Genomic DNA, 55,204 nt, shown 5'->3' on the forward strand with positions numbered 1-55,204 from the left:
AAATAGCTAACTTGGCTGACGCATTGGGTGCGGATGTTGAGAAGGTTCGTAATGGTATTGGTAGCGATCCACGAATTGGCTATGAGTTCATATATCCGGGTGTAGGTTACGGTGGTTCTTGTTTTCCAAAGGACGTTCAGGCACTGATTAAAACAGCAGAGGACATCGGGTTTGATACGAAGGTCCTGAAAGCTGTGGAAGAAAGGAATAATCTTCAAAAAACAGTGCTTTTTGATAAAATATCGTCGCATTTTTCCGGTGATCTGAAAGGCAAAGTATTTGCATTTTGGGGTTTGAGTTTCAAACCGAATACCGACGACATGCGAGAGGCGCCTAGTAGAGTGTTAATGAAAGCGTTGTGGGACGCTGGTGCTGTGGTAAAAGCCTATGACCCTGAAGCAATGCAAGAGACACGCAGAATTTATGCGGAATCCACTGTGCTTGAGCTTTGTGCTTCCAAAGAGCTGGCGTTAGAAGGAGCAGACGCACTTGTTATTCTCACTGAATGGAAAAATTTCCGGGCGCCAAATTTTGAGTTGATCAAGAAAAAGCTTCGCACCCCGTTAATTTTTGATGGTCGTAATATATACGATCCTGGCTCAATGTTGAGAGAAGGGTTTGTATATCATTCCATTGGCCGTCCTTCAATTTTTTGACATCAGGTTAGAGAATCATGCTGAAATTTGCTTTGGTTGGCTGTGGGCGTATCGCTAAACGTCATGCAGAAATACTCGGTGGTAACATCGTGGATAACGCCTCGCTTGTTGCCGTGTGCGATATCGACCCCGAAAAAGCGAAAGCGTATGGAGAGAAGTATAATATTCCTTACTTCTCCGACATGCATGAAATGATGAAGTCTACAGAAATTGATGTTATTTCTGTACTTACCGAGAGCGGCTACCATGCGAAGCATGTGATTGAGCTGGCTGAGTACGCCAAGCATATTGTTGTCGAAAAGCCGATGGCGCTGACTTTAGAAGATGCCGACGCAATGATCGCTGCATGCGAGAAAGCGGGTGTCAAACTATTTGTAGTTAAGCAGAACAGATTTAACGTACCTGTCGTAAAACTTCGGGAAGCACGTGAGCAAGGCCGCTTTGGCAAACTGGTCCTGGGTACCGTACGTGTGCGCTGGTGCCGACCTCAGGCCTACTATAATCAAGATAGTTGGCGTGGAACTTGGGCCCTGGATGGCGGTGTTCTGACGAATCAGGCCAGTCATCACGTGGATTTACTTGAATGGATGATGGGCGACGTCGAGTCCGTTTACGCAATGGCGAACACGGCACTGGTCGACATCGAAGCTGAAGACACGGCGGTGGTGACCTTGCGCTTCAAGAATGGAGCGCTGGGTGTCATCGAGGCCACAACGGCAACTCGCCCTAAAGATCTTGAGGGTTCTTTGTCGATAATCGGCGAGGGCGGGTCTGTGGAAGTGGGCGGCTTTGCAGTCAACGAAATGAAAGTATGGAATTTTCTGGAGTCGACCTCTGACGATCTCCAGGTGATGGAGCGCTATTCTGTAAATCCGCCAAACGTGTACGGCTTCGGTCACCAAGCTTACTATGAGCACGTTGTAGATGTTATTGAGAATAACAAAGCGCAGTTGGTGGATGGACAAGTCGGGCGTAAGAGTCTCGAGCTGATCGTGGCAATTTATGAGTCGATCGAAACCGGTAAAGAAGTATTCCTGAACAATGCGTCCGGTAAGTGCCGATTGGGTGTATAGATGAATGAGCCAATTCAAAAATACTCAGCAATAAAGAACGTTGAGTTTGGTCGGGATGTCACTGTTGTGCAGCCGGTAAATATTTATGGGTGCAGGATTGGTGATAATACCTTTGTCGGGCCTTTTGTCGAAATTCAGAAAGACGTGGTTATTGGCAGTAACTGTAAAATACAATCGCATAGTTTTATTTGCGAATTGGTCAATATAGGTAACCACTGTTTTATTGGTCACGGTGTGATGTTTATCAACGATCTGTTTTCTACCGGTGGACCGGCTCAAGGGAACAAGTCGCTTTGGAAGGAAACACATATCGGTGACAATGTGTCTATTGGCAGCAATGCAACCATTCTTCCTGTCCGTATCTGCTCTAATGTAGTTATTGGAGCCGGTGCAGTGGTCACAAAAAATATTGAAGAGGCCGGCATTTATGTCGGTAATCCTGCTAAAAAGTTAGGTGAGCTTAATGGTTAAGTTTCTGGATCTGCACTCCCAGTATCTCTCAATTCGGGAAGAAATCGACGGCGCGATCAGTGGAGTAATTGCGAACTCTAGTTTTATTGGTGGTGACACGGTTCGCGTATTTGAAGAAGACTTCGCAAATTACTGTAATGCACGGTTCTGTCTTGGGGTAGGAAACGGGACTGATGCTTTAGAAATCGCGATTGAGGCGCTTGAGCTGCCGAAAGGTAGTGAAGTGCTGGTCCCTGCTAATAGCTTTATTGCAAGCTCCGAAGCTGTAAGCCGTTGCGGTCATAAAGTTGTATTTGTTGACAATGACCCGGCTAGTTACATTATCAGTGTAGATGATGTACTCAAGAAAATTACAGAAAAAACCAAGGCGCTAATCGCCGTGCATCTGTACGGCCACCCTTGCGAAATGAATCGTCTGACCGATATTTGCAAAGATAAAGGTATCTACATCATCGAAGATTGCGCTCAGGCCCACGGTGCGGAGTTTGAGGGTAAGCGAGTTGGTGGTATTGGCGACATTTCAGCCTTTAGCTTCTACCCGGGCAAGAACTTGGGTGCCTATGGTGATGGCGGCGCGATCGTGACCAACAATGAAGCGCTCGCGCTCAAATGCCGTCAGATTGCCAATCATGGCCGTATTGCTAAATATGACCATGCCTTTGAGGGGCGCAACTCTCGGTTGGATGGTTTGCAGGCAGCGGTTTTAAGCGTGAAATTGAAGCATTTAAATGCCTGGACCGAAAAACGTATCAGCATTGCTGATAGATACTTGCAGGGGTTGGCGGGTATTCCACAGTTAATCCTTCCAGTTCGCCAGGCGTGGGCGAAGCAGGTTTATCATCTTTTTGTTATCCGCTCAGAGCACCGTGATGCTTTAAAAGCATTCCTCGATCGCGCCGGAATAGAAACGGGTATCCATTACCCCAAAGCCTTGCCTAAGCTGCAGGCGTATGCCTATCTTGAGCAAGTAGATTGTAGTGCCAGTTACTACTCGCAAGACAGTACGCTATTGAGTCTTCCGATCGGTGAGCATCTATCATTTGAACAGATTGATAGCGTAATTAATGCGGTTAAGGAGTTTTTCGTAACCGTAAACAAGAACACCATCGGTATAAAATAATGATCGTCGTGGTCGACTATGGAATGGGTAACTGTAATTCGATAGTGAATATGTTTCGCAAGGTTGGTGCGCACGTCTGTATATCTAACGATCCACAGGTGCTCGCAACAGCTCGAGGCATAGTGCTTCCTGGTGTCGGCTCGTTCGATAATGGTATGAGGAAGTTAAATCAAACCGGTTTACTTTCTCATATGGAAGAGGCTGTTTTGCACCGAAAGGTTCCTTTTTTAGGTGTCTGTTTGGGCATGCACTTGCTATTCAATCATAGTGAGGAGGGGCAAGAGCCTGGATTGGGATGGGTGTCCGGTAAAGTTGTCAGGTTCAATTTTTCGGATGAAAAATTTTCAGGCTTGAAAGTTCCTCATATGGGATGGAACAGAGCAGCTATAAGAAAGGGCTCTTCGTTTATCGATGCGGTCTCCGCTGATGATGAACGTCGATATTATTTTGTTCATTCTTTTCATGCGGTCTGTGAAAATGATTCCGATATTTTAGCTACCACCACTTATGGCTATGAGTTTGTCAGCGGAGTCCAACGGGATAATATTCTCGGTTTTCAGTTTCATCCGGAAAAAAGTCATCGCTATGGAGTTCAACTGTTTAAACAATTTAATGAGCTTGTGAATAATTATGCTTAGCACGCGAGTTATCCCGGTACTTCTCTTGTCGGAGGGGGGGTTGTACAAGGGGAAAAAATTTAAGAATCACCAGTATGTTGGTGATCCTCTTAATGCTGTGAAGATATTTAATGAGAAAGAGGTTGATGAACTCGTTTTCTTAGATATTACTGCAACCAGGGAGAAAAGAGAGCCTGATTTTGACCTGTTGGCAGACATCGCATCGGAGCTATTTATTCCGTTCGCATATGGTGGAGCAATTACTTCTGTTGCTCAGGCTGAAAAGCTATTCAGGCTGGGAGTTGAAAAGATAATTTTGAACTCATCGGCAATTATGGATATCAATTTGGTTAAGGAAATCTCTTCCGTTTCCGGCGCGCAGAGCGTCGTTGTTGCTGTTGATACTAAAAAGAGTTTACTGGGTAAAACACATATTTATAGTCACAGCGGACAAACAAAAACTAATTTAGACTTGCTGCAATATTTGACCAGCCTGGAGAAGGCCGGGGCAGGGGAGATCATTCTTAACTCTATCGACAGAGAGGGGACACGATCAGGTTATGACTTAGACCTGATTCGTAAGGCTTCTAGTGTTTTAAGTATACCTCTGGTTGCGCAGGGTGGCGCCGGTAGTATTTCCGATTTTTTACCTGCGATACAAGCCGGTGCGTCGGCCGTGGCGGCAGGCACGATGTTTGTTTTTCACGGTCCACATGATGCGGTTCTGATTACGTACCCTGAATACGCCAAACTCAAGCAGATATTAAGCCTGTGAGTCTACTAATAAAGAAGTTGCTTTCCAGCCGTATACTGCTGAGGGCGTTAAACGTTTCCATACGTGGTGGTACGGCCTTGGGGCGGTCCGTACTTATAATTTTTTTGGCAAAATTTTTACCTGCTTCTGAACTTGGCGAGTTTGGACTGTTTGTAGCAACGGTACTGATCTGTACGCTATTAACCAGTTTTGATTTTAATAAATACATGTACAGAGAGTTGTTTGCACACGGCTCTGACGGACGAGCTCGGATACTTGGCTCGCATGTAAAGACAATAGGTTGCCTCTTTTTGCTGAGTGCGCCATTGTTCTATTTTGTATTTCTATACGGCCTTATTCCTGGCGAAGATGTACTTTATTTCTATTCTATTTTGCTTCTTGTCCTAGTGTCGCTGGAGTTGGAAGCGCTATTGACCGTGCTCGGAAAGCAGCTTTTAGCCAGCGCGGTGTTTTTCACCCAGACGTCATTGTGGGTTTTCTTCGTTATTCCTGTTATTTATTTCTTTCCCGCTTATCGAAATTTGGAGTTTATCTATATTTCGTGGATAGGGGGCGCCAGCTTATCCATTTTCATCGCGCTGTTTTTCTTGAAGTCAAGTGATGTGAAAGTGTCTTTTGATGGGATGGGGGCCGATTGGATTATAAAGGGGCTGAAACAAAGCTCAATTTTTCTATTATCGTCTCTCATGCTCAAGCTGTTGCTGACCATAGACCGTTTTGCAGTGGAGTTTCATTCGACAACGGAGTTGGTCGGTAGCTATGTATTTTATATTAGCGTGGTCATGGGGGTTTATAACTTTCTCGAACCAGGGGTGTTTTCTTTTATTTATCCAAAACTTTTACGATCCTATAAAGAAAATGATCATGCCGGTTATATGGCTGCCCACAAGGAGTTGATATTTTCAACTTTTGCTGGTGTGCTTGTGCTCGCTATTTCCCTTAGCTATCTTGTTCCCTACATTGTAGATGTGCTGGAGCTGACTGCGCATAGAAAAAGCCTGGACAGTCTCTGGTTGATGATTTTGGCGGGTGCAATGTACATGCTTGGATATATTCCCCACTATGTTTTGTATAGTCGAGGTCAGTTTAACTGGCTCTCTTATGCGAACGCAGCTGCGCTTGTAGCCTTCGTGATGTCTGCCTACTTGTTGTCGATGCAATCACCCATCAGCTTAGTGGCCAGTAGCTTGTTGATTGCTTTCTCGGTAGGTGGATGTGTTAAGGCATGCGCCGCATACCTGCTTCATGACAGGCAGGTTGATAATGTATAAGCAGTTCGCGCGGATGTTGTCTAACGGTTCGGTATTTTTTGGTGTATTCCTGTCGCTTGCCTACATGCTCGCAAAGGCGCCCTTGCTTTTATGGGGGCAAATGGAGCTGAATCCACCTAAGTTACTACTTGCGTTGTTTCTCCTGTCATCTCTGTTGCTGTCTTCAGTTGTACTGTTAGTGCGTTTTAGAAGAGTTTATGGATGTTGTTTTCTAGTGCTCTTCAATATTTTGTTCTTGTTGAATTTGATTGCTAATGATTTCAGTAGCTTCGGGTTTTTCAAATATGCTTCGCTATCAATCCTGATCTCTCTGACTGCGATTGTGTATTGTATAACGCCAAAAAGGCATTCTCTGGCGGAAGTATTATTGGTCTTCGCTGGGCTTTTGGCTATTTATGGATGCTTGGCGGTTCTATGGGAAGTCATAAAAGGACAACAGTTTGCCTTGCGTGAGTCCATTGGGCTTAATGGACCTATTGTATTTGGTCAGCTAATGGTCATTTCAAGTGCGCTCTTTCTGTTGTATGGCAATCGACGATTCATCATCGCGTCGGTCCCTGCCGCACTGTCTTTACTGTCTTTTTCCAAAGGGCCAATTCTGAGTGGTCTGTTTATACTGTTTTTGAAGCGAAAAAAAATCTTCGTACTATTGCTTCTATTGCTTCCTGTTTTTGCTTTAATGTCGCCAATAGATTTGTTCGATAACAGGCTTTTCTATTTTATCGAGTCGCTGTATGAAGCTGTTGCTAGTTCCGATACTAGCTTGCTGTTCTCGGGTAGCAATTATGGTTCAATTGGCTCTCGCCTGGATCAGTACGTGCTAGCGGTTAATTTGCTGTCAGAGCACCCTTTGGGTATTGGCTTAGGGCAGTGGTCGTTGGTATCTGAACACGAGTATCCTCACAATTACTTGGTGGAAATATTGGTGGAGCAAGGGCTGGTTTTCGGCTTGGGCTCGCTGTTGGCGGTGTTGTTTTTTTTCACAAAAATAACTGATAGAAATTTGAAATATGTCGTAGTGATGTTTTTTCTGTTTTCTATGTTTAGTGGTTCAATAGTAGATAACAGAGGGATCTATCTTGTGATCCTTTTGGGTTTACTCTATCGGCAGTCAGAATATTGAATGTGTACAGGGAGCAGGCTTTGACTAACACTTATCAGCAATGCGTGCGGTGTGTGATGTCTAATGACGTGGATACGTCTATTGTCTTTAATGAACAAGGCGTTTGTCATCACTGCCTTCGCTATGATGAGTTGCTGACAACACGTGTTTTTTCAGGCGAAGATGCGGAAAGTCGTCTCGCTGCGGTTGTGAGCAAAATTAAGAAGTCGCGAAAAGCAAGCAGCCAGTATGATTGCTTGATCGGTGTCAGCGGTGGCGTAGACAGTACTTATGTCGCTTATTTGGTGAAGCAGTTAGGCTTGCGACCATTGGCGGTGCATTTTGATAACGGCTGGAACTCCGAACTTGCTGTAAAAAACATTGAAAAGACTTTGCAGAAACTTGATATTGATCTGGTCACCTATGTGGTTGACTGGAAGGAATTCAAGGATCTGCAGTTGTCGTTTTTGAAAGCATCAGTTCCCGACGGTGAGATACCTACCGATCACGCAATTTTCGCGTTGTTGTGGAAAACAGCAGTAAAGCACAATATTAAGTACATCATATCCGGCATGAATTTCGCCACCGAATCTATTTCGGTTCCTAATTGGTCCTATGGGCACTCGGATTGGAAGTATATAAAGGACGTGCATAAAAAACACGGTTCGATTGTGTTGAAGAGCTATCCTCATTACAATCTTGCGCAGTTGTTTTATTATAATTTTATTCGTGGGATTAGAAGTGTTTCGATCCTGAATTATGTTGATTATAATAAAGATCGTGTCATGAAGTTGCTGCAGGATGAGCTGGGCTGGGTTTATTATGGCGGCAAACATTATGAGTCGATCTATACTCGTTTCTTTCAAGGGTATATTTTGCCCGAGAAGTTCAATATTGATAAACGCTACGGGCATTATTCAGATCTGATCAACGCACGGCAAATATCCCGTGAACAAGCACTAGAAGAACTGAAAACAAACTCATACAGTGACGAACTGAAGGAAGCAGATCTAGCCTATGCGGCCAAAAAGTTCTCGCTGACCCCGGAGCAGTTCAAAGAAATACTGGCGACACCACCTTCGAGCTATCATGACTATAAAAACTCTGCAAGTGTTATAGCGAACTTGAAGAAGCTGGTTAATTTTTTGAGAAAAATTGGGCTGTATCCTAAGTGATTTAGGCCGGGGTTTATATATGAATGTGTGGTTGGTTAAACTTGAAGAGCCGGTGCCGCTGGACTCTGATTACAGGCCTTATCGTATGGGCATGCTCGAGAGTGCACTGGTTGCCAGGGGACATAGCGTCCTCAGGTGGTGTTCTGATTTGAACCACCTTACCGGTACTGCTCGGTACGGCTTTAGCACGTCTGTTGTTTATACGGATCACCAACGCTACGAATTTATCAGTAGCGGCGTAAAGTACAAGTCGCCAATTTCGATCGGGCGAATTGTTGATAATTTCTTGGTGAAATTGAAAATTCTGCGTAAGGCTAGAACATTAGAGGCACCAGATTTAATTGTTTGCAGCATGCCCACCCCGGCACTTTGCAAGCTATCCGCCGATCTTTCAAACCATTTTTCCGTACCTTTAGTGTTGGATTGCCGAGACTACTGGCCGGAAATAATTTCTCATGAAGCCAAGGGTTGGAAGTCTCTTGCGGCTAAAGCGTTAGTTTTCAAGATGCAACGTGATCTGCGTTATGCGTGCAAAAAAGCCTGTTCATTTGTCGGGATTACGGAATTTTTCACGGATCACCTTGTTCGTTATTCAGGGCGAGCTGCAGGGCGTTTCGATGCAGTTTTTCCATTAGGCTTCAACCCTGCTGCAATAGCCGCCTTGGCGCATGAAAGCGACGACGTCAGAGAGTATTGGGTCACGCACGGGGTTGATATTGCGAAGCAGAAGAAGATTTTCTATTTTGCAGGTCGATTGAATAGTACGATTTATAACGCGATTCAGCCGGTAGTTGACGCCGCAAAAGCACTCGAATTGTCCGAGCCCGATGTTTTATTTGTCGTGTGCGGTTCCGGTAGCCATGAAGTGGCTATCAAGGAAAAATTCTCCAGTTGCTCGAATGTCATACTTCCTGGTGAAGTGGAAGCCGCCGCGTTGAAGTTTCTTCGGGGTCATTCGATTGCTGCGCTGCAGCCTGTAGATCGTCGCATTGACTATCAAAACTCATATTCAAACAAGTTTTTTGAATACTTGAGTTCAGGGCTTCCGGTTTTTTCCTGGCTCGACGGTATTTCCGGGCAAAAGCTGGTATCTGAACAATGTGGATTTATCTACAATAGTGCTGAGGAGTTAACGGCTCAAGTACTGCGCTTTTGTGGTGATGAAAACTTGCGATTAACCATGTCGAGTCGTGCACGTGAGTTGTTTGATAGGGAATTCGACGCTGAGATTGTTTACAGCGCGTATGCCCAGCATTTGGAAACAGTACACGCTAACAGCAAGGTACGTGAAAGTGCTTAAAAGAATTTTTGATCTGTCATTGATTTTTCTGCTTGCGCTACCTGCACTGCTGGTGACAGCAGTGGTGGCTGTTTTGGTAGCCTTGTTTATTGGTCGCCCCGTTCTGTTCAAACAAAAGCGTCCTGGATTGAATGGTAAACCATTCAATATGTACAAGTTTCGCTCGATGACCGAATCGCGTGATGAGAGCGGAGCATTGCTGGCTGACGAATTGAGATTGACGCCATTTGGTCGTTTTCTAAGGTCGACCAGTTTGGATGAACTTCCAGGTTTATGGAGCGTCATTAATGGCGATATGAGCTTGGTAGGGCCACGGCCGCTATTGATGGAGTATCTCCCTCTGTACAGTCCAGATCAATTGCGCCGACATAATGTGCGTCCTGGTATTACAGGTTGGGCTCAGGTCAATGGAAGAAATGCTCTGAGTTGGCCGGAGAAGTTCGAGTACGACGTATGGTATGTTGACAATCAGAGCTTCTGGCTCGATATCAAAATTCTTTTCCTGACCGCAAAAAAAGTATTGGTGCGAGAGGGCGTAAGTGCGCAGGGTGAGGCGACGATGTCGAAGTTCGAAGGTAACAAGAACGAATAGAGTTTCGCTAATGTACCTTCATCAGTGTCGACGGTTTTCTTAAGCAATCTAGCAGTCGATTGGTCTGAGGGGGCTGTGTGAACGTTATCCGAGATAGCGCCCCGCAAAGCACCCTTGCCATCAGACCACTCGGCTGAGCACTGCTACAGCGATCACCTTCTGACAGTCAGCTTTCCAGCCGAGGACAGATCGTTCGCCTGGTTTTGATGTTGCGGGCAAGGCATTGCGCCATGCTGGGTTCCTCCAGTTCACGTCCGATGCCAACCCTTTTGTTGATCATTAGCGTGATGGTGGCGCGTTCTGTCCTGGCGGCGGGGTGCCATGTGCTCAGCGCCGGGTTGCAACGTTAAATCGCGTTAGGTAATAAGTGCACAGTTACAAAGGTCGAAGCGATTGCGTTTGCTGTAAAAGCTTTTCGCATGACTGCACAACCTGTTGAGGGGGACGAGTAGCACAAGGTTAAATGCCGCTCACGTTATTTAGCAGGTAAGAAACTGGAAAAGCCGCTCTTGAAATCAGACTGCTCCATTTTTACGTGGTGACCATGGAGCGTTTACATGGCGCACGCCCATAGAGGGCCATGTAAAGTGGTGCCTCGTCGAGCGACAGGGTGCGGCACCGCGCTCTTAACTTCAAGCGCTTGGCGATTGATTCATGCGTCGTCGTCGTGAATGATATCTCTGGTAGTATTGTGCTTCCGAGCGATTGCGCGACGAGTTTCTGCGCTAGCGAGGCTCAGCGGCGGTATGGGTGGGAACGGTTGTCAAGCCAGGATCCATTATAAATTTTTTGACTATCAGGTAGATCGCTTTGTTGAATACGTCTTTTTCTCCTTGGCCGTCCTTCACCGAAGAAGAAGCTGAGGCAGTCCGTGAAGTAGTGCTTTCCAACAAGGTTAACTACTGGACGGGTCAGGAGTGTCGCGAGTTCGAAAAAGAATTTGCCAGTTGGGCGGGCACCGCATACGCCATCGCCTTGGCCAATGGAACGGTGGCACTGGATCTTGCGTTGCGCGCGTTGGGGATTGGGCCGGGCGATGAAGTCATCGTAACGCCGCGTACATTCCTGGCGTCGGTGTCCAGCATTGTCAATGCTGGAGCGGTTCCGGTTTTCGCCGATGTTGATCGTGATACGCAGAACATCACTGCTGACTCCATTGCTGCAGTGCTAACCTCGCGAACCCGTGCCGTCATTTGTGTGCATCTCGCAGGCTGGCCATGTGATATGGACCCGATCATGGCCCTGGCTGAAGACCATCAGTTGAAGGTAATCGAAGACTGTGCGCAGGCTCACGGTGCGGTTTACAAGGGTAAACCGGTCGGTTCGATAGGTCATGTCGGTGCGTGGTCGTTTTGCCAGGATAAGATCATGACTACCGGTGGCGAGGGAGGTATGGTGACCACCAATGATCGTGCGCTTTGGGCAGATATGTGGGCTTTCAAAGACCATGGTAAGAGCTGGGAGGCTGTCTACCAGCGCGAACACGCCCCCGGGTTCCGCTGGGTGCATGAAAGCTTTGGTACCAACTGGCGTATGCTGGAAGTTCAAGGGACGATCGGTCGGATTCAACTCCGTCGCATGCCACAGTGGCATGCAGCACGGACAGCCAATGCCGCCGCTATCTGGGCGTGTGCACAAGGCGTCACCGGCTTGCGTGTCCCTGCCCTGGATGAAGGAACGGCTCACGCAGCTTATAAATGCTATGTCTTTGTGGAGTCCGGAATGCTCAATCCGGGCTGGTCGCGTGACCGTATCATCAATGAAATCGTTGCTCGTGGAGTGCCTTGCTATTCGGGTTCCTGTTCGGAGGTCTACCTCGAAAAGGCGTTCGACGGCACGGGCTGGCGACCACAGGAACGCCTGCCGGTAGCACAGGAGTTGGGCGAGTCCAGCTTGATGTTCCTGGTTCATCCTACGTTGACACAAGCGGAGATTGAGCAAACCTGTCAGGCGCTACGGGATGTGATGTCACTAGCGGTCAGTATTTAGTCAAACGAAACTGGGCGATCAGGCAAGTCTGCGTACATGGTGGTTTTAAGGATGATGATTGATGGATTGCGTAGTTGGCTGCTGGGGTTGCCTCGGCGGGAGAAACGTCTGCTTCAGCTTGCGACAGATGTCCTGTTGGTCTGGAGTGCACTTTGGTTAGCGTTTTTGGTCAGACTTGGAATTGATGAGCTCGCCAATCCCATATTGGATCACGCCTGGCTCTTTCTCGCTGCGCCTGCCATCGCTATTCCGTTGTTCATTCGGTTCGGTATGTACCGAGCAGTGATGCGCTATTTTGGCAATGATGCGCTGGTCACTATCATCAAGGCAGTGAGTTTGTCTTCGCTGATATTGGGCTTGTTCGTTTATTGGTACAGTAGTCATCAAAATCTTGTTCCGCGTTCAGTCATTTTCAACTACTGGTGGCTCAGCCTTATTATGGTGGGCGGGTTGCGTTTGGCGGTGCGCCAGTACTTTTTGGGGGACTGGTTCTCGGCAGCGCAGCATGTACCTTTCTTCAATCGTGATGACGGACTGCCGCGGGTAGCCGTCTATGGCGCAGGGGCGGCAGGCAACCAGTTAGTGGCAGCGCTGCGAATGGGTAAGGTAATGAGACCTGTTGCATTCATTGATGATGACGACATGATTGCTGACCGGGTTATTTCCGGATTACAGGTTTATAAATCCCGTCATATACAGACGATGATTGAAGTTACCGGCGCGGTGGAGGTGCTACTGGCAATTCCGTCAGCCACCCGTTCGCGTCGCAGGGAAATCCTCGGCTATCTGGAAGGCTTTCCATTGCACGTGCGAAGCGTACCAGGTTTCATGGACCTCGCTAGCGGCCGGGTGAAAGTTGATGACATTCAGGAAGTTGATATTGCCGATCTGCTGGGACGGGACACCGTGCCTGCGCAAGACGATCTGCTTGAACGTTGTATTCGTGACCAAGTGGTATTGGTAACGGGCGCGGGTGGATCAATCGGCTCGGAGCTTTGTCGGCAGATCCTTTCTCTGGCGCCCAAAACACTGCTGTTGTTTGAACACAGCGAGTTCAATCTATACAGCATCATGTCTGAACTTGAGAAACGCGTTGTACGGGAAGCGCTGTCTGTTCAAGTCCTGCCGATTCTCGGGTCGGTCAGGAACCAGGCTCAGTTATTGGATATTATGAAGGCCTGGCGCGTTGAAACTGTCTATCATGCAGCAGCTTATAAGCATGTGCCCATGGTCGAGCACAACATAGCCGAAGGTGTGCTGAATAACGTAATTGGCACCCTTCATACTGCCCAGGCGGCTGTGCAGGCGGGGGTTGCGAACTTCGTTCTGATTTCCACTGACAAAGCTGTGCGCCCAACCAATGTGATGGGTAGTACAAAACGCTTGTCCGAGATGACCTTGCAAGCGCTGAGTCATGAAGCGGCCCCCGTGTTGTTCGGCGATGCTGATAATGTGTCACGGGTCAACAAAACGCGTTTCACAATGGTTCGTTTTGGTAATGTGTTGGGGTCATCGGGTTCGGTTATTCCTCTGTTTCATAAACAGCTCAAGGAAGGGGGGCCCTTAACGGTAACCCATCCTAAAATTACCCGTTACTTCATGACCATACCCGAAGCAGCGCAATTGGTTATTCAGGCCGGGTCCATGGGCCAAGGCGGCGATGTCTTCGTGCTGGACATGGGCGAACCTGTGAAAATCGTTGAGCTGGCCGAAAAAATGATCCATCTTTCCGGTCTTAGTGTCCGCTCCGGCCGTAATCCGCATGGGGATATTGCCATTGAGTTCAGTGGGTTGCGTCCAGGAGAAAAGTTGTACGAAGAGTTGTTGATTGGCGATAACGTTATTGCTACACGCCATCCTATGATCATGAGTGCTCAAGAAGATTTCTTGAGTTGGGATGCCTTGAAAGGCAAGCTCCATGAAGTTCTCGACGCTATTTCTCATGACGATTACACAAAAGTTCGGCAGTTACTCCGCGAAACCGTGAGCGGATACTCTCCTGATGGGGAAATCGTGGACTGGAAGTATCAGCAACAGCGATTTGAACCTCGGGCCTGAAGCCGGGGAGTTATTGATTATAAAACCGAACGCCACTAGGCCGGGGAGGACGTTAACGTCGCCTCTCTGGCCAATAGGTTGATGACACGGAGCTTCGCCTTTCTCTGCTGGCTTGGCCGGCATTAACCTTTCATGTGTCAGCACAGGCATGTGTGAGCTTGCTCCTCCTCGGTTTTGCCAATCTCGATCATGCGGGGAGTCAAGTTTCTGTCTATCGACTCGACTTGCAGGTTCCTTGGTCGCGGCAGATACGCGGCGGTGATCATGAGCTCAGCCAACCCCGATAAAGCTCAGATCCATTTAGTAATGATTCCTCCTCCTTGGCGGTTTGACCTCTCCTCAACACGTTCTAGGTTGTTATAGCAGCTTCGGAAAAGCTGCTTCTGAAATCTACCCCAGGAGTCTCACCCCATGCGCAACACCGTCCTGTCCTACCTTCTTCTCCCCCTGTTCGCCACCGCATCCTTTTCGCTGAGTGCAGCTCCAGCATCTGAACCTGTCGCGAACCCAGTACCTGTCGTCGCCACCCAACAACCCGTCACCCAACTCAACCTCAACACCGCCGACGCGCTAACCCTCCAGTCCACCCTGGTCGGTATCGGTAAAACCAAGGCCGAAGCCATCGTCGCCTACCGTGAGGCACATGGCTCCTTCGCTACGGTGGATGAGCTGCTGGAGATCAAAGGCATCGGCAAGGCCTTGCTTGATCGCAACCGCGACAATCTCACGGTTAACTAGCGCTTGTTGAAAGGCCGGTCACAGACCGGCCTTCTTGTTTGGGTATGCCTTTGGTCGCCTGGGAATTGCACGAATATTACGATGGTAATATTTTGAGTGCCAGGTCCACCCACCCAACAAGCTCTTTGGAGATCCCCACCATGTCAGTTCTCCCGCAAGCCACAACCGCCCTCGTCACGGGTGCTTCCTCCGGAATTGGAGCGGTCTATGCCGAGCGTCTGGCTGCCCGTGGTCACGATTTGCTCCTGGTAGCTCGTGACCGGCAGCGTCTCGAAGCGCTGGCTGCCGATCTGCAGGCCCGCCATGGCGTCAACGTCGAGGTTTTGTCGGCGGATCTTGCGCAAGCTGCAGATCTTGCCCGTATCGAGCAACGCGTACGCGATGATCCAAGTATCGGTGTGTTGGTCAACAACGCCGGTATCGCCATGAATGGCACCTTGGCCGATGCCACCGCAGCACAGATTAATGCACTGGTAGCGCTCAATATCGTCGCGTTGACGCGCTTGGCATCGGCTGCCGCAGCCCAGTTTGGTCAAGCAGGTCGCGGTACCATTATCAACCTGGCTTCTGTGGTTGCGCTGGCACCAGAGATGTTCAACGCGGTGTATAGCGCCAGTAAGGCCTATGTACTGAGTTTGACTCAGACGCTGCAAGGCGAGTTGAAAGACAAAGGCGTACAGGTTCAGGCGGTACTGCCCGGTGTGACTCGCACCGAGATCTGGGAGCGCTCGGGTCTGGATGTCGCCGTTATCGATCCACAGATGGTCATGGAAGTAGGGGAGATGGTTGATGCGGCGCTCAGTGGCCTGGACAGCCAGGAGTTGGTGACTATTCCGTCGTTACCCGATGCCGAGGATTGGCAGGCGTTTATCAAGGCGCGTAATGCATTGAGGCCAAATTTGTCGCGTAGTACTGCCGCAGCACGTTACAAGTGATGCGCTGAGTTCACCAGCGAGCAGGTGGGTCTACTTGTCCTGCGCATCCTTGGCATCCATTTCAGCATTACGCTCGTGAACGCGCTTGAGCTGCTCCTCGGTCAGGGGCAGCTTTTTCGCGGTGTCACGCAACAACATCAGGCCGCCGACAATGGAGCCTATCGCGAGTACTAGAATCAACCAGGCATACCAGGGCATGTAGTTCTCCTTTGGGGCGGCGATGATGCCGTTCGTTTAATTTGGAGCAAATGCACCATTCATTGGTTCAATTATAGGGGCTGTGCCACTAGTGGGCCAATTCGCGATCATCGGCCCCCCACAGGCCGCTGCTTCGTTTACAATGCGCGCCGTTCAAGACTTGCCAAGAGACCAGCCCATGTCCGCCTGCCAGACGCCCATCATCGTCGCCCTGGATTTCCCTACCCGTGACGCCGCCCTGAAACTGGCGGATCAACTCGATCCGTCCCTGTGTCGGGTCAAAGTCGGCAAGGAGCTGTTCACCAGCAGCGCGTCGGGGATTGTCGAAACCCTGGTAGAGAAGGGCTTCGAGGTGTTCCTCGATCTGAAATTCCACGATATCCCCAATACCACGGCAATGGCGGTCAAGGCCGCAGCCGAGATGGGCGTGTGGATGGTCAACGTCCACTGCTCCGGTGGCCTGCGCATGATGTCGGCCTGCCGTGAAGTGCTGGCCCAGCGCAGTGGCCCACAGCCGCTGCTGATCGGCGTGACGGTGCTGACCAGCATGGAGCGTGAAGACCTGGCCGGTATCGGTCTGGATATCGAGCCGCAGGAGCAGGTACTGCGTCTGGCAGCACTGGCCGAGAAGGCCGGCATGGACGGTCTGGTGTGTTCGGCACTGGAAGCCCCGGCACTGAAAGCGGCGCACCCGTCGCTGCAACTGGTGACCCCGGGTATTCGTCCCGCCGGCAGTGCCCAGGACGACCAGCGTCGTATCCTCACCCCGCGCCAGGCACTGGACGCCGGTTCCGACTACCTGGTGATCGGTCGTCCGATCAGCCAGGCCGCCGATCCGGCCCAGGCGCTGGCGGCAGTGGTCGCAGAAATCAGGGCTTAAGTACTAGCTTGCCGAAGTTTTCCCCGCTGAACAGCTTCAACAGCGTCTCGGGGAAAGTTTCCAGCCCTTCGACCACGTCCTCCTTGCTCTTCAGTTTGCCGGTTGCCAACCAGCCGGCTATCTCCTGTGCCGCCTTGCCATAGTTGGCGGCATGGTCCATCACCACAAAGCCTTCCATACGCGCGCGGTTGACCAGCAGTGACAAATAGTTGGCCGGACCTTTGACTGCCTGCTTGTTGTTGTACTGGCTGATGGCGCCGCAGATCACCACCCGCGCCTTGAAATTCAGGCGGCTGAGGACTGCATCAAGAATATCGCCGCCGACGTTGTCGAAGTAGACGTCCACACCTTTCGGGCATTCGCGTTTGAGACCTTCGAGCACATCCTCGGCCTTGTAGTCGATGACGCCGTCGAAGCCCAGCTCGTCCTTCAGGTATTGGCATTTCTCTGCGCCACCGGCGATCCCCACCACCCGACAACCTTTGATCTTGGCAATCTGCCCGGCAATGCTGCCCACCGCCCCGGCGGCGCCGGAGATCACTACGGTTTCACCTTCTTTCGGCGCGCCGACGTCGAGCAGGGCAAAGTAGGCGGTCATGCCGGTCATGCCCAGGGCTGACAGGTAGCGCGGCAGTGGCGCCAGTTTCGGATCGATCTTGTAGAAGCCTTGAGGCTCACCGACGAAGTAGTCCTGCACGCCAAGGGCACCATTGATGTGATCACCGACGGCAAATCCCGGGTGTTTCGAGGCGATCACTTCGCCCACGCCCAAGGCGCGCATGACCTGGCCGAGGCCCACCGGTGGGATATAGGACTTGCCTTCGTTCATCCAGCCGCGCATGGCCGGGTCGAGGGACAGGTAAAGGTTTTTCACCAGCACCTGGCCTTCACCCGGTTCGCTGACGGGGACCTGTTCGAAGGTGAAGTCGTCACGGCTGACAGCCCCGATCGGGCGTTTGGCGAGCAAGAAACGGCGGTTGGTCTGTGCGGTCATGTCAGGGCTCTCGAGGGAAGGGCAAAGCTTGTTGATAGACCCTGACTGGCATTCCGGCAAGGTTTACCCGTCCGGCGAATGCAATACGATCCACAGGCGTGATTCAGCATTGAGCAGATAATCACCCGAACCGATACCCCTTCAACCGGCACCCTGATGATGCTGCCCATCCGTAGCTCTGGCTGCATACACTGCAGAGCACTGACCTCACTATGTTGCAGGAGCTAGCGATGAGCATGACCTTTTCCGGCCAGATTGCCCTGGTCACCGGTGGCGCGGCGGGCATTGGCCGAGCGACGGCCCAGGCCTTTGCTGCTGAAGGCTTGAAAGTAGTGGTAGCCGACCTGGATGCCGCTGGCGGCGAAGAGACCGTAGCGCTGATTCGGGCAGCGGGCGGCGAAGCGCTATTCATTGCTTGCAACGTCACGCGTGAGGCTGATGTGCAGCAGATGCTGGCACGCACGATAGAGGTGTACGGACGGCTTGACTATGCCTTTAACAACGCCGGCATCGAGATTGAGCAAGGCCGCCTGGCAGAGGGCAGCGAAGCCGAATTCGACGCGATCATGGGCGTCAACGTCAAAGGTGTGTGGCTGTGCATGAAGCATCAGTTGCCGTTGCTGCTGGCCCAGGGCGGCGGCGCTATCGTCAACACCGCGTCGGTCGCGGGCCTCGGCGCTGCGCCGAAGATGAGTATCTACAGTGCCTCCAAGCACGCAGTGATCGGCCTGACCAAGTCGGCGGCGATCGAATATGCCAAGAAGAAAATCCGCGTCAACGCGGTGTGCCCGGCGGTCATCGATACCGATATGTTCCGCCGCGCTTATGAAGCTGATCCGCGCAAGGCCGAGTTTGCCGCCGCCATGCATCCGGTGGGGCGTATCGGCAAGGTCGAGGAAATCGCCGCCGCAGTGCTGTACCTGTGCAGTGATGGTGCAGCATTCACCACGGGTCACGCCCTGGCGGTCGACGGCGGCGCGACTGCGATCTGAAACAGGCGTGCACCAACACCGAGGCAACCCACCAGTATGCCGGCGCCAAATATCAGCAAGGCCATCCTGGAACCCAAGTGGTCGACCAGCAGCCCGGTGAAAATCACTGGCAGGCTGAAGCCCAGATAGGCGAGAAGGAAAAAACCCGCGCTCGCGCGGGTTTTTTCTGTGCCCGCGAGTATGTTCACGGCTGATAACCCACCGAGATACACAAAGCCATAGCAGGCACTGCTGGCCGCCACTGTGCCGAGCAGCACAGCTACCAATTGACCGCTTTCTGCGCCCCAGGTGAGCAGGGCGTAACTGCAGGGCAGCACGAACAAGCCGAGCAAGGTCGCTTTGGCGGGTGCCATGCGCCGGGCCAGTGGCTGGAATAACAGGCCGCAGCTGATCACGCAGAAGGTTGAGAAGCCCGACCAGTTAGCCAATCCATGTTGCTTGAGGATGGAAGGCAGCAAGGCGATGACCAGGCCAACGCAGGCCCAGGCCAGAAGGATTGCCAGACCATAGGGCAGGCTGCCAACAGGGTAGCAGGGCAGTCGTAGCCATGCGCCACGGGTATCCCGGCGTTGATCAGGAAGTCGCCAGACCGCCAGCAGGGCAAGGCCCGCCAGCAGCAGGTGCAGGTAAAAGCTGTCAGGCGCGAGGGTCGGCCCACGTAACAGGAACAGGCTGGTCAAAGCCGCGCCCAGGCCAAAGCCCAATGAGGTGCTGGCGGTGACCCACGTGGCTGCGTGCCCGCTGTCACCGATGTGCATCAGTTCGCTCATGTAGGCGGTGCCCGTCGCCGAGGCCAGCGCTGTGCCGACGCCCAGCAGCAGGCGCGCCAGCCCAAGAGTTTCCAACGTCGGCGCGAGCAGCATCAGCAGAGTGGCCAGCATCGACAGGCATAACGCGACGATGATCAGCGGCCGTCGCCCGACCCGGTCCGCCAGGCCGCCCAGCAGCAATAGTACCGGTACCACGCCGATTACATAGGCTGAAAACGCTACCGCCGTGGCAGCGGCGCCTTTACCGGAGAGCTCGGCATAGGCCGTGTAAAGCGGCGCCTGCAGGTTGACCGCAAAGGTAATCAGGCACAGGGCAAAGGCCAAGAGGGCAGGGGAACGCTGGATGGGCATGGACGGCTCCTTATTGGTGCAACGACTATCCGGCGATCGCCCGGGGCCCACAAGGCACACCGACCGAGGATTTGTGTTTAACTGTTCGGATAAAATTCACGAACACTTAGCCATGCACCTGACACTTGCGCGTCAAGCCTCCACACCCCTGGTACAGCAGCTCGCGGATCAGTTGCGGGGCTGGATCGAACAGCAGCGCTTGCGGCCTGGTAGCCGTTTGCCTTCGATTCGCCAGCTGGCGCGCGAGCAGGGTGTCAGCCAGTCCTGCGTAATCGAGGCCTATGACCGCCTGGTGGCGACGGGATTGCTGGAGGCTCGGCACGGTGCGGGCTTTTTTGTCGCCGAACACCGGTTCAATGAACCCTTGATCGACCCGCCGATACGTGATGAAGCCTTTGAAAATCGCTGGCAGCAGTTCACCGACGACCGCGCCGAGCTGCTGAAGCTCTGTTGCGGCTGGGTGCCTGCCAGCTGGCGTGCTACCGAGGCCATTGCGCAAGCCGTGCGCCAGGTCAGCCGCGGGCCGGTGGAAGATTTGCTCGATTACTGTCCGCCGCTGGGCCTGGCCAGTTTGCGCAGTCAGTTGCACAAGGGCCTGGGACAGATCGGTATTCAGGTCAGCCCCCAGCAGATTCTCACCACCCAGGGCGCCAGCCACGCGCTCGACCTGCTGGTGCGCACTCTGCTCAAGCCTGGCGACAAGGTGCTGGTGGAAAGTCCCGGGTACTACAACCTGTACAACCTGCTCCGTCACCATCAGGTCGAAATGCTGCTGATGCCGCGCACCGCCCATGGCCCGGACCTCAAGGTGCTGGAGGATTTACTCAAGCACCATCGTCCGCGTTGCCTGTACGTCAACAGCCTGTATCACAACCCCACGGGTAGCAGCCTGACCCCCAAGGTGGCTTATCGTTTGCTGGAGCTTGCCCGTGAGCATGACGTGCAGATTATCGAAGACGATATCTACGCCGACTTTCAGGACGGTGCAGTAACGCGCCTGGCGACCCTGGATGCCGAGCAGCGGGTGATTTACCTCGCCAGTTTTTCCAAGACTCTGAGCAGTTCGCTACGCAGTGGCTACCTGGTGGCAGAGCCTGCACTGGTCGCGCGTCTGGCGGAGCTGAAGATGGTCGCCGGGCTGGGGACATCGCGGTTCACAGAGCAGGTGGTGGCGCAGATGCTCGCCACTGGTAGCTACCGCAAAAGTGTGGCCCGCCTGCGTCCGCGCCTGGCGCAACACATGGCCAAGGCATTGGGGCAGCTTGAGGCTTGCGGCTGGCAAGTGTTCACCGAACCCTACGGCGGCATGTTTGTCTGGGCGCGCTGTCCGGGTTGGAATTTTGCCGCACTCAATCGTGAAGCGCTGGCTTGCTCGGTACTGCTGGCACCAGGCAGCGCATTCGATCCCCATGGCGCCGCCAGTGACTGGTTGCGGATCAATGTCGCCTACGCTCAGGACCAGCGCGCGCAGGCGTTCTTTCAGCGTACAAGGCGACCTCCGCCGTCCTGAAAGCGATGCTGCTGTAGCCTTTTGCCATTATTCCGACGCCAGCATCTTGTGCCACCACGGGCGCCATTGCCACTCTGCGCCCTTGAGGTTTCACCGAGGGCGTGGGGAGGGGCAATGAATTCGGTCAAGCGTGGTTTTTTTGCCAACCTGGGAATGGCGCGCAAGCTGGGGCTGGGCTTTGCCCTGGTCCTGTTGCTGACTGCCGTGGTGGCTATCTGCGGCGTTGCTGCATTGCACAGCGTAAGCCAGCGATTCGAGGGGCTCAAACAGATGACGGCGCTGAATGCCGACGTCCTCAAGGTGCGCCTGCAGGAACAAGCCTTTACCTTGCGCTCCGATCCCAAGGCCGTTGAGGCGTTGCATCAAGGCGTTGACGGGTTGTTGAACCAGACCCGAGCGCTGCCACAACTGGCCGAAAGTGGTGTAGAGCAGGCATTGAGCGCTTATCGCCAGACCTTCGATCAGTTCGTCGAGTTGACCCAGTCCAAGGAGCTGGCGCTGGATATGGCCAGTTGGTCGGTGTCGAGTGTTGCCAATAATCTCGACGTGTTGCAGGCAGGGCTTGCCGACGATGGCACCTACACCCTCAAGGATACCCAAGGCCAGCAAGGTGCCGAGTTTGTCGAGCAGGCCGGACAGGTGGCCCAGGTGGCGTGTTTGATGCTCCAGGCCATGGACGAGGCGCGGGTACGCCTGGAGCAGAACCGCAAAGGTGCCGAGGATGCCCGTCAGGGCCGCATCGAGCAGACCGCGCAGGCCGCCGCATTGGTCGAACAACTCAAGGCGGCTGTCAGTGATGCCGGTTACCAGACGGTGCTCAATGAGGTCAGTGGCCACATCGTCAGCTTCAGTGAAAAACTCGGGGAATACACCGATCTGCTGGCGCGCGAGCAGCAACTCAAGCAGCAGTTGCAGCAGCGCGCCGAGCAGGTCAGTGCTCAGGTCGATCAGGCTTATGTCGCCGAAGACCAGGCCATGCAGGCTCAACTCAAACGTAACGCGGTGGCGATCCTGGTCGCTTCATTAGTGGCCCTGTTGGTGGGGGTGATTGCGGCCTGGTTGATTACACGCGCGGTGGTCGGCCCGCTGCGGCAGGTGATCGGTCGCGCCGAACAGATTGCTGCTGGCGATCTCAGCGGTGACATCCGTGTTGATCGTCGTGACGAAGTGGGGCAGCTCATGCACGCCATGCAACAGATGGGCTCAGGCTTGAGCAGTATTGTCAGCGGTCTGCAGAAGGGCATCGAGCAGTTGGCCGGTAATGCCCAATCGCTCTCGGCGGTGACCGCGCAAACCACTCGTGAGGTCAGCAGTCAGAAGGAGGAAACCGAACAGGTGGCCACTGCCATGCAGCAGATGACCGCCACCGTTCATGATGTAGCGCGTAATGCCGAAGAGGCTGCACAAGCTGCCCAGGAGGCAGACGACAAGGTCGACAGTGGCCAGCAGGTGGTGCGCCAGAGCATGCAGCGTATCGAACAGCTGGCGAACGCCGCCGAATCAGCCAGCCAGGGCATCGAAAACCTCAGCGCGGAAATCCAGACCATCGGCACGGTGCTTGAGGTGATCAAAAGTGTCGCCGAGCAAACCAATTTGCTGGCGCTCAACGCCGCCATCGAAGCTGCGCGTGCCGGCGAGCAGGGCCGCGGCTTTGCCGTGGTGGCCGATGAGGTGCGGGCATTGGCCCGGCGTACCCAGCAATCGACCGAGGAAATCGAGCGCCTGGTGAGCACCTTGCGCCGCAGTGCCCAGGCCTCGGTGGCGCAGATTCAGGGCAGCAGTGAACTGGTCAGGCTGGCGGTTGCCGATGCCCTGCATACCGAAAGCGCGCTGGGCAGCATTGCCGCCGCGGTGTCTTTGATCCAGCAAATGAATCAGCAGATCTCTGCCGCAGCTGAACAGCAGAGCTCAGTGGCCGAAGAAATCAGCCGCAGCATCACCCAGATCCGCAGCAGCGCCGATCAGTCGGCGCTGGCCATGCAGGACAATGCCAGCTCGAGTGTCGAGCTGGCACAGTTGGGTAGTGACCTGAAGGGCATGGTGGGGCACTTCAGGTTGTGACCACTGGGGTGTTACACGCCTTTTCGCCAGTTGAGGACCATCAGCGTCAACACCCCGGCAACAATGCCCCAGAATGCCGAGCCAATGGAAAACAGGGTAAAGCCCGAAGCGGTGACCATGAATGTGATCAACGCCGCTTCACGCTCCCTGGCTTCGTTCATGGCAACCGTCAGGCCGTTCATGATCGAGCCGAACAGGGCCAGGGCGGCAATCGACAGCACCAGCTCCTTGGGCAGGGCGGCGAAAAGGGCGGCGAGGGTGGCACCGAACACGCCGGCGATGCCATAGAAAATCCCGCACCAGACCGCTGCGGTATAGCGCTTGTTCGGGTCTTCATGGGCGTGAGGGCCAGTACAGATCGCCGCGCTGATGGCCGCCAGGTTGATGCCGTGCGAGCCGAACGGCGCCAGAACCAGCGAGGCCAGGCCGGTTACCGAGATCAGCGGGGAGGCGGGTACCTGATAACCGTCGGCACGCAGCACGGCAACGCCGGGCATGTTCTGCGAGGTCATGGCGACCACGAACAGCGGAATACCGATGCTGATGGTGGCTGCCAGGGAAAAGCTCGGGGTGGTCCAGACCGGTGTTGCCACTTCAAGGCTGAAGCCGCTGAAGTCCAGCAGGCCCAGGGCGCCGGAGAGCGCGGTACCCACCAGCAAGGCGGCGAGTACGGCATAGCGCGGCGACAGGCGCTTGATGATCAGGTAGCTGAAGAACATCCCCAGCACCAGCGTTGTGCGGTGCTGGGCGGCAATGAAGATTTCGCTGCCGATCTTGAACAGAATGCCGGCCAGCAGGGCTGACGCCAGTGACGCGGGAATGCGTTTGACCAGGCGCTCGAAGCTGCCGGTCAGGCCGCAGATCACCACCAGCAGCGCACAGGTAATGTAGGCACCGATGGCTTCGCCGTAGCTCACTCCGCCAAGGCTGGTGATCAGCAGCGCGGCCCCCGGCGTCGACCAGGCCACGGTCACCGGCGTGCGATAACGCAACGACAGGCCAATGCTGCACACCGCCATGCCGATGGACAGGGCCCAGATCCACGAAGAAATTTGCGCGCTGGTCAACCCGGCCGCCTGGCCGGCCTGGAACATCAGCACCAGAGAGCTGGTGTAGCCGGTGAGCATGGCGATAAACCCTGCAACTACAGCTGAGGGGGAGGTGTCAGCCAGCGGGCGCAGTTGCGCGGAAGTGGCGTCAGGCATGGAGGCATTCCTTGTACTAGGTGTAAGCAGATTTTGCAGACTAACGCGCAGGTTGCCCGTTCTTGTCATACAGCAAGCATTGCATTTAGCCGTACAGTCGCCAACTATGGGGCGCGTACGATTCAGCCATTGAACGGGGGGAGTGATGTACAAGGTTTACGGTGATTACCAGTCCGGCAACTGCTACAAGGTCAAGCTGATGTTGCATTTGCTTGGTCTGCCCTATGAATGGCACACGGTGGATATCCTCAAGGGCGAGACGGAAACGCCGGCGTTCCTGGCAATGAACCCCAATGGCAAGGTGCCGGTGCTCGAGCTTGAGGACGGTACCTACCTGTGGGAGTCCAACGCGATCCTGAACTTTCTTGCCGATGGCACCGAGTACCTGCCCAAGGAGCCGCGCTTGCGCACTCAGGTACTGCAGTGGCAGTTCTTCGAGCAGTACAGCCATGAACCGTATATTGCCGTCGCGCGCTTCATCCAGTTTTACCTGGGGCTGCCGCAGGAGCGTCTGGAGGAGTACAAGACCCTGCACAAAGGCGGTTACAAGGCGTTGCGGGTCATGGAGAAACAGCTGCAGTTAACGCCGTACCTGGTCGGTGAAAGCTACTCGATTGCCGATGTCGCGTTGTACGCCTACACCCATGTTGCCCAGCAGGGTGGCTTTGACCTGGACGCCTACCCGGGGATCCAGGCATGGCTGGAGCGTGTCGCCAGCCATCCCCGCCACGTGAGCATGATCGGCTGAGCGATCAGGCGGCAAAACGTTTGTTGAGGTACTCGATGATCACCTTGGATTCGTACATCCAGGTGGTCTTGCCGTCTTCTTCAATGCGCAGGCACGGTACCTTGATCTTGCCGCCTTCACTGAGCAGTGCCTGGCGATCCTGTTCGTTGTTTTTCGCATCGCGCAGGGCGACCGGCACGTTCAGGCGGTGCAGGGTGCGACGGGTCTTCACGCAGAACGGGCACGCGTGGAACTGGTACAGGCTCAGGCCCTTGGCCTGTTGCTCGACCAGTGCCTGGCTGGCCGGCTCGCGCTTGAGCTTGGCCGGACGGCTGATCCAGTCACCGAACACAATCAACTGGCCTAAGCCGACACGCAGTGCTTTGACGATCATGGCAACTCCTAAGAATAAAAAAAGCCGACCACGAAAGGTCGGCTTGCAGTCGTGCCCGATTACTTGATCAGGCTGAGAAACTCGCTGCGGGTCGCGGCATTTTCGCGGAATTCGCCGAGCATCACCGAAGTGATCATGGTCGAATTCTGTTTTTCCACACCGCGCATCATCATGCACATGTGCTTGGCTTCGATGACCACCGCCACGCCCAGGGCGCCGGTGACCTTCTGGATCGCCTCGGCCACCTGACGGCTGAGGTTTTCCTGGATCTGCAGGCGACGTGCGTACATGTCGACGATCCGCGCAACCTTGGACAAGCCCAGGACTTTGCCATCGGGAATGTAGGCAACGTGCGCCTTGCCGATGAACGGCAGCATGTGGTGTTCGCACAGCGAGTACAGCTCGATGTCCTTGACCAGGACCATTTCGCTGTTATCGGAGCTGAACAGGGCGCCGTTGGTCACTTCTTCCAGGGTTTGTTCATAACCGCGGCAAAGGTACTGCATGGCCTTCGCAGCCCGCTTGGGCGTGTCGAGCAGGCCCTCGCGGGAGACGTCCTCGCCGAGCTGGCCGAGGATAGCGGTGTAGTTCTGTTCCAGGGACATGGATCTACCTGTGGGAATTATCGCAAACGCGAAGGGTACGGCGGCTGTGGCGGCGCTGCAAGTACGGCGTTACTCGTCACGGCCTTCGAGCATGGTTCTTTTGAGCATCACGTACACCGCTCCGGTGCCGCCATGACGGGCCTGGCACGAGGTAAACCCCAGTACCTGCGGGTGTTGGCGCAACCAGGTATTGACGTGACTCTTGATCATCGGCTTCTTGCCATCCAGGCGTACCGCCTTGCCATGGGTGACGCGTACGCAGCGCACTTCGAAGCGGGTAGCCTCGGCGAGAAACGCCCAAAGGGTTTCGCGGGCTTTTTCCACGTTCATGCCATGCAGGTCGAGACTGCCTTCGAAACCGATCTGGCCGAGCTTGAGCTTGCGCATCTGGCTCTCCTGGACACCATCGCGGCGCCAGTGCAGGTCGTCTTCGGGGCCAACATCGATGACAAACTGGTCCGACAAGCCATCGACCACACTCTGGTTGCTGCGCACGGTTGCGGCCTGACGCAGGCCGGCCAATTGCTTGCGGTCGGCCTTGGGCTTGCCGACTTCGGCGCGATCATGCGTGATCGGCTTGACGCCGCGCATCTCGCTTTTGAACAGGGAAAATTCGTCGTCTTGCATGTAAGCCTCCGCCTGGGCGGCGCAGTTTACGCGACTCCCCCTCAGGTTGCAGTCAATCGTGTTTTTTCATCAGGTGGGGTGACAGGTTCAGCTCGCGGCTACGGCGCAGGCGTAAACGGCTGCGCCGCCAGAACCAGATGCCCAGGTACAGCAGCACCAGGCCGCCGGCGAGGACCACGGCAGCACCGGCGCGGTTGGCGTTGAGCTCGGCCAGGGCTTCCAGGTTGCCGAGCAGGCTGGCCGCGCCAGCCATCGCCAGCAACACGCCGAGGGTTGCCAGCAGCGCTGAAAAAGCGGCTGCCAGGCGTGCGCCCCAATTACGTGGCTCACGCTGGCGCAAGCGCTTGGCGTCGAAACCGTCGGACAACTTCATGCCGATTTTCCTCTATGGATATCCGGATTTTGACCGAACGACCGCAAGGTGGTTCCGCGAGCCCGTCGGATGGCTGATCAGATCAGGCTGCTGGTTGGAGCCACACATGCAAAGTTGTCGGCCATGATCGCCATTTCACTTTGCTGGATCTGTGCAGCGGGAATCACCCCCTCCTTGAACGGCAGGTCGCGGGTAGCGCAGGCATCCTCGATCAGGGTGCAACGGTAACCATAGTCCTTGGCCCGGCGCACGGTGGTGCTGACGCTGGAATGGCTCATGAAACCGCAGACGATCAGGTCCAGGTGCCCGTACTTCTGCAGGGTTTCATGCAGCGTGGTGTTCTTGAAAGCGTTGGGCATGCGCTTTTCGATGATCATTTCATCGCCCTGTGGCTCAAGGCCGGGGATGAATTCACCGCGCGGTCCCTGAGGATCGAACATGCCGCCGACGGTGCCGAGGTGGCGCACGTGGATGATCGGGCGACCGGCCTTGCGGGCAGCCTCGAGCATTTTAGCGATGTTCTTCACAGCCTCGTCCATACCCGACAATGCCAGAGGACCGCTGAGGTACTCTTTTTGCGCGTCGATAATGAGCAGGCTGGCGTTGTTCAGCTTGGCGGGTGGATAACCACGGCCGCTGAGGTGGAACATCGTCATTGGAACAGACATCAAGGGCTCCTTTGGATGGGGCTTTTCAACCTATTGTCCCCTGCCTGAGCACTTATGTGAATCGCTTCGCGTACAAGCAGCGTCGTTAGTGGCCTGCAGCCATGTCGGCGAATCACTTACAGGCTGTTTTGACGAACCTTTTCTGTGAGCGGGCTGTTAGAATTGCAGGTCGTCTTTCAAGGAGTCTGTTGTGATCACTTCTCGCCTGCGCACCCTGCGCGATCATATCCGTTGGGCTGTCAGCCGTTTCCATGAGCATGGCCTGTTTTTCGGACATGGTGCCGACAACGCCTGGGACGAAGCACGCTTGCTGGTACTGGGTTCCGTCCATCTGCCCTGGGAAGTTGCCGACAGCTACCTGGACTGCCAGTTGGAAGACGACGAACTGGTGCACCTGCAGCGCCTGCTCAAGCGCCGCATCGAAGACCGCGTGCCGACGGCCTACCTGTTGGGTGAAGCGTGGTTCTGCGGTCTGGCCTTCATCGTCGACGAGCGCGTGCTGATTCCGCGTTCGCCTATCGGCGAGCTGATCGAGAAACGCTTCGAGCCTTGGCTGGCGGACGAGCCTGCGCGCATTCTTGACCTGTGCACCGGTTCCGGCTGCATCGGTATCGTCAGTGCCGAGGTGTTCCCTGAAGCCGAAGTGGTATTGGCCGACCTGTCGTTCGAAGCACTTGAGGTGGCTAACCAGAACATCGAGCGTCATGGTCTGGAAGAGCGGGTCTACACCGTCCAGGGCAATGGCTTTGACGGTTTGCCGGGGCAGCGTTTCGACTTGATCCTGTCCAATCCGCCGTATGTCGATGCCGAGGATTTCGCCGACATGCCGGATGAGTACCACCATGAGCCGGAGCTGGGCCTGGCCTGTGGCAACGATGGCCTGGATCTGGTGCGGCGCATGCTGGCCGAGGCGGCGGATCACCTGACCGAAAAAGGCTTGCTGATTGTCGAAGTGGGCAACAGCCAGGTGCACGTCGAGGCGTTGTACCCGGAAGTGGACTTTGCCTGGCTCGAGTTCGAGCGCGGCGGGCACGGGGTGTTCATGTTGACGGCGGAGCAGTGCCGGCAGCATCAGGGCTTGTTTGCTTCGCGGGTGTAGGAGCGGATTCATCCGCGATGGGTCGCAGCGCGGCCCCAAAATTGGGACTGCTCTGCAGTCCATCGCGGCGGTCCGGCGCCCCGGTGAATCCGCTCCTACAAGCGCTGCTGTCAGTGGGTCGCAATCCAGATCAGTAGCCCGGCCTGAAACACCGCGAAAGCCACCAGGCAAGTGATGGTGAAGCGCAGGCCGCTGTCTTCGCGACGGTACTTGCTGACCCGCTCGTCGCGTTCGCGCAGTTGCGCTTCCTTTTCCTGCAGGTTCTGTTCGGCCTGTTGCAGCATGTGCGCCGCATCGAGGATCTCGATGCGCTGCACCTTGTCGGCGTTCCAGCCCCCTTTGAGCTCACCGACCTGCACTTCGATGTAACGCCCTTTGAGGTGCTGGGCATCGGCGTATTCAACTTCAAGGCCATGGCTGTTGAGCACATGGTCACGGCGCAGGCGGGTGTCTTCGTTGAGGGCGTCCTTGTTGGCCAGGGCGGCCCCATCGACCCGGTAATGCGCCCATTTGCGCTGGGCCCAACTGACCGCCTGAGACAGCAAGAAACGCCCCAGTCCCCGGTTCAACGGCTCGATCTGCAGGCCGCTTTCGGGGCCGATGTGCACGCGCTTTTCCTGATGATCAACCCAGATATCCAGGTGATTCTGTTCCTTGCGCACTTTCTGCCCAGGCAGCTGGATGACCATGCGCAACAGGCTGGTGTCCTTGTTGTGCCGTTCGGCATAGCCGTATTGAACGAATCGCAGCGGTCGTGCGCCGCTGTTGCGGTCAGTGGGTAGCGGCGCCAGGCGCAGCAGCTGGAAATGTTCCGCAGTCACCTCGGCCCAGGGCAGCGGGGCAGCTTCCGGTGCGGCTTCTGGGGTTTCTGGGGCGTCCTGGGGGGCGGCTTCAGTCATCACGGCATCCTCTTATGCGCAGCAGGCTGGACACAATCACGATGCCAGCACCGGCTTATCGGCAGAATGCTCCGGGACTGGAGGCGCAATTTCCGCGAAGTTCGTTAAGCTGCCGGCAGCCTGTGGATAAAATCGACGACGCGTGTCCCCAGTTCACTGGCCTGGGGCAAATTCGGGTTCAGGTAGCTGTCACGCTGCTGGCTCGCCGCTTGCGGGGCAATTCTGAGCATATGGTTCATGCCTTGGATCAGTGCCAGCTCGGCATCGGGTTTGGCCGCCTTGAGGCGTTCGGCGTTGCTGACATCGACCTGGACATCGTGAGTGCCCTGGATAATCAGGGCCGGCACTTTCAGACTAGCGAACGCTGCCGTCGGATCCTGGCGGAACAGCGAAATCAGGTAGGGCTGGACGCTGGGGCGCAGCACGTCCTGTAAGGGTAAAGGGATACCCGACGCCGGGCGTCCGGCTTTCAGCTCGTCCAGTATCTGCCCGACGCGCCCGCGGTAGCGGGGCGGAACCTGATCGGCAAGCTGGGCGCGAAGTACCTGGTCAATCGGGCGGCCGCTGCCTGCCACACTGATCACTGCGCTGGCGCCACCCGGTGTTGCCGCCAGGCTGGCAATCAAAGCACCTTCACTGTGACCCAGCAGGATCAACTGACCGAAGCGCGGATCAGCCTTGAGCTTGCGGCTCCAGGCGACGGCGTCGGCCACATAGCGTTCAACCGTCAGGTCGCGTTCGTCCGGGGTCGCCGGCCGGCTGGCGGCCACGCCACGTTTGTCATAACGCACGCTGGCGATGCGGTTCTTCGCCAGCACCAGAGCGAGCTGCCTGAGGTTGTCAGTGTGCGCACCCTCCGGGCTGTTGCCGTTGCGGTCGGTGGGGCCAGAGCCGGGGATGATCAGCACCACCGGTGGCGGCTGCTCTGTGCGTGGCAGCAGCAGGCTGCCATAGAGCGTACCGCTACCGGTATCGAGACTGATCGGGCGTTGCAAAACAGTGGGAGCAGCGGCCTGCACCAGGCCGCTGAAGAGCAGGGCGATTACTGTGAGAACACGCAACATCATGAGGCCACTATCGAAGAGATGGCTTTTGGACCGGGGTACGGGCAGAAGGTTCGCTGTCAGGGATGAACTGAATGGTTAGCCTGCGTATACTGGCGGCCTTGTTCAAATCAGGCTGATTCGCGGAGCGTCCTGCATGTCCGGCAATACCTACGGCAAGCTGTTCACTGTCACCACCGCTGGCGAAAGCCATGGTCCGGCGTTGGTCGCCATTGTCGACGGCTGTCCGCCGGGCCTGGAAATTTCCCTGGCCGACCTGCAGCACGACCTTGACCGGCGCAAACCCGGCACCAGCCGGCACACCACCCAGCGTCAGGAAGCCGATGAAGTCGAAATCCTTTCCGGGGTTTTCGAGGGGCGCACCACTGGCTGCTCCATCGGCCTGCTGATTCGCAACACCGACCAGAAGTCCAAAGACTACTCGGCGATCAAAGACCTGTTCCGCCCGGCTCACGCCGATTACACCTACCACCACAAGTACGGTGAGCGCGATTACCGTGGCGGTGGCCGCAGCTCGGCGCGTGAGACCGCCATGCGCGTGGCCGCGGGTGCGATTGCCAAGAAGTACTTGGCCAGCCAGGGTATTCGCATTCGTGGCTATATGAGCCAGCTGGGGCCGATCGAGATTCCGTTCAAGACCTGGGACTCGGTAGAGCAGAACGCGTTTTTCAGCCCGGACCCGGACAAAGTGCCGGAGCTGGAGGCCTACATGGACCAGCTGCGCCGTGACCAGGATTCGGTCGGTGCGAAAATCACCGTGGTCGCTGAAGGCGTCATGCCGGGCCTCGGCGAGCCGATCTTCGACCGTCTGGATGCCGAGCTTGCGCATGCTTTGATGAGCATCAACGCGGTCAAAGGTGTGGAAATTGGCGCAGGGTTCGCCAGCGTGGCGCAACGTGGCACCGAACACCGCGACGAGATGACCCCTGAAGGTTTCCTCAGCAACAACGCCGGTGGCATTCTCGGCGGGATCTCTTCCGGTCAGCCGATTGTTGCCCATCTGGCCTTGAAGCCGACCTCGAGCATCACCACCCCGGGCCGTTCGATCGATGTCCATGGCAACCCGGTTGAAGTGATCACCAAGGGCCGTCACGATCCGTGTGTCGGTATCCGCGCCACACCAATCGCCGAAGCGATGATGGCCATCGTGCTGATGGATCACCTGCTGCGGCATCGCGGCCAGAACGCCGACGTACGGGTAAGCACGCCGGTGCTGGGCCAACTGTAATGCCGCGATCCGGCTATCGCGCCGCGGCTTGCTGAGCCGTGGCGCCGATCCCCTACTGGCGGCTGTCCAGCTTCTATCTGTTCTACTTCGCCTTGCTTGGTTCTACAGCGCCTTTCCTGGCGCTGTATTTCCATCACCTGGGTTTTTCCAGCGCGCGGATCGGCGAGTTGGTGGCTATCCCCATGCTCATGCGCTGTGTCGCGCCCAACCTGTGGGGCTGGCTGGGTGATCGCAGCGGTCAGCGATTGCTGATCGTACGCCTGGGGGCACTGGCGACCCTGGTGAGTTTCTCGCTGATCTTCATCGGCAAGAGCTACGCCTGGCTGGCACTGGTCATGGCCTTGCACGCGTTCTTCTGGCACGCCGTGCTGCCACAGTTCGAGGTCATCACCCTGGCGCACTTGCAGGGCCAGACCGCACGCTACAGCCAGATCCGGCTGTGGGGCTCGATCGGTTTCATCCTCACCGTGGTCGGTCTGGGGCGCTTGTTCGATGGGCTGAGCCTGGATGTCTATCCGCTGGCGCTGGTGATCATCATGGCCGGTATCGTGCTTGCCAGCCTCTGGGTACCCAATGCCCTGCCACCCGGGCAGAACGAGCGCAGCAGCGGCGGATTCCTGAAGCAACTGACCCGCCCCGGCGTGGCGGCGTTCTATGTCTGTGTGGCGCTGATGCAGCTCAGTCATGGGCCTTACTACACCTTTCTGACCCTGCACCTGGAACATCTGGGCTACAGCCGTGGTGTTATCGGCATGCTCTGGGCCTTGGGCGTGGTCGCCGAAGTATTGATGTTCCTGGGGATGAGCCGGATTCTGGCGCGGTTCTCGTTGCGCCGGGTATTGATGGCCAGTTTTGCCCTGGCGGCGCTGCGCTGGCTTCTGCTGGGCAACTTCGCCGAAAGCCTGGCGGTGCTGTTGTTCGCCCAGGTCTTGCACGCCGCTACCTTTGGCAGCTTCCATGCCGCGTCGATTGCCTTCGTGCAACGTAGCTTCGGGGCCCGTCAGCAAGGGCAGGGGCAGGCCCTGTATGCTGCCCTGGCGGGCACCGGCGGTGCCTTGGGTGCCTTGTATTCCGGCTACAGCTGGAACCTGCTGGGTGCCGCTACCACCTTTAGTATTGCCAGCGTCGCAGCCCTGGCTGCAGCCGTTATCATTGCGACCCGAATGAACGAAGCCGAGAAATAGGAATTACCGCTGATGAGCTGCCTGTCCGTTTACCACCTGTCCACTCCAGACATGCCTAACAAGGTGCTGACCCACCTTGAGGACATCGCCGCGACCCTGGCTGAGCACGGGGTGCGCTTTGAGCGTTGGCAGGCAAAAATGCCGCTGCAGTCAGGTGCCAGTGACCAGGAGGTGATCGGGGCTTACCGGCAGAACATTGACAAACTGATGGCTGAGCAGGGCTTCAGTCGTGTCGATGTGACCCGTGAGGTGGGGGTTGATTTGCTCGCCGAACATAGCTGTGAAGAAGATCAACTGCGCTTTTTCGCTGCCGGGCGCGGGTTGTTCAATCTGCATATCGGGGATTACATCTATGCCGTGCTATGCGAGAAGGGTGACCTGATCGATGTGCCAGCGGGGACCCGGCTGTGGGTCGATATGGGGGAAGATCCGCGCTTCGTTGCGATTCGCGTGTTCAACAAGCCGGAAGGTCAAGTTGCCCATTTCACTGGCGACAAGATTGCCGAGGCCTTCCCGCGGCTTGATGACTGAATGATCGCGGGGCAAGCCCGCTCCCACCGAGGTACCTGCAAACCTGTGGGAGCGGGCTTGCCCCGCGATGAGTTCAACGATAAGTCGGCAAGGCAAACCGCTGCTGACTCTGCAACCGGGAAATCACCGGTAATTCACTGGCTTGTTCAGCCAGGTCGCGACGAATAGCACTGATTGCCCAGGTCAGCTGTTCGGCGCTGTGCAGCTGGCCGTAAGAGATCGAGCGTTTGACCTGTTTGCCATCTGCTGCACGCAAGGTCAGCAGAATTCCACCGTCGGGTCGCGCAATGGTGGTGACGTCATAAGCGGAGAATACCGAGGCGAATTTTTCCTGGATGAGGTCCATATCAGCTCCTGACTGTTAGTGGCAGACATGGAGTGACAGGTGCAGCGACTGTGCCAGCTTTTGTTTTGTAAAAAACTCTTTTAAATCAGTATGTTAATAGTAAGTACAAATAAGCTCATCATGCATTGTGCAAGGTCGTGCACTTTGCACAGTGCATTTTGCAAGGTCTCCCTGCCAATAGAATTGCTCTGTTGGCATCATGGGTTATCCACAATGGACTGAACGGCGTCCCTGACAAATACTTGGGTTTTCCCGCGAGCCAGGAGGTTCCCCATGTCCGACCAACGCACCCCAACCCCTATGAACGACGATGAAGCTGCGGCCTTTGCCGAGGAAGTCTTCGACCGGGCGCGCCAGGGCGATGCCGACATGCTGGCGCGGTTACTGGAAAACGGCCTGCCCGCCAACCTGCGTAACCACAAGGGCGATACCTTGCTGATGCTGGCCAGCTATCACGGACATCTCGACGCGGTGAAGGTCCTGCTGCAACACGGTGCCGATCCGCTGATTGCCAACGACAACGGCCAGTTGCCGATGGCGGGTGCTGCGTTCAAGGGCGATCTGGCGATGATCCAGTTATTGGTGGAGCAGGGCGTTGCGGTCGATGCCGCCGCCGCGGACGGTCGTACCGCGCTGATGCTGGCGGCAATGTTCAACCGCAGCGCAATTGTCGACTACCTGCTGAGCAAGGGCGCGGATGCCCAGCGCCAGGACGCCAAGGGCATTACCGCACTGGGCGCAGCCCAAGCCATGGGTGCCGTCGATACCGCGGTACAGTTGCAAGCGCTGCGCGGCTAACCCTCAGGGGCCTTTTGCGGCTATCCTTGACGACTTTTTTCAGCGTCGCAGGGCCCCTTCATGAAATCCCAACTGGTCGAACTCATCGGCAAAATCAGCGCTGGCTGCATGCGCGAAGACGATATCGAGCGCATCGCCGACGAAGCCGCCCAGGCCTATGCCGACCCGCAAGCCTTCCTCGCCGCCAATCCTGATATCAACTACGACGACAGCTTCCCGATCCCTCTGGGTGAGTGGATTGTCGTTGGCAGCCTGCCAGACACCGTGCTGTTCCAGGCCGATAGCTACCAGGACCTGTTCGCTCAGATCGTCGACTCCTTCGACAAGAGCGTGGCCTTCAACCTCAAGCCCAAGCAATTGGCCAAGGTCGAGCCGTTGACCGCACTCAACCGCATCCAGGTGCAGATGGGCGCAATGAACAAGGAGGCCGGCGGTTATGTGCTGATGAACTTCAGCCAGTTGCTCGATGACGAGCTACAGATGGTCATGGTCGGTGGCAACGACCTGGCGCGGGTGCTGGAACTCTGCGCCGAAGTCGGCATCGCCGCAGCGCCTGCCCTGGAAGCGTTGCGGGTGGCGGTACACGTTTAACCGAGGGCGGTGTCGAGGAACATCATCACCGCAAAGCCGCCCATCAGACCCAGGGTCGCCGAGGTCTGGTGACCGTTGCGGTGGGTTTCCGGGATCACCTCGTGGGATACCACAAAGATCATTGCGCCGGCCGCCAGACCCATGCTCACCGGGTAGGCGATGGCAAAACCGGTGGAAATGCCCAGGCCGATGACTGCGCCGATCGGTTCCATCAGTCCGGAGCCGATCGCCACCAGCGCCGCTTTCAGGTTTGACAGCCCCGTAGCGCGCAATGCCAGCGCTACGGCCAGGCCTTCGGGGATGTCCTGAATGGCGATGGCGCTGGTCAATGGCAGGCCGACATTCAGGTCGCCGTTGGCAAAGCTGACGCCGATGGCCATGCCTTCCGGCAGGTTGTGCAGGGTGATTGCCAACACGAACAGCCAGACCCGATTGATGCGTTCGGCCTGTGGTCCGCAGGGGCCGGTGCTTTCGTGTTCGTGTGGGGTGAAGCGGTCGAGGCCGAGCATCAGCAAGACCCCGAGCCCCATACCGACCACCACGGTCAATGCCGCGAAGGGGCCGCTTCCGGTGATCTCGCGGGCCGCATCCAGCCCCGGCAGAATCAGCGAGAACGAACTGGCGGCGAGCATCATCCCGGCAGCAAAACCGAGCATTACATCCTGGCTGCGGGCGCTGACTTCACGCAGCACCACTGCCATGACCGCGCCCAGGGCGGTCGCCGCAAAACCTGCCAGCCCCCCGAGCATGGCCATCTGCAGGTTTTCCTGCTGATCGCCGTTTACTGCATTCCAGGCGCTGGCCAACAACAGGCCCAATACCACCAACAGACTCAAGCCCAATCCAGCGCTCAGCCAGGGTGTGCTTTGTGCCTGCTGCAGCCAGGCACTCCAGAGTGAGGACGGAGCGGGGCTGCTGGAACTGTGAGCGGGGGGCATGGGAACCTCACTGAAACAAGTCGATGGGTCGAGTGTAACGAGTGCGCTTGAGCCGCTGCCAACGATTAGCGTCTATGGCGCTGATAGCCAGCTATTCTTGGGGCAGACTCGATCAAGGGAGCGACAGCATGGGTTCTACCTTCAATGGCCTGGTCGGCCTGATCATCCTGGCGCTGGATATCTGGGCGATCATCAATGTGCTTAAAAGCGGGGTGGGGTTGGGGCCGAAAATCCTCTGGATCCTGTTGATCCTGCTGCTGCCGGTGCTTGGCCTGATTATCTGGGCGATTGCCGGGCCACGGGGCGGTGGGAGCGGGCTTGACCCGCGATAGGCTTATCGCGGGACGAGGTCGCTGCCATCGTGAATCAGATCAACCAGGCACCCTCCAGCTCCAGCAGTATCTGTTTGCGCTCCACACCTCCGGCATAACCGGTCAGGGTGCCATTACTGCCGATCACCCGATGGCAGGGCACGATGATCGCGATCGGGTTGGCGCCGTTAGCCGTACCGACAGCGCGCACGGCGCGGGGGCGGCCGATCTGTTCGGCTAGATCGCCATAGCTGCAGGTGGTGCCATAGGGAATGCGCTGCAAGGCGTGCCAGACCTCCTGTTGAAACGCTGTACCCAGCGGCGCCAGTCTGACCTCGAACACCTCGCGTTTGCCGGCGAAGTACTCGTCCAGCTGGCGCCGCACATCATCCAGCTGATTAACTGCAGGTTGCCAGTCGCCAGGCAGCTCCCAGGGCTGCGCGGCATCCATGTGCAGCAGATGCAGGCCCTGTTCGTCCCCGGCCACCAACAGTGGGCCAAGCGGGCTGGACTGGTAGCAGTAATACATGGCGCGACGCCTGGGTGATGGAAGAGCAATTACGATACCGCAAGATGTTACCCAAGGTGTTCCACAACGAAATTTTCACATTCGATTATGGAAAATTCGCGCGCGCAATTATCCGTTCGCCGAATGGCCGTGCATTGCCCTCGGGTTTAGTGCACATTTGCCGATTCGTTTTTTCGCCTTTCTTGAATCTGAATCCTAGGGATCTTCCAATCCATGGCTAACACGGACGCCTTGAGTGATCAGCGGGCTGCGTCGCGCCCGCTGCAACCAACGCTAAAATCGCACCTGGCCTACACCCTGCTGTGTGGTCTGGTAATCATGCTGATGCTCAGCCTGGTACGTTTGGGCCTGCTGATCTACAACAGCGACATGATCGGTGACACGCCGATGTCGACCGTGGCCGAGGGTTTCCTCAATGGCCTGCGCTTTGACCTGCGCGTCGTCGTCTACCTGAGCATTCCGCTGCTGCTGGCCACCCTCAGCGTCCGCGCCATGGCTGCCCGCGGCCTGTTCCGGGTATGGCTGACCCTGGCGTCGAGCATCGTCATGTTCCTTGGCCTGATGGAACTGGACTTCTACCGCGAGTTCCATCAGCGTCTGAACGGCCTGGTGTTCCAGTACGTCAAGGAAGATCCCAAGACCGTACTGAGCATGCTCTGGTACGGTTTCCCGGTGGTGCGTTACCTGTTGGCGTGGATTTTCGGCACCTGGTTGCTGAGCCTGCTGTTCAAGGGCATCGACCGCCTGACCCGTCCACGTGGCACCTATCAGGACCAGACTGCCAGCAGCCGTGCAGTGGCCCCGTGGTATGTGCGTGGCGTGGTGTTCTTCATGATCCTGCTGGTGGCGGTGATTGCCGCGCGTGGCACCCTGCGTCAGGGCCCGCCGATGCGTTGGGGTGATGCCTTCACCACCGACTCGAACTTCGTCAACCAGCTGGGCCTCAATGGCACCCTGACCTTGATCGATGCGGCCAAGAGCCGTTTTGGTGAAGATCGCGCCAATGTCTGGAAGTCGACCATCGAGCAGACCCTGGCGACCCAGACCGTGCGGGACATGCTGCTGACCGACAACGACAAACTGGTCGATGCCGATAGCGCTGCTGTACGCCGTGATTTCACGCCGCCGCCAGCCAATACCCTGCCAATCAGGAACGTCGTTGTGATCCTGATGGAGAGCTTCGCCGGTCATTCGGTCGGCGCGCTGGGCAGCCCGAACAACATCACTCCGTACTTCGACAAGCTGGCCAAAGAAGGCGTGCTGTTCGACCGCTTCTTCTCCAACGGTACCCATACCCACCAGGGTATGTTCGCCACCATGGCCTGCTACCCGAACCTGCCAGGTTTCGAATACCTGATGCAGACGCCTGAGGGCGGCCACAAGCTGTCTGGCCTGCCAGCGCTGCTCAGTGCCCGCGACTATGACGACGTTTACGTCTACAACGGCGACTTTGCCTGGGATAACCAGTCCGGGTTCTTCGGCAACCAGGGCATGACCACCTTTATTGGCCGTAACGACTTCGTCAATCCGGTGTTCTCCGATCCGACCTGGGGTGTGTCCGACCAGGACATGTTCGACCGTGGTGCCGAAGAGCTGGCGAAGAACTACGGCAAAAAACCGTTCTATGCCTTGCTGCAGACCCTGTCCAACCACACCCCGTACGCGCTGCCAGCGCAGTTGCCGGTGGAGCCGGTCACCGGCCAGGGCCGTCTCGATCAGCATTTGACCGCGATGCGCTACTCCGACTGGGCCCTGGGCCAGTTCTTCGAGAAAGCGCGCAAAGAGCCGTACTTCAATGAAACCCTGTTCGTCATCGTCGGTGACCACGGTTTTGGCAACCACCAGCAAGTCACCGAGCTGGACCTGGGCCGCTTCAACGTACCGCTTCTGCTGATCGCTCCGGGCATTCAGGAGAAGTTCGGTGCGGTGAACCACACCGTGGGTACCCAGATCGACATCGTACCGACCATCATGGGCCGCCTGGGTGGCGAAACCCGCCATCAGTGCTGGGGGCGTGACCTGCTCAACCTGCCGGCTGGCGATCCGGGCTTCGGCATGATCAAGCCGTCGGGTAGCGAGCAGATCGTTGGTCTGCTCAAGGGTGACCGCATCCTGATCGAGTCCAAGGACATGGCTCCACGCATGTACCGCTACGAGCTGGGTGCCAACTTCAAGGCCGAGCTGATTGAAAGCCCGGACCAGAAGGACCTGACCCACAAGCTTGAGTCGTTCATTCAGACCGCGACCAAGAGTCTGCTGGACAACACCGCAGGTGTTATCCACGGCGTGCCGGACTAACGCACCCAGCGTGTTGCGTTAAACTGAAAAGAGGCCTTCGGGCCTCTTTTTTTATGCGGCGGGCAATCTGCAACTGAACATTTCACCTCCACCTACAGTCAACGGAAAGTAGGGCAGATTCACCCTGAGCGTCAGTACAGAGGAGAATCCAATGAAAGCGTGGGTCATTACCTTTGTTGATCAGAAAGGCGAGCGTACCTCGCTGCCATTCACGTCTGAGCAGGAACCCAGCATCGAAGAGGCTGCACGCCTGATTCGTGCCCATCTGTTTCCAGTCATGGACGAACTGGACCTCAATGACTTCCAGGATCGCGCCACGATGCCCACAGCCAAATGGCTGAAGGAGCAGAACGGCGTAGAAATTACCGCCATCACCGAGGCGCCCTGAAGCCTCTGGTTGGCGCGCTTGGCAAGTAAGCGCTACGCTGCAATCAAGGTCGGGCCGTTTTTTGTGATAGCCCGGGCTTGCCGATCCACGTCATGCATTCAGCTCGAATTGCCCCCGCACAGCTTGTGTGGCGGGCAGGTGCGTTTTGCACTGAAAGTCTATCCATCGGTAGTTAGGAGGACGATTCATGAGCAGCCAATACGAGGACATCAGCAGCACGGTATTGCGTCAGATGAAAGAGGGCGGATTCAACTTTGCCCAGATTCATCCCATTGAGTTTTATGCGGTTTTCCCCGATGAGGCACGGGCACGACGGGCAGCTGGACAGTTTCGCGGAGAGTCGCTGAGCGCCCAGGTACATGAACGCGATGATGGCGCCTGGCACCTGGAGTTAAGCAAGGTGATGTACGCCACCTACGGCGGTATCGACGAGTTCGAGCAGGATTTCGAAGCGCTGATAGCCCCGCTGGGCGGCGAAATCGAAGGCTGGGGCGTTAAACACGAGCGCCCGCTGGCCTGAACGACGCTTCGCAATGAGGCGTTGATCCCCTGGCAGTCCGAGCGGTTGCACGCATCTGGTGCAGCCGTTCTTTATTGAAAATACAACCTATTGAAATCCAAGGAATTATGCCGCTGGCACGGGGCTTGCGATGGCTCGGGTGCACGGGTGACAAGGAGTTCGGCATGATCCGCACCTTTTACGATGAGATGTACAGCGCAGACGGCCAGGTCCGTCCGCATTACCGGGAGTTCGCCCGCTGGTTGGCAGAGACTCCGCCTGAGCTGCTGGCGCAACGTCGGCGTGAAGCCGATCTGCTGTTCCATCGCGCCGGCATCACCTTCACCCTTTATGGTGACGAGCAGGGCACCGAGCGCCTGATCCCTTTCGATACCATTCCGCGCAGCATTCCGGCCAGTGAATGGCGGGTGGTGGAGCGCGGCTGTATCCAGCGGGTCAAGGCCCTGAACATGTTCCTGGCCGATCTTTATCACGGTCAGCGGATTCTTCGCGCCGGGATCATTCCGGCGGAGCAGGTACTGGCCAACGAGCAGTACCAATTGGCGATGCAGGGGCTGGATCTGCACCGTGACATCTACTCGCATATCTCCGGGATCGACCTGGTGCGTGACGGTGACGGCAGCTACTACGTGCTCGAAGACAATTTGCGCACCCCTAGCGGCGTCAGCTACATGCTTGAAGACCGCAAGATGATGATGCGTCTGTTCCCCGAGCTGTTCGCCGCCCAGCGCATCGCCCCGATCGACCACTATCCCAACCTGCTGCTCGACACCCTGATAAGCGCCAGCCCCCTGGATAATCCCAGCGTGGTCGTGCTCACCCCCGGGCGTTTCAACAGTGCATTCTTCGAACACGCTTTTCTGGCGCGGGAGATGGGCGTCGAGCTGGTCGAAGGTGCGGACCTGTTCGTACGTGACGAGCGCGTGTTCATGCGTACCACCGACGGGCCGAAGGCGGTCGACGTGATTTATCGGCGCCTGGACGATGCCTTCCTTGATCCCTTGGCCTTCAATCCCGAGTCGATGCTCGGTGTGCCCGGGCTGCTTTCCGCCTATCGCTGCGGCAACGTTGTGCTGGCCAATGCCATCGGTACCGGCGTGGCCGACGACAAGTCGATCTACCCCTATGTCACCGACATGATTCGTTTCTACCTGGACGAAGAACCGATCCTCAAGAACGTCCCGACCTGGCAGTGTCGCAAGCCGCAAGAACTGTCTCATGTACTCGCGCACTTGCCAGAGCTGGTGGTAAAGGAAACCCAGGGCTCCGGTGGCTACGGCATGCTGGTCGGCCCGGCTGCAACGCGCGCCGAGATCGATGCCTTCGCTGCCAGGATCAAGGCGCGCCCTGCGGCCTATATCGCCCAGCCGACGCTGTCGCTGTCGACCTGCCCGACTTTTGTGGAGAACGGGATTGCCCCGCGGCATATTGATTTGCGTCCGTTCGTGTTGTCCGGTCGCGAGACCCGGGTGGTGCCAGGAGGCCTGACGCGGGTGGCGCTGCGTGAAGGTTCGCTGGTGGTCAACTCGTCTCAGGGCGGCGGTACCAAGGACACCTGGGTGGTCGAGGATTAAGCCATGTTGAGTAGAACTGCCTCTGATTTGTACTGGATGTCGCGCTATCTGGAGCGTGCGGAAAACCTTGCGCGGATGCTCGACGTCAGTTACTCGCTGTCACTGATGCCCCAGGACGGTCGTGGCGATGGCCTGGATGAAATGGCCATGCCGCTGCTGATCACCGGCACCCTGGACGACTATCTGGAGCGCCACGGCCAGTTGCATGCCGAGCGCCTGTTGCACTTTTTTGCCCTCGACCCGGACAACCCGGCGAGTATCTACAGTTGCCTGGGCGCAGCGCGTGCCAGTGCGCATGCGGTGCGTGGGCGAATCACCGCCGACATGTGGGAAAACATCAACGCCACCTGGCTGGAAATCCGTGGCATTGCCGAGCAGGGGCTGGGTCGTTACGGCATGAGCCGCTTCTGTGAGTGGATCAAGGAACGTTCACACCTGTTTCGCGGCGCCACCTACGGCACCATCATGCGCAACGATGCGTTTCGCTTTATTCGCCTGGGCACCTTCATCGAACGCGCCGACAACACCCTGCGCCTGCTCGATGCGCGCTACGAAATGCTCGGCGACGAGGCGGAAGCGGTCAGCGACAGTTCGGCCCGCGGTTACTACCAGTGGAGTGCCTTGCTGCGGGCATTGTCCTCGTTCGAGGCCTACACCGAGATCTATCGCGACGCGCCGGCCGCCCGCCATGTGGCTGAGCTGTTGCTGTTACGCGCCGATGTGCCGCGCTCGCTACGCGCCTGCACCGAAGAGATCGACCAGATTCTCGCCAGCCTGCCGGGCAGCAACGGTAGGGCGGCCCAGCGCCTTGCCGCCGAAGTGGATGCGCGGCTGCGCTACACCGGCATCGACGAGATCCTCGCCGAAGGCCTGCACCCCTGGTTGACCCACTACATCCCGCTGGTGCGCCAGTTGGGCAACGCCATCCAAAGCGCTTACCTGGAGGCCGTATGAGACTGACCATTAGCCATGAAACCGCCTACCACTATGAAGATCAGGTTCGTGCCAGCATCCAGTACCTGCGCCTGACCCCCCATGACAGCGAGCGCCAGCAGGTACTGGCCTGGCAGCTGGACTTGCCGCGCCCGGTGCGTGCGCAACTGGACCCGTTTGGCAACATCCTCCACGTCTTGAGCCTGGACGAGCCACACTCGGACCTGGTCATCAGTGCGCGCGGCCTGGTGGAGATCGACGAATCCCGTGAAGCCGAGCACGAAGCGCAGTCAGCGCTGCCGTTTTTGCGCTTTACCCGCCTGACCGAGGCCGATGAGGCCTTGCGCGCTTTTGCCAGCCAGCAATGCCGTAAGCGTCGCGATCGCTCGGCACTGATCGAACTGATGAACGCGCTCAATCAGCGCATGGCCTACAGGCCCGGCAGCACAGCGGTGGACACCAGCGCCGCTCAGGCGTTTGCCGGGGGCGCCGGGGTGTGTCAGGACCATACCCATGCCTTCCTGGCGTGTGTGCGTAGCCTGGGGGTGCCAGCGCGTTATGTCTCGGGTTACCTGTTCGACAGTCAAAGCCAGCAGATGGCCAGCCATGCCTGGGCCGAAGCCTGGCTGGACGATGCCTGGTACAGCTTCGATGTGACCAATCAGTTGGCCAGACCGGAGCGCCACCTGAAGCTTGCAGTTGGCCTGGACTACCTGGATGCCTGCCCGGTGCGCGGCATGCGCCGGGGCGGCGGTTTCGAGCAAATGCACGCCAAGGTGCTGGTGACGCCGAGCTTTACCGCTCAACAACAGTGAGCATCAGGGCTGTTTGCGTGTGGCCATGTGGGCTAGGTAAGCGAGCAGGGCATCGAGCTCCGGGTCGCTGAGCACGGTGCTGGTGAACCCGGGCATTTTTGCCTGCGGCCACTGGCGCAGGCTCTGCGGATCGCGGATGTAGCTGCGCAGGAAGGCGGGCTGGAAGTATTCGGTAGGGTTGTGCGGCAGGTTCAGGTCCGGGCCGAATTGGGCGTCGCCTGCGCCATTGAGGCGGTGGCAGGCCAGGCAGTTTTTCTGGAACAGGGCAAAGCCCAGGTTGACAGGGTCGTCACTGGCCAGCTGCGCCGCCGGAAGAAGGGCCGGAAAACGTACGGCGACTGGTGCCAGGCGGCGAATGCTGGCGACCTGGAAGGGCCACTGTTCCGGGCTGATACCTGCGCTTGCGGGAGCGGTCCAGACCAGGTAGAACGGACCCGCGCTGTGCTTGCCTGCGCCTAGTGGTGGCCAGGGTTTGTCCGGGTCTTCGACTGCCAGCCAGGCCCGTGCCGGACCGTCCTTGAGCAAGGGCGCCGCTGGCATTTCGGCGGCAAAACCGTCATCGGCTACGGCTTGCAGGTGATCTTCCGGCGAGATGCCTTCGAGCAATACGGATAGGGGCACGGCACGGTAGTGCATGGTTCGCTTGTAGGAGACGTCGTTATCGATCTGGATGTCCTGCGCCTTGGGATGAGCGAGCAGTTCCGCGCTTTGCCAGTGACGGCTGCCATTGCCCAGTTCCAGCGTCAATTGCGCCGCCTGCAAAGGCAGGCAGAGCAGGAGCAAACACAGGGTCAGGCAATGGCTCATGAGTAGTCTCCAGCAGTCAGGGCTGGCAGAGTACCTGCGCAGGGCCATAGTGGGCCATAGTGAGGATTAGCCAAACAGGCGTGACAGGTTCGGCAGAATCAACAGCAGGGTGGTGGCAAAGAGAATGAGTCCGGCTTGACGTACTTTGTGTTGTTTGAACATGGCTGACCGCCTTTTTGTTGTTATTCCTGAGTGCCCAATGGCTTCCTTGTCGTCGATCCGGCAAACATGGGTAACGCGGTTTGACGTTCAGACGCGAACCTTTGCTAATGGGTATACCTCTAACCTTAGGGTCAACGTTACCCGTGTTTTAGATCGCTTTGGTCTTTCAATATAAATATTTGTGTTTTTTGGCTATGAGGCCTTATGCCATCTGGTAACTATTCCCCTTGCTAGACACTTGCAATGGTTCTGCACCTGGATCCACTTGGGGTGACCGTTCGTCAGTGCATCATACTTGCTTGCACGCCTTATTCGGGGCAGGCTCTAGGGGGCAATCCCGCCTTTGTCGTTCAGGACTATTTTTATGTCGCTACGCATCTGCATCCTGGAAACCGACGTCCTGCGACCCGAGCTGATCGGGCAGTATCAGGGCTACGGACGGATGTTCGAGCAGCTGTTCGCCAGTCAACCGATCGCCGCCGAGTTTGACGTGTACAACGTGATGAACGGCGACTATCCCGCCGATGACCAGGTGTTCGACGCCTACCTGGTGACGGGCAGCAAAGCCGACTCCTTCGGGACTGATCCGTGGATCGAGACCCTCAAGGGCTATTTGCTCGAACGCTACAATCGCGGCGACAAGTTGTTGGGTGTGTGTTTCGGCCATCAGGTGCTGGCTTTGGTGCTGGGCGGCAAGACTGAACGCTCGTCGCAGGGCTGGGGCGTGGGTGTACATCGCTATCAACTGGCTGCCAAGGCGCCCTGGATGGACCCTACAGTGTCCGAGCTGACCTTATTGATCAGCCACCAGGATCAGGTTACCGAACTGCCTGCAAACGCTACGGTGATCGCCTCCAGCGATTTCTGCCCTTACGCGGCCTACCACATCGCCGATCAGGTGCTGTGCTTCCAGGGCCACCCTGAGTTCGTCCACGACTACTCCCGTGCGCTGCTCGACCTGCGCCAGCAGAGCCTGGGTCAGGAGGTCTACCAGAAAGCCGTGGCCAGCCTGGTCGAAGAGCACCAGGGTGGCATGGTCGGCGAGTGGATGATGCGCTTTGTCGCACACCAGCAGATCGCTAAAGCCAGCCTGAGCGCTTGAAGCTGGCAAACAGCGCCGTGCAGCCTGCGACAATCCCGCCGAGCACGGCGAAGTAACCGTAGTGCCAGGTCAGCTCCGGCATGTTCTGAAAGTTCATTCCGTAGATGCCCGCCACTGCGGTGGGGAACGCCAGGATCGCCGCCCAGGCGGCGAACTTGCGCTGCACGATACTCTGCCGCGATGACTCCAGCAGCATGCCGATCTCGATGGTCTGGCTGGCGATGTCGCGGATCCCGGCCAAGTCTTCCATCTGCCGAGTCACGTGAATCTGCACATCACGAAAGTACGGGCGCATGTTCTTGTCGATAAACGGGAAGGTCAGGCGTTGCAGTTCTTCGCTGACCTCGACCATCGGCGCCACATAGCGGCGCAGACGCAATATGTCGCGGCGCAGGCTGTGCAGGCGGCGGATATCGTCTTCCTGGAGCGAGCTGCTGAGCACGGTCTGTTCCAGTTCTTCGATCTCGCCGTGGATGGCTTCGCCGATGGGCTGATAGTTTTCGGTGACGAAGTCGAGCAGGGCGTACAGCACGAAGTCCTCGCCATGCTCCAGCAGCAGCGGTCGCGCTTCGCAGCGCTGGCGGACCAGGGCGTAGGATTTCGAGTGGCCATTGCGGCAGGTGATGATGTAGCCGTTGCCGGCGAAGATGTGGGTTTCGATGAACTCCAGTTTGCCTTCATGGCGCACCGGCGAATAAGTGACGATGAACAGCGCGTCGCCGAAGGTTTCCAGCTTCGGCCGGCTGTGTTTTTCCAGGGCATCTTCAATGGCCAGTTCATGCAGGCTGAACTGGCGTTGCAGGTTGGCCAGCTCCTGGGCATTGGGCTCTTCCAGCCCTATCCAGACGAAATGCCCGGGTTTGCTGGCCCACTCGCTGCCTTCATCGATACTGATATTGGTGACTTTTCTGCCGGCGCTGTACACCGCCGCCGCAACGACTCGTCCCATGGTGGTTCGCTTCTTCTGATGACCGTGCCCGTAGCTTGGTCTGACACACAGAATTGAGCAACCGTTCAGGCGTGCTGCAGTTCAGCTTCCATCAAGTCGATGCAGCGTTGCATCTGGATCCGGCATTGCTCGGCCAGGGCCGGTACGTCCTGCTGGGTCAGGCCGCTGGTGGCAATGGGCGGCAGCGAGCGGATGATCACCTTGCTGCGACGCCAGCTGTTCAGACGCAGGCGCCGGGCGTAGCGGCTGACACACACCGGCACAATCGGCACACCGGCTTCGACAGCCATGTGGAAGGCGCCTTTCTTGAACGGGATCAGTTGTTCGTCGGGATTGCGCGTGCCTTCCGGGAACACCCAGATCGAGGTGTCGTCTTCGCGCAAGGTACGCGTGGTGGTCTGCATGGCGCGGCGTGCATGGTAGGAGTTGCCGCGATCAATCAGCACATTGCCGCCGAGCCAGAACAGCTGGCCGAACAGGGGAACCCACTTCAGGCTTTTTTTGCCAATGCACACGGTACGCGGCGGCACCACGTGACCGAGGACAAACAGGTCATGGTTGGACTGGTGATTGGCAATGATCACGCAACCCGGCGGCTGGTCGAACAACGGACCGACCTCGGCTTTGACATCCAGGCGCATCAGCCAGGTGGCGGGTAGCCCGTACAGGCGCGCATAAATGCGGCTGTTGTCCGGGTTGAATGGCCGACACAAGCCGATTAATACACCGACAATACCGATCAGAACAAAATGCAGTCCCAACAGGAACATGCGGGCAAGAAAAAGCATCATACGACTCACATAGGCAAACGCGGCGCAGTGTACGGGTGTGCACTTGCGCGGGCAAACGCTCAATGCGGTCGTGGCGGCCTGATTGTGTAAGCAAACGCAATCAGGCCTTGGTAGGGGTCAGCCGAGGTGTTCCTGGTCGCGGATGATTGCGTCGTCGAGGGTCTCGAGCAGCGCCTTGCGCACTTTGAGCTTGGTGTGTTTGTGCGCGTTCATGTTGATCTTCTTCAACTGACGCGCCGCTGCCAGCGCGGTTTCCTGCAGTTGTTCGACTGGAACCACTTTGTCGAGGAAGCCGGCATCCACGGCGCTGATCGGGTCGAACATTTCGGCATTGATCACCGAGCGATGGAAGGCCGAGCGGCGCAGGCGGTCACGGGCCAGCTCGATACCGGCGTGGTGCATGGTCATACCGATCTGCACTTCGTTCAGGCCGATGCTGAAAGGGCCTTCGACACCAATACGATAGTCGGCCGACAGCAGCAGGAAGGCACCCTTGGCCACGGCATGACCCGGGCAGGCGACAATGATCGGGAACGGGTGCGCCAGCATGCGCCGGGCCAGGGTGGAGCCGGCGGTGACCAGGCTGACCGCTTCCTTCGGGCCGGCGGTCATCACCTTGAGGTCGTAGCCACCGGAGAGAATGCCCGGCTGGCCGGTGATGATGACTACGGCACGATCCGTCACGGCCTGATCCAGCGCAGCATTGAACGCGGCAATGACGTCTGGTGAGATGGCGTTGACCTTGCCGTTGTTCAGGGTCAGGGTCGCGATGCCGTCTTCGAGGTGGTAGGTAATCAGCTCACTCATGACACAGTTCCTAAAGGGAGAGTGAGGCAGACGTTACTCACGCCGGGCAGGGAGGTAAAGCGCTGTGACTGACTGGCCGGTCAGCCTTGGGCGGCTTTTCCGTGCATGTCGGGGGTGGAGGATCAGGGGCTGCCGAAGCACTCCAGAGATTGGCGACTTTGCCCTGTGCCCCCGGGTTTTTCGGTGGACTGGCTTAAGCGCATGAAAATTCTGAAAAAAACCTTTGCCATCAGAACCTCTTTCGACTACATTAGCGCAGCCTCGACAGGCTGAACAGCTTGAAGAGAAACGGTGAAGTGTCCGAGTGGCTGAAGGAGCACGCCTGGAAAGTGTGTATACAGGAAACTGTATCAAGGGTTCGAATCCCTTCTTCACCGCCACATTTAGAAAAGCCCCCGATCTGAACAAGGTCGGGGGCTTTTTGCATTTCCCTGTAGGAGCGGATTTATCCGCGATGGGGCGCGTAGCGGCCCCCAAAATGGGCCTGCTATGCAGGCCATCGCGGATGAATCCGCTCCTACAGTTCTTTCAGAAGCTCACAGAAGCCGACACCCGCGCAGTCCTCGGTGCGCCCTGGAACAGATAGCCATCGCCCAGATACTCCCCGGCATCACGCCAGTAACGCTTGTCGAAAACGTTATCGACCATCAGCCGCAGTGTCGTGTCGTAGCCACCGATCCTTGTGCTGTAACGGCTGCCCAGGTCGAACACGGCATAGCTGCCGACTTCCACCGTGCCCGCCTGGTTGGCGTATTTGCTGGCGCTGTAGCGCGCGCCGCCGAGCAGGGCCAGGCCGGTAATCGGCAGGCTGTAATCAGCTTGTAGCGCAGCACGGAAGTTCGGCACGTTGAGTGCCTGGTGATCCTCATAGTCAGCAGTGCCGCTGTTCTTCACCCGCGCGCGGATGGCCGCGGCGCTGGCGTTGATCTGCAGGCGCTCGGTCAGCCAGCCGCTGGCGCCCAGTTCCAGGCCGATGTTCTTCTGCTGGCCTTGCTGTACATAGGTGAACTCGCCCGCGCCGTCCGGGCGCGAGTACTGGTAGGCCTGACGCAGCTGGAACAATGCCGCGCTCAGGCTCAGGCGCTGCCAGTCGCGCTTGATGCCGACTTCCAGTTGATGCGACAGGGTGGGGGCGAGGATTTCGGCGCTGTTGGTGGCGAACCAGGGCGCGGTTCCGCCGGAAGAAATACCCTTGCTATAACTGGTGTACAGGGAGATGTCCGGGCGCGGCTTGTAGATCAATGCGGCGTTGGGCAGCAGTTGGTAGTCGCGGGTATGGCGGCCAGGGTTACCGGTTTCGTCGAAGGTTTTTTCGTCCAGGCGTACCAGGCGTGCACCCAGCACGGTCTGCCATTGTTCGTTGAAGCTGATCCGGTCACTGGCAAACAAGCCGTACTGACGACTGTCCAGGCGGCGGGTGCTGGAGCCGATGGCTTTATCGGAGGGTGGCAGTACCGGCGTCGGTTGGTAGATGTTGCCGCTGCCGATCCATTCGTTGAAATAGGGGCGCAGGTCCTGCGTGCGGCGCTGGGCGCTGGCGCCTACCGTCAGTTCGTGACCCAGGCCCATGGCGTCGAAGCGACCATTGAGCGCAGCCTGGGCTTCATCGGTGCGGCGGGTATCGTCGGGGCTGCGGTAGTCATAGATGTCGTAGTCGCCTGCGCCGCTGAAATACGGCCCCTCGCTCGATCCCCAGGCAAAGGCACTGTAATCGTCGATCACCACTTTGCTGCGCGAGGCGCTAAGCGTGCCGGTCCAGTTGTCGCTAAAACGATACTCGAAGCGCCCGCCCAGGTTCAGCGAGTCGATGCTCACCGGATTTGCCCATTGCTGGTAGGCCAGGCGATCATGCGGGTTGATGTCATGGGGCAGGTTGGTGCCGCCGAGCAGTTGATAACCCGGCACGGAGCGCTGTTCGCGTTGCTGGTACTCGGCATCCAGTTGCAACAGGGCATCGGGGTTGATCTGCCAGTCGAAGGCCAGGGCAGCGAAGTCACGCTTGCCGTCGGCATGGTCGACATAGGAACGGATGTCCTCATGGGCGATGTTGGCACGCAGGCCGAACTGGCGTTCACTGCCGAACCAGCCGCCGAGGTCGGTGGCGATGTAGCGTTCACCTTGCTCGTTGCTCGATACGGTCACCGAGCGTACATCCTCTGGGCGCTTGGTCACGTAATTGATCAGCCCGCCAGGTTCGGCAACGCCGCTCTGCAATCCGGACAAGCCCTTGAGCAACTCGACCTGCTGCTTGTTCTCCAGCGCCACGTTCTGTTCGCCGGCGATGGTCTGGCCGTTGATCTTGTAGCTGCTGGCGGCATTGAGTTCGAAGCCGCGCACATTGAAGTTTTCGTAGTAGCCGATCGGCGCATAGCTTTCGCCCACCGAGGCGTCGCTTTGCAGCACTTCGCTGAGCTTGCGTACCTGCCGATCTGCCAGCAGTTGCTCGCTGAACACGGCTACCGATGCCGGGGTATCGAGCAGCGGGGCCGGAGCAAAACCGGCCACCGCCGCTTCTTGTACCTGGTAGCCCTCGCTGTAGACCTCGGAGACTTTTACCGGGGCCAGGATGATGCTGTCCTGAGCCAGGCTCTGACAGGCAGGCAGGGCCAGGCTCAAGCCGAGCAGGCTCAAGGGCAGGCGAGGGCGGGGCAGGGTCATGCAGAAAGCTCCTTGAAGGCATGCAGCAGACGCGCCGTCAGGGTTCGGTCGCGGTCCAGAGGGGGCGTAAGTCCAATGAGTTACACAGGGCCTGCCGGTATTGCGCCGGGCAGACGGGCGCGCATCTTAGCAGGGGCGGCCGGATCCCGGTGCCCCTGTTTCGTGCAGGGTTACAAAGGATGGAACGAGCGAGCCTGGCGGCGATTCAGCGATTGGCGGCCGGCTGCGTGTGGCGGCGCCAGTGGCCGTTGAGCTTTGACCAGGTCTTTTTGTCGGTGATTGCCATCAGCTTACGACCATCCTTGAAGGTGGCCAGGAAGGTCACCTCTTCTTCCTTGCCGCCCAGCCAGAATCCGGCAATCAGGCCCACTGGGCCTGCCACCAGAGCGCCGGCCATGCCCCAACCCAAGGCACTGCTGAGGCTGCGACTGGATTCCTGATTGGCGACAATCAGTTCACTGATGCGGGTAAGGGCGATTCTCTCGCCGGGGGAAGGGCTGCGGCAGGTCTTGAGAGTGAGCGATCCGTTGCGGTACTCGCCTTCACCCTGCAAGAAATCGCCGGACTGAACCGTGAGTCTTGTCATAGTGGCATCCAGATAGAAGGGGCTGTTTGACCACTCCCTACTGAAGACCCGAGATTGCTACAAGTCAATCGACAGGCGACGGAGGGTCGCGCTGTCGCAGATAAGTAGTTTCCTTGCGGATCAGATCGAAAGGAATTAAGCGGTTGTCGCTTTAATATAATAAAAGTTCGAATTTGCAACTAAAACCGACCAGTCATCTTTCGTTTATGGCAAGGTTTTTTGTTGCGATAGATATATCGTAATTTGCGCAAATTAGTTTTAGTCCGTTAGCGCTGGGTTCTTCCCGCAATAATCATTGGCTAATTAACAGCATTGAAAAAATGGCGTCAAAAAAAGCTGGACAGTTCATTTGCGATTGTGTCAGTTTTCTTGCGCCTCAACTAGGCGAGTGATAGGACGATCTCGCCGCGGGAGCGTCCTGTCGGACAACAACTGCTTTTTTGTAAACAAGGAAGTGTCTGTATGTCGAAAGTCAAAGAAAGCGCTATTTTTTCTGCCGGCTCTGTATTGCAACCTCAAGGGGCAAGTACCGCGTTCGGTCTGATCAATAGCTTCGGCCATCAGTATGATCGCGGCGGCAATGCGACAGTCAATGGCAAACCTTCGTTCTCGGTCGATCAGGCGGCTACCCAGCTGCTGCGCGACGGCGCGGCCTGGAAAGACCAGAACAAGGACGGCACCATCAGCCTGACCTACACCTTTCTGACCAAGGCCCCGTCCGATTTCTACGGCCAGGGCCTGGGCGCGTTCAGCGCCTTCTCGGGTCAGCAGAAGGCGCAGGCCAAGCTGTCCATGGAGTCCTGGGCCGATGTGGCCAAAGTGACCTTCAGGGAAGCGGCCTCAGGCGGCGACGGTCACATGACCTTCGGCAACTACAGCGACGGCAGTACCGGTGGTGCGGCGTTTGCCTACCTGCCGTTCTACGGTCCCGGTTCGAACATGGGCGAGTCCTGGTACCTGATCAACAACCAGTACCAGGCCAACATCAATCCGCAGAACGGCAACTACGGCCGTCAGACCCTGACCCATGAGATCGGCCATGTGCTGGGCCTGTCTCACCCGGGCGACTACAACGCCGGGGAAGGCTACCCAACCTACGCCGATGCTTCCTACGGTCAGGACACCCGTGGCTACAGCGTCATGAGTTACTGGAGCGAGAGCAACACCAGCCAGAACTTTACCAAGGGCGGCGTGCAGGTGTACGCCTCGGCACCGCTGGTGGACGACATCGCTGCCATCCAGAAGCTCTACGGCGCCAACTACGCCACCCGCTCCAGTGATACCGTGTACGGTTTCAATTCCACCGCCGAGCGTGATTTCTACTCGGCTACTTCGGCATCGTCGAAGGTTGTTTTCGCCGTGTGGGACGGTGGTGGCAACGACACTCTGGACTTCTCCGGTTTTACCCAGAATCAGAAGATTAACCTCAATGAAGCCTCGTTCTCCGACGTCGGCGGCATGGTTGGCAATATTTCCATTGCCAAGGGTGTCACCGTGGAGAATGCCATCGGCGGTTCGGGCAACGACCTGCTGATCGGTAACGCGGTGGCCAACGTGCTCAAGGGCGGTGCCGGCAACGACATCATCTATGGCGCCGGTGGCGGTGACCAACTCTGGGGCGGTGCCGGTTCCGACACCTTCGTCTTCGCTGCCAGCAGCGATTCGGCCCCGAGTGAGCCTGACCGGATCATGGATTTTGTCAGTGGCCAGGACAAGATCGACCTGTCGGCGATTGCCGCCTTTGCGGTCAACAAGCTGCCGCTGCAATTTGTCGATGCCTTCACCGGGCAGGCTGGCGAAGCAGTGCTGAACTTCGACCAGGCAAGCAACCTCGGTAGCCTGGCCATCGACCTCAGCGGCAACAGCCTGTCTGATTTCCTCGTGACCACCGTCGGCCAGGCCGTCGCCACGGATATCGTGGTCTGATTGCCAACCCCCAGGGAGCAGCGCTTCGGCGCTGCTCTTTGTTCTTGAGCAAGGCAGGTGGATGATGTTACGCAAACCCATGGTCGCGCTCGGCGCGGTATCAATGATGTTGATCACAGAGGTTGGTATGGCGAGCAGCCTGCTACTGCCCAATCCCGCGCAATTGGCCGGTGACTGGGAACTTTATGCTGAAAACCAACAGGCCACGGCGTGTCAGCTGCAGTTGCGTGCGCCGGAAACCGTTCTGGAGGGCGACCTTCAATGCTTGCAGCAATTGATCGGCAAGCCCGCCAGTGGCTGGCTGGTGACGCCCGATACGCTGGCATTGATGGGCAGTGACGGCAGTGCGGTGGTGCACTTCAATCGTTACCGGCCAAACGTGTACAAATGGACAACGCCTGCTGGAATCACACTCTTGCTGGAGCGTAAGAGTAAAGAATAAATCCGTGTAAGTAAGTGCCGATTTTTCAGGGATAGAAAGGCGGACAATGAACAGGTCGAATAACAAGGCCAGTGCCCCGTTATGGATGGCGCTGGCCCGCTACAAGCCGATATTGATTAGCGTCGGTTGTTTTACCGCGCTGATCAATATCCTCATGCTGGTACCCTCAATCTATATGTTGCAAGTCTATGATCGGGTGCTGTCGTCGCAAAATGAAACGACCTTGTGGATGTTGACGTTGATGGTCGTCGGCTTCTTCATCTTTATCGGTGTGCTGGAAGCGATCCGAAGTTTTATTGTTATCCGCGTCGGCAACCAATTGGAACAAGGCTTCAACCTCAACGTGTACCGTGCGGCCTTTGAACGCAACTTGCGTCAAGGTGATGGCCAGGCCGCGCAATCACTCAATGACCTGACTCAACTGAGGCAATTTGTCACTGGGCCGGCATTGTTCGCCTTTTTCGATGCGCCCTGGTTTCCCATCTACCTGGCGGTGATTTTTCTCTTCAACGTCTGGCTCGGGGTCATGGCCTGCGCAGGAGCGCTGTTGCTGATCGTCCTGGCGGTCCTCAACGAGCGACTGACGCACAAGCCCCTGGTGCAAGCCAGTGGTTTTCAACAGCAGTCCAGCCATCTTGCCGGCAGCCATTTGCATAACGCCGAGAGCATTCAGGCGATGGGCATGCTCGGCACGTTGCGCA

General features: G+C 57.0%; 57 protein-coding genes, 1 tRNA gene and 1 pseudogene (2 of these 59 only partly in view). 39 read left to right on the top strand and 20 right to left on the bottom strand.

Annotation, left to right across the window (positions count from 1 at the left end; translation table 11 throughout):
* From ACO6VD_RS00745 to ACO6VD_RS00815, 15 genes are all read left to right on the top strand, one after another.
* On the top strand, positions 1-656 hold the end of the coding sequence (locus ACO6VD_RS00745; RefSeq protein WP_422416339.1) for a UDP-glucose dehydrogenase family protein. 679 nt of this gene lie to the left of the window's left edge; only the last 656 of its 1,335 coding nucleotides appear in the window; its start codon lies beyond the left edge, outside the window; the stop codon is at positions 654-656.
* A 17-nt stretch (positions 657-673) separates the two neighbouring features.
* Entirely contained in the window at positions 674-1,729 is a 1,056-nt protein-coding gene (locus tag ACO6VD_RS00750; protein WP_422416340.1) for a Gfo/Idh/MocA family protein, read from the top strand.
* Positions 1,730-2,200, top strand: coding sequence for an acyltransferase (locus ACO6VD_RS00755; RefSeq protein ID WP_422416341.1), 471 nt, complete (start codon positions 1,730-1,732; stop codon positions 2,198-2,200).
* Positions 2,193-3,320, top strand: coding sequence for a DegT/DnrJ/EryC1/StrS family aminotransferase (locus ACO6VD_RS00760; protein WP_422416342.1), 1,128 nt, complete (start codon positions 2,193-2,195; stop codon positions 3,318-3,320). Before ACO6VD_RS00755 ends, ACO6VD_RS00760 begins: the two co-directional genes overlap by 8 nt.
* Positions 3,320-3,958 carry an imidazole glycerol phosphate synthase subunit HisH gene (gene hisH, locus ACO6VD_RS00765; RefSeq protein ID WP_422416343.1) on the top strand — a complete coding sequence of 213 codons (639 nt, stop codon included), beginning with the start codon at positions 3,320-3,322 and terminating at the stop codon, positions 3,956-3,958. The genes ACO6VD_RS00760 and hisH overlap by 1 nt, the downstream gene beginning before the upstream one ends.
* Positions 3,951-4,712, top strand: coding sequence for an AglZ/HisF2 family acetamidino modification protein (locus ACO6VD_RS00770; protein ID WP_422416344.1), 762 nt, complete (start codon positions 3,951-3,953; stop codon positions 4,710-4,712). Before hisH ends, ACO6VD_RS00770 begins: the two co-directional genes overlap by 8 nt.
* Positions 4,709-5,983 (top strand): lipopolysaccharide biosynthesis protein, encoded by a 1,275-nt coding sequence (locus ACO6VD_RS00775; RefSeq protein ID WP_422416345.1) that lies wholly within the window; start codon positions 4,709-4,711, stop codon positions 5,981-5,983. The genes ACO6VD_RS00770 and ACO6VD_RS00775 overlap by 4 nt, the downstream gene beginning before the upstream one ends.
* The gene (locus tag ACO6VD_RS00780; protein WP_422416346.1) at positions 5,976-7,106 is read left to right on the top strand and encodes an O-antigen ligase family protein; all 1,131 of its coding nucleotides are present in this window, start codon (positions 5,976-5,978) and stop codon (positions 7,104-7,106) included. Before ACO6VD_RS00775 ends, ACO6VD_RS00780 begins: the two co-directional genes overlap by 8 nt.
* 20 nt (positions 7,107-7,126) lie before the next feature.
* Positions 7,127-8,260, top strand: a complete 1,134-nt coding sequence (locus tag ACO6VD_RS00785; RefSeq protein ID WP_422416347.1) for an N-acetyl sugar amidotransferase — start codon at positions 7,127-7,129, stop codon at positions 8,258-8,260.
* A gap of 19 nt (positions 8,261-8,279) precedes the next feature.
* Positions 8,280-9,560, top strand: a complete 1,281-nt coding sequence (locus ACO6VD_RS00790; protein WP_422416348.1) for a glycosyltransferase — start codon at positions 8,280-8,282, stop codon at positions 9,558-9,560.
* Positions 9,553-10,152 (top strand): sugar transferase, encoded by a 600-nt coding sequence (locus ACO6VD_RS00795; protein WP_422416349.1) that lies wholly within the window; start codon positions 9,553-9,555, stop codon positions 10,150-10,152. The genes ACO6VD_RS00790 and ACO6VD_RS00795 overlap by 8 nt, the downstream gene beginning before the upstream one ends.
* A gap of 810 nt (positions 10,153-10,962) precedes the next feature.
* Entirely contained in the window at positions 10,963-12,141 is a 1,179-nt protein-coding gene (locus ACO6VD_RS00800) for a DegT/DnrJ/EryC1/StrS family aminotransferase (protein ID WP_422416350.1), read from the top strand.
* Positions 12,142-12,195: 54 nt separating this feature from the next.
* A complete protein-coding gene (locus tag ACO6VD_RS00805; RefSeq protein ID WP_422416451.1) occupies positions 12,196-14,199 on the top strand; it encodes a polysaccharide biosynthesis protein in 2,004 nt (667 codons plus the stop codon).
* Positions 14,200-14,610: 411 nt separating this feature from the next.
* Positions 14,611-14,937: a ComEA family DNA-binding protein gene (locus tag ACO6VD_RS00810; protein WP_422416351.1), complete on the top strand. Its 327-nt coding sequence runs from the start codon at positions 14,611-14,613 to the stop codon at positions 14,935-14,937.
* 140 nt (positions 14,938-15,077) lie between these two features.
* A complete protein-coding gene (locus tag ACO6VD_RS00815; protein WP_422416353.1) occupies positions 15,078-15,872 on the top strand; it encodes an SDR family NAD(P)-dependent oxidoreductase in 795 nt (264 codons plus the stop codon).
* Between the two features lie 30 nt (positions 15,873-15,902).
* Here the strand turns inward: ACO6VD_RS00815 and ACO6VD_RS00820 are convergent, their stop codons facing one another.
* Complete coding sequence (locus tag ACO6VD_RS00820) at positions 15,903-16,070, bottom strand: DUF2897 family protein (RefSeq protein WP_400173592.1); 168 nt, start codon at positions 16,068-16,070, stop codon at positions 15,903-15,905.
* A 178-nt stretch (positions 16,071-16,248) separates the two neighbouring features.
* On the opposite strand from ACO6VD_RS00820, the gene pyrF reads away from it, so the two are divergent.
* A complete protein-coding gene (gene pyrF / locus ACO6VD_RS00825) occupies positions 16,249-16,950 on the top strand; it encodes an orotidine-5'-phosphate decarboxylase (protein WP_136475092.1) in 702 nt (233 codons plus the stop codon).
* On the opposite strand, the gene ACO6VD_RS00830 is transcribed toward pyrF, so the two are convergent.
* The gene (locus tag ACO6VD_RS00830; protein WP_422416355.1) at positions 16,940-17,944 is read right to left on the bottom strand and encodes an NADP-dependent oxidoreductase; all 1,005 of its coding nucleotides are present in this window, start codon (positions 17,942-17,944) and stop codon (positions 16,940-16,942) included. The two genes, pyrF and ACO6VD_RS00830, sit on opposite strands and share 11 nt — an antisense overlap.
* Positions 17,945-18,174: 230 nt before the next feature.
* Here ACO6VD_RS00830 and ACO6VD_RS00835 point away from each other — a divergent pair, with 230 nt between their 5' ends.
* The gene (locus ACO6VD_RS00835; RefSeq protein ID WP_422416357.1) at positions 18,175-18,936 is read left to right on the top strand and encodes an SDR family oxidoreductase; all 762 of its coding nucleotides are present in this window, start codon (positions 18,175-18,177) and stop codon (positions 18,934-18,936) included.
* Here the strand turns inward: ACO6VD_RS00835 and ACO6VD_RS00840 are convergent.
* Entirely contained in the window at positions 18,897-20,057 is a 1,161-nt protein-coding gene (locus ACO6VD_RS00840) for an MFS transporter (RefSeq protein WP_422416359.1), read from the bottom strand. The two genes, ACO6VD_RS00835 and ACO6VD_RS00840, sit on opposite strands and share 40 nt — an antisense overlap.
* Before the next feature lie 112 nt (positions 20,058-20,169).
* On the opposite strand from ACO6VD_RS00840, the gene ACO6VD_RS00845 reads away from it, so the two are divergent.
* The 3 genes and pseudogenes from ACO6VD_RS00845 (at position 20,170) to ACO6VD_RS00855 (ending at position 23,628) form a co-directional block, all read left to right on the top strand.
* Positions 20,170-21,567 (top strand): PLP-dependent aminotransferase family protein, encoded by a 1,398-nt coding sequence (locus tag ACO6VD_RS00845; protein ID WP_422416361.1) that lies wholly within the window; start codon positions 20,170-20,172, stop codon positions 21,565-21,567.
* Positions 21,568-22,542: 975 nt separating this feature from the next.
* A pseudogene (locus ACO6VD_RS00850) lies at positions 22,543-22,764 on the top strand (HAMP domain-containing protein); the annotation flags it as partial.
* The gene (locus ACO6VD_RS00855; RefSeq protein WP_422416453.1) at positions 22,765-23,628 is read left to right on the top strand and encodes a methyl-accepting chemotaxis protein; all 864 of its coding nucleotides are present in this window, start codon (positions 22,765-22,767) and stop codon (positions 23,626-23,628) included. It abuts the pseudogene before it with no gap.
* Positions 23,629-23,639: 11 nt separating this feature from the next.
* Here ACO6VD_RS00855 and ACO6VD_RS00860 read toward each other — a convergent pair whose 3' ends face one another.
* On the bottom strand, positions 23,640-24,833 hold the full coding sequence (locus tag ACO6VD_RS00860; RefSeq protein ID WP_422416362.1) for a benzoate/H(+) symporter BenE family transporter: 1,194 nt from the start codon (positions 24,831-24,833) through the stop codon (positions 23,640-23,642).
* 145 nt (positions 24,834-24,978) lie between these two features.
* Between ACO6VD_RS00860 and ACO6VD_RS00865 the strand changes: the two genes are divergently transcribed.
* On the top strand, positions 24,979-25,581 hold the full coding sequence (locus ACO6VD_RS00865; RefSeq protein ID WP_422416364.1) for a glutathione S-transferase family protein: 603 nt from the start codon (positions 24,979-24,981) through the stop codon (positions 25,579-25,581).
* Between the two features lie 4 nt (positions 25,582-25,585).
* On the opposite strand, the gene ACO6VD_RS00870 is transcribed toward ACO6VD_RS00865, so the two are convergent.
* From ACO6VD_RS00870 to ACO6VD_RS00890, 5 genes are all read right to left on the bottom strand, one after another.
* Entirely contained in the window at positions 25,586-25,954 is a 369-nt protein-coding gene (locus ACO6VD_RS00870) for a glutathione S-transferase N-terminal domain-containing protein (RefSeq protein ID WP_422416366.1), read from the bottom strand.
* Between the two features lie 59 nt (positions 25,955-26,013).
* Positions 26,014-26,559 (bottom strand): GTP cyclohydrolase I FolE, encoded by a 546-nt coding sequence (folE, locus tag ACO6VD_RS00875; protein WP_028943701.1) that lies wholly within the window; start codon positions 26,557-26,559, stop codon positions 26,014-26,016.
* A 69-nt stretch (positions 26,560-26,628) separates the two neighbouring features.
* Positions 26,629-27,186: a Smr/MutS family protein gene (locus ACO6VD_RS00880; protein ID WP_422416368.1), complete on the bottom strand. Its 558-nt coding sequence runs from the start codon at positions 27,184-27,186 to the stop codon at positions 26,629-26,631.
* Positions 27,187-27,238: 52 nt separating this feature from the next.
* Positions 27,239-27,559, bottom strand: a complete 321-nt coding sequence (locus tag ACO6VD_RS00885; protein ID WP_274293632.1) for a hypothetical protein — start codon at positions 27,557-27,559, stop codon at positions 27,239-27,241.
* Between the two features lie 77 nt (positions 27,560-27,636).
* Entirely contained in the window at positions 27,637-28,227 is a 591-nt protein-coding gene (locus ACO6VD_RS00890; protein ID WP_107026266.1) for a cysteine hydrolase family protein, read from the bottom strand.
* A 190-nt stretch (positions 28,228-28,417) separates the two neighbouring features.
* Between ACO6VD_RS00890 and prmB the strand changes: the two genes are divergently transcribed.
* On the top strand, positions 28,418-29,326 hold the full coding sequence (gene prmB, locus ACO6VD_RS00895; protein ID WP_422416370.1) for a 50S ribosomal protein L3 N(5)-glutamine methyltransferase: 909 nt from the start codon (positions 28,418-28,420) through the stop codon (positions 29,324-29,326).
* 110 nt (positions 29,327-29,436) lie between these two features.
* Here prmB and ACO6VD_RS00900 read toward each other — a convergent pair whose 3' ends face one another.
* Together ACO6VD_RS00900 and ACO6VD_RS00905 are read right to left on the bottom strand one after the other, a co-directional pair.
* The gene (locus ACO6VD_RS00900; RefSeq protein ID WP_422416372.1) at positions 29,437-30,225 is read right to left on the bottom strand and encodes a hypothetical protein; all 789 of its coding nucleotides are present in this window, start codon (positions 30,223-30,225) and stop codon (positions 29,437-29,439) included.
* Positions 30,226-30,329: 104 nt separating this feature from the next.
* A complete protein-coding gene (locus ACO6VD_RS00905) occupies positions 30,330-31,292 on the bottom strand; it encodes an alpha/beta hydrolase (protein ID WP_422416374.1) in 963 nt (320 codons plus the stop codon).
* Positions 31,293-31,425: 133 nt separating this feature from the next.
* Here ACO6VD_RS00905 and aroC point away from each other — a divergent pair, with 133 nt between their 5' ends.
* Genes aroC through ACO6VD_RS00920 form a run of 3 tightly spaced genes read left to right on the top strand, consistent with a single transcriptional unit; the run spans position 31,426 to position 34,232 of the window.
* Positions 31,426-32,517 carry a chorismate synthase gene (gene aroC, locus ACO6VD_RS00910; RefSeq protein ID WP_422416376.1) on the top strand — a complete coding sequence of 364 codons (1,092 nt, stop codon included), beginning with the start codon at positions 31,426-31,428 and terminating at the stop codon, positions 32,515-32,517.
* Between the two features lie 38 nt (positions 32,518-32,555).
* A complete protein-coding gene (locus ACO6VD_RS00915) occupies positions 32,556-33,701 on the top strand; it encodes an MFS transporter (protein WP_422416377.1) in 1,146 nt (381 codons plus the stop codon).
* A gap of 12 nt (positions 33,702-33,713) precedes the next feature.
* The gene (locus ACO6VD_RS00920) at positions 33,714-34,232 is read left to right on the top strand and encodes a 1,2-dihydroxy-3-keto-5-methylthiopentene dioxygenase (protein WP_422416379.1); all 519 of its coding nucleotides are present in this window, start codon (positions 33,714-33,716) and stop codon (positions 34,230-34,232) included.
* 73 nt (positions 34,233-34,305) lie between these two features.
* Here the strand turns inward: ACO6VD_RS00920 and ACO6VD_RS00925 are convergent, their stop codons facing one another.
* Positions 34,306-34,578 (bottom strand): DUF3509 domain-containing protein, encoded by a 273-nt coding sequence (locus tag ACO6VD_RS00925; RefSeq protein ID WP_422416381.1) that lies wholly within the window; start codon positions 34,576-34,578, stop codon positions 34,306-34,308.
* A gap of 273 nt (positions 34,579-34,851) precedes the next feature.
* On the opposite strand from ACO6VD_RS00925, the gene ACO6VD_RS00930 reads away from it, so the two are divergent.
* Both ACO6VD_RS00930 and ACO6VD_RS00935 read left to right on the top strand, forming a co-directional pair.
* Complete coding sequence (locus ACO6VD_RS00930) at positions 34,852-35,376, top strand: ankyrin repeat domain-containing protein (protein WP_422416383.1); 525 nt, start codon at positions 34,852-34,854, stop codon at positions 35,374-35,376.
* 60 nt (positions 35,377-35,436) lie between these two features.
* Complete coding sequence (locus ACO6VD_RS00935; protein WP_400172457.1) at positions 35,437-35,967, top strand: hypothetical protein; 531 nt, start codon at positions 35,437-35,439, stop codon at positions 35,965-35,967.
* Here ACO6VD_RS00935 and ACO6VD_RS00940 read toward each other — a convergent pair.
* Positions 35,964-36,905 carry a ZIP family metal transporter gene (locus ACO6VD_RS00940; RefSeq protein WP_422416386.1) on the bottom strand — a complete coding sequence of 314 codons (942 nt, stop codon included), beginning with the start codon at positions 36,903-36,905 and terminating at the stop codon, positions 35,964-35,966. The two genes, ACO6VD_RS00935 and ACO6VD_RS00940, sit on opposite strands and share 4 nt — an antisense overlap.
* Before the next feature lie 128 nt (positions 36,906-37,033).
* Between ACO6VD_RS00940 and ACO6VD_RS00945 the strand changes: the two genes are divergently transcribed.
* A complete protein-coding gene (locus ACO6VD_RS00945) occupies positions 37,034-37,237 on the top strand; it encodes a PLDc N-terminal domain-containing protein (protein WP_422416388.1) in 204 nt (67 codons plus the stop codon).
* A 34-nt stretch (positions 37,238-37,271) separates the two neighbouring features.
* On the opposite strand, the gene ACO6VD_RS00950 is transcribed toward ACO6VD_RS00945, so the two are convergent.
* Positions 37,272-37,745 carry a methylated-DNA--[protein]-cysteine S-methyltransferase gene (locus tag ACO6VD_RS00950; RefSeq protein ID WP_422416390.1) on the bottom strand — a complete coding sequence of 158 codons (474 nt, stop codon included), beginning with the start codon at positions 37,743-37,745 and terminating at the stop codon, positions 37,272-37,274.
* Between the two features lie 213 nt (positions 37,746-37,958).
* Between ACO6VD_RS00950 and ACO6VD_RS00955 the strand changes: the two genes are divergently transcribed.
* From ACO6VD_RS00955 to ACO6VD_RS00980, 6 genes are all read left to right on the top strand, one after another.
* Entirely contained in the window at positions 37,959-40,043 is a 2,085-nt protein-coding gene (locus ACO6VD_RS00955; protein WP_422416392.1) for an LTA synthase family protein, read from the top strand.
* 151 nt (positions 40,044-40,194) lie between these two features.
* Positions 40,195-40,431: a hypothetical protein gene (locus tag ACO6VD_RS00960; RefSeq protein ID WP_400172452.1), complete on the top strand. Its 237-nt coding sequence runs from the start codon at positions 40,195-40,197 to the stop codon at positions 40,429-40,431.
* Between the two features lie 187 nt (positions 40,432-40,618).
* A complete protein-coding gene (locus ACO6VD_RS00965; RefSeq protein ID WP_400172451.1) occupies positions 40,619-40,951 on the top strand; it encodes a ribonuclease E inhibitor RraB in 333 nt (110 codons plus the stop codon).
* Positions 40,952-41,115: 164 nt separating this feature from the next.
* Positions 41,116-42,525, top strand: a complete 1,410-nt coding sequence (locus ACO6VD_RS00970) for a circularly permuted type 2 ATP-grasp protein (protein ID WP_422416395.1) — start codon at positions 41,116-41,118, stop codon at positions 42,523-42,525.
* A 3-nt stretch (positions 42,526-42,528) separates the two neighbouring features.
* A complete protein-coding gene (locus ACO6VD_RS00975; RefSeq protein ID WP_400172449.1) occupies positions 42,529-43,479 on the top strand; it encodes an alpha-E domain-containing protein in 951 nt (316 codons plus the stop codon).
* Entirely contained in the window at positions 43,476-44,273 is a 798-nt protein-coding gene (locus ACO6VD_RS00980; RefSeq protein WP_422416397.1) for a transglutaminase family protein, read from the top strand. The genes ACO6VD_RS00975 and ACO6VD_RS00980 overlap by 4 nt, the downstream gene beginning before the upstream one ends.
* 3 nt (positions 44,274-44,276) lie before the next feature.
* Here ACO6VD_RS00980 and ACO6VD_RS00985 read toward each other — a convergent pair whose 3' ends face one another.
* Positions 44,277-45,080 carry a c-type cytochrome gene (locus ACO6VD_RS00985; protein WP_422416399.1) on the bottom strand — a complete coding sequence of 268 codons (804 nt, stop codon included), beginning with the start codon at positions 45,078-45,080 and terminating at the stop codon, positions 44,277-44,279.
* A gap of 526 nt (positions 45,081-45,606) precedes the next feature.
* Between ACO6VD_RS00985 and ACO6VD_RS00990 the strand changes: the two genes are divergently transcribed.
* Complete coding sequence (locus tag ACO6VD_RS00990) at positions 45,607-46,344, top strand: amidotransferase (protein WP_422416401.1); 738 nt, start codon at positions 45,607-45,609, stop codon at positions 46,342-46,344.
* On the opposite strand, the gene ACO6VD_RS00995 is transcribed toward ACO6VD_RS00990, so the two are convergent.
* From ACO6VD_RS00995 to ACO6VD_RS01005, 3 genes are all read right to left on the bottom strand, one after another.
* On the bottom strand, positions 46,322-47,293 hold the full coding sequence (locus tag ACO6VD_RS00995) for a magnesium and cobalt transport protein CorA (RefSeq protein WP_422416403.1): 972 nt from the start codon (positions 47,291-47,293) through the stop codon (positions 46,322-46,324). The genes ACO6VD_RS00990 and ACO6VD_RS00995 overlap by 23 nt on opposite strands.
* A gap of 65 nt (positions 47,294-47,358) precedes the next feature.
* Positions 47,359-48,081, bottom strand: coding sequence for a lysophospholipid acyltransferase family protein (locus tag ACO6VD_RS01000; protein WP_400172466.1), 723 nt, complete (start codon positions 48,079-48,081; stop codon positions 47,359-47,361).
* Positions 48,082-48,201: 120 nt separating this feature from the next.
* The gene (locus ACO6VD_RS01005; RefSeq protein WP_422416405.1) at positions 48,202-48,891 is read right to left on the bottom strand and encodes a crotonase/enoyl-CoA hydratase family protein; all 690 of its coding nucleotides are present in this window, start codon (positions 48,889-48,891) and stop codon (positions 48,202-48,204) included.
* Between the two features lie 290 nt (positions 48,892-49,181).
* Between ACO6VD_RS01005 and ACO6VD_RS01010 the strand changes: the two genes are divergently transcribed.
* Positions 49,182-49,271 (top strand) — tRNA-Ser (locus tag ACO6VD_RS01010).
* A 148-nt stretch (positions 49,272-49,419) separates the two neighbouring features.
* Here the strand turns inward: ACO6VD_RS01010 and ACO6VD_RS01015 are convergent.
* Positions 49,420-51,549, bottom strand: coding sequence for a TonB-dependent siderophore receptor (locus ACO6VD_RS01015; protein WP_422416407.1), 2,130 nt, complete (start codon positions 51,547-51,549; stop codon positions 49,420-49,422).
* A 205-nt stretch (positions 51,550-51,754) separates the two neighbouring features.
* Positions 51,755-52,135: a hypothetical protein gene (locus ACO6VD_RS01020; RefSeq protein WP_422416409.1), complete on the bottom strand. Its 381-nt coding sequence runs from the start codon at positions 52,133-52,135 to the stop codon at positions 51,755-51,757.
* Positions 52,136-52,597: 462 nt separating this feature from the next.
* Between ACO6VD_RS01020 and ACO6VD_RS01025 the strand changes: the two genes are divergently transcribed.
* From ACO6VD_RS01025 to ACO6VD_RS01035, 3 genes are all read left to right on the top strand, one after another.
* A complete protein-coding gene (locus ACO6VD_RS01025) occupies positions 52,598-54,061 on the top strand; it encodes a serralysin family metalloprotease (RefSeq protein WP_422416410.1) in 1,464 nt (487 codons plus the stop codon).
* Between the two features lie 61 nt (positions 54,062-54,122).
* Entirely contained in the window at positions 54,123-54,503 is a 381-nt protein-coding gene (locus ACO6VD_RS01030) for an AprI/Inh family metalloprotease inhibitor (protein ID WP_422416412.1), read from the top strand.
* A 46-nt stretch (positions 54,504-54,549) separates the two neighbouring features.
* A protein-coding gene (locus ACO6VD_RS01035; RefSeq protein WP_422416413.1) for a type I secretion system permease/ATPase crosses the window boundary here: on the top strand, positions 54,550-55,204 show its beginning. The gene runs 1,094 nt beyond the window's last position; the window shows 655 of its 1,749 coding nt (coding positions 1-655); the start codon lies at positions 54,550-54,552; its stop codon lies beyond the right edge, outside the window.

Origin of the sequence: Pseudomonas sp. GZD-222, assembly GCF_049310525.1 — a bacterium.
GTDB lineage: Bacteria > Pseudomonadota > Gammaproteobacteria > Pseudomonadales > Pseudomonadaceae > Aquipseudomonas.

Bases quoted from the DNA above. Each gene is read 5' to 3' on its own strand.
- ACO6VD_RS00750 (WP_422416340.1), top strand. From the start codon at position 674: ATGCTGAAATTTGCTTTGGTTGGCTGTGGGCGTATCGCTAAACGTCAT.
- ACO6VD_RS00755 (WP_422416341.1), top strand. From the start codon at position 1,730: ATGAATGAGCCAATTCAAAAATACTCAGCAATAAAGAACGTTGAGTTT.
- ACO6VD_RS00760 (WP_422416342.1), top strand. From the start codon at position 2,193: ATGGTTAAGTTTCTGGATCTGCACTCCCAGTATCTCTCAATTCGGGAA.
- hisH (WP_422416343.1), top strand. From the start codon at position 3,320: ATGATCGTCGTGGTCGACTATGGAATGGGTAACTGTAATTCGATAGTG.
- ACO6VD_RS00770 (WP_422416344.1), top strand. From the start codon at position 3,951: ATGCTTAGCACGCGAGTTATCCCGGTACTTCTCTTGTCGGAGGGGGGG.
- ACO6VD_RS00780 (WP_422416346.1), top strand. From the start codon at position 5,976: ATGTATAAGCAGTTCGCGCGGATGTTGTCTAACGGTTCGGTATTTTTT.
- ACO6VD_RS00790 (WP_422416348.1), top strand. From the start codon at position 8,280: ATGAATGTGTGGTTGGTTAAACTTGAAGAGCCGGTGCCGCTGGACTCT.
- ACO6VD_RS00805 (WP_422416451.1), top strand. From the start codon at position 12,196: ATGATTGATGGATTGCGTAGTTGGCTGCTGGGGTTGCCTCGGCGGGAG.
- ACO6VD_RS00810 (WP_422416351.1), top strand. From the start codon at position 14,611: ATGCGCAACACCGTCCTGTCCTACCTTCTTCTCCCCCTGTTCGCCACC.
- ACO6VD_RS00815 (WP_422416353.1), top strand. From the start codon at position 15,078: ATGTCAGTTCTCCCGCAAGCCACAACCGCCCTCGTCACGGGTGCTTCC.
- ACO6VD_RS00820 (WP_400173592.1), bottom strand. From the start codon at position 16,070: ATGCCCTGGTATGCCTGGTTGATTCTAGTACTCGCGATAGGCTCCATT.
- pyrF (WP_136475092.1), top strand. From the start codon at position 16,249: ATGTCCGCCTGCCAGACGCCCATCATCGTCGCCCTGGATTTCCCTACC.
- ACO6VD_RS00830 (WP_422416355.1), bottom strand. From the start codon at position 17,944: ATGACCGCACAGACCAACCGCCGTTTCTTGCTCGCCAAACGCCCGATC.
- ACO6VD_RS00835 (WP_422416357.1), top strand. From the start codon at position 18,175: ATGAGCATGACCTTTTCCGGCCAGATTGCCCTGGTCACCGGTGGCGCG.
- ACO6VD_RS00840 (WP_422416359.1), bottom strand. From the start codon at position 20,057: ATGCCCATCCAGCGTTCCCCTGCCCTCTTGGCCTTTGCCCTGTGCCTG.
- ACO6VD_RS00845 (WP_422416361.1), top strand. From the start codon at position 20,170: ATGCACCTGACACTTGCGCGTCAAGCCTCCACACCCCTGGTACAGCAG.
- ACO6VD_RS00855 (WP_422416453.1), top strand. From the start codon at position 22,765: ATGGGCTCAGGCTTGAGCAGTATTGTCAGCGGTCTGCAGAAGGGCATC.
- ACO6VD_RS00860 (WP_422416362.1), bottom strand. From the start codon at position 24,833: ATGCCTGACGCCACTTCCGCGCAACTGCGCCCGCTGGCTGACACCTCC.
- ACO6VD_RS00865 (WP_422416364.1), top strand. From the start codon at position 24,979: ATGTACAAGGTTTACGGTGATTACCAGTCCGGCAACTGCTACAAGGTC.
- ACO6VD_RS00870 (WP_422416366.1), bottom strand. From the start codon at position 25,954: ATGATCGTCAAAGCACTGCGTGTCGGCTTAGGCCAGTTGATTGTGTTC.
- folE (WP_028943701.1), bottom strand. From the start codon at position 26,559: ATGTCCCTGGAACAGAACTACACCGCTATCCTCGGCCAGCTCGGCGAG.
- ACO6VD_RS00880 (WP_422416368.1), bottom strand. From the start codon at position 27,186: ATGCAAGACGACGAATTTTCCCTGTTCAAAAGCGAGATGCGCGGCGTC.
- ACO6VD_RS00885 (WP_274293632.1), bottom strand. From the start codon at position 27,559: ATGAAGTTGTCCGACGGTTTCGACGCCAAGCGCTTGCGCCAGCGTGAG.
- ACO6VD_RS00890 (WP_107026266.1), bottom strand. From the start codon at position 28,227: ATGTCTGTTCCAATGACGATGTTCCACCTCAGCGGCCGTGGTTATCCA.
- ACO6VD_RS00900 (WP_422416372.1), bottom strand. From the start codon at position 30,225: ATGACTGAAGCCGCCCCCCAGGACGCCCCAGAAACCCCAGAAGCCGCA.
- ACO6VD_RS00905 (WP_422416374.1), bottom strand. From the start codon at position 31,292: ATGATGTTGCGTGTTCTCACAGTAATCGCCCTGCTCTTCAGCGGCCTG.
- aroC (WP_422416376.1), top strand. From the start codon at position 31,426: ATGTCCGGCAATACCTACGGCAAGCTGTTCACTGTCACCACCGCTGGC.
- ACO6VD_RS00920 (WP_422416379.1), top strand. From the start codon at position 33,714: ATGAGCTGCCTGTCCGTTTACCACCTGTCCACTCCAGACATGCCTAAC.
- ACO6VD_RS00925 (WP_422416381.1), bottom strand. From the start codon at position 34,578: ATGGACCTCATCCAGGAAAAATTCGCCTCGGTATTCTCCGCTTATGAC.
- ACO6VD_RS00930 (WP_422416383.1), top strand. From the start codon at position 34,852: ATGTCCGACCAACGCACCCCAACCCCTATGAACGACGATGAAGCTGCG.
- ACO6VD_RS00935 (WP_400172457.1), top strand. From the start codon at position 35,437: ATGAAATCCCAACTGGTCGAACTCATCGGCAAAATCAGCGCTGGCTGC.
- ACO6VD_RS00940 (WP_422416386.1), bottom strand. From the start codon at position 36,905: ATGCCCCCCGCTCACAGTTCCAGCAGCCCCGCTCCGTCCTCACTCTGG.
- ACO6VD_RS00945 (WP_422416388.1), top strand. From the start codon at position 37,034: ATGGGTTCTACCTTCAATGGCCTGGTCGGCCTGATCATCCTGGCGCTG.
- ACO6VD_RS00950 (WP_422416390.1), bottom strand. From the start codon at position 37,745: ATGTATTACTGCTACCAGTCCAGCCCGCTTGGCCCACTGTTGGTGGCC.
- ACO6VD_RS00955 (WP_422416392.1), top strand. From the start codon at position 37,959: ATGGCTAACACGGACGCCTTGAGTGATCAGCGGGCTGCGTCGCGCCCG.
- ACO6VD_RS00960 (WP_400172452.1), top strand. From the start codon at position 40,195: ATGAAAGCGTGGGTCATTACCTTTGTTGATCAGAAAGGCGAGCGTACC.
- ACO6VD_RS00965 (WP_400172451.1), top strand. From the start codon at position 40,619: ATGAGCAGCCAATACGAGGACATCAGCAGCACGGTATTGCGTCAGATG.
- ACO6VD_RS00970 (WP_422416395.1), top strand. From the start codon at position 41,116: ATGATCCGCACCTTTTACGATGAGATGTACAGCGCAGACGGCCAGGTC.
- ACO6VD_RS00975 (WP_400172449.1), top strand. From the start codon at position 42,529: ATGTTGAGTAGAACTGCCTCTGATTTGTACTGGATGTCGCGCTATCTG.
- ACO6VD_RS00980 (WP_422416397.1), top strand. From the start codon at position 43,476: ATGAGACTGACCATTAGCCATGAAACCGCCTACCACTATGAAGATCAG.
- ACO6VD_RS00985 (WP_422416399.1), bottom strand. From the start codon at position 45,080: ATGAGCCATTGCCTGACCCTGTGTTTGCTCCTGCTCTGCCTGCCTTTG.
- ACO6VD_RS00990 (WP_422416401.1), top strand. From the start codon at position 45,607: ATGTCGCTACGCATCTGCATCCTGGAAACCGACGTCCTGCGACCCGAG.
- ACO6VD_RS00995 (WP_422416403.1), bottom strand. From the start codon at position 47,293: ATGGGACGAGTCGTTGCGGCGGCGGTGTACAGCGCCGGCAGAAAAGTC.
- ACO6VD_RS01000 (WP_400172466.1), bottom strand. From the start codon at position 48,081: ATGCTTTTTCTTGCCCGCATGTTCCTGTTGGGACTGCATTTTGTTCTG.
- ACO6VD_RS01005 (WP_422416405.1), bottom strand. From the start codon at position 48,891: ATGAGTGAGCTGATTACCTACCACCTCGAAGACGGCATCGCGACCCTG.
- ACO6VD_RS01015 (WP_422416407.1), bottom strand. From the start codon at position 51,549: ATGACCCTGCCCCGCCCTCGCCTGCCCTTGAGCCTGCTCGGCTTGAGC.
- ACO6VD_RS01020 (WP_422416409.1), bottom strand. From the start codon at position 52,135: ATGACAAGACTCACGGTTCAGTCCGGCGATTTCTTGCAGGGTGAAGGC.
- ACO6VD_RS01025 (WP_422416410.1), top strand. From the start codon at position 52,598: ATGTCGAAAGTCAAAGAAAGCGCTATTTTTTCTGCCGGCTCTGTATTG.
- ACO6VD_RS01030 (WP_422416412.1), top strand. From the start codon at position 54,123: ATGATGTTACGCAAACCCATGGTCGCGCTCGGCGCGGTATCAATGATG.